We start from the raw sequence: 55,305 nt of genomic DNA, 5'->3' as shown, positions 1-55,305 counted from the left end.
GCGCGCGCGGCTGGAGTCGGTGCTGCGCCGGCATGGTCTCGATTACCAGATCGACTGGCGCCAGAGCGGCACGCCATTTCTCACCCAGGACGGCCCGCTGCGACGCGCGGTGTGCGCGGTGCTGCAGCAGCAACTCGGCATCAAGCCCGAACTGAGCACCGGCGGCGGCACCTCGGATGGGCGCTTCATCGCCCCGCTGGGCGCCGAGGTGGTGGAACTGGGCCCGCTCAACGCCAGCATCCACAAGGTCGATGAGCACATCGCACTGGATGAGCTCGAACGTCTGCCGGGACTGTTTTCCGCCATCGCCGAGCGGCTGCTGGTCACGCCCTGAGCGCCGCGGGCCGTTGCACGCGCGCCGCGGTTATCATGCGGCTTCCTTCGCCGCACACGCCGACGCGCATGAACATGCCGATGCTTCGCCGCCTGGTTCTGCTGACGCTGAGCGCGTTGCTGCTGAGTGGCTGCGGGTTTCATCTGCGCCGCAGCGCGCAACTGGCGCCGGCGCTGCAGCGCATGCATCTGGATGTTTCCGGTGACAACGCCTTGACCCGGCAACTGGCCACCGCGCTGCGCCTGTCCGGCGTCACGCTGGAGGATCACGGCGGTCCCGGCATCGCCACGCTGCGCGTGCCGGTGAACAGTTTCAACACGCAGGCGCTGACGCTGACCGGTTATGCCAGTGTCAGCGAGTACGTGGTGTATTACCGCGTCGAGTTCGAGGTGCTTGGCACGGATGGCAAGCTGCTGGTGCCGCTGCAGACGGTGCGCATGTCGCGCGATTTCAACTTCAGCCCGACCCAGGTCATCGGCAACGCCGGGCAGCAGGAGCAGATCCAGCGCAGCCTGGTCGACGACATGGCGCAGGCCATCCTGATGCGCCTGCAGGCGCAGGGTGGCAGCGTGGTCGGCACGCCGGCGGCGGCGTCCAGCGCAGCGTCGGCACCCGGACACGACTGAGATGCACGGCGCTGGCGACTGGTCGCGCGCGCTGGCGGCGGCGGATTTGCCGCCGGTCATCCTGCTGGCCGGCGATGAATTGCTGGTGCTGGAAGCCGCCGACGCCGCGCGCGCTCGCGCACGCGCGCTGGGATACAGCGAGCGCACGCGTTTCGATGTCGAGGCCGGCTTCGACTGGGACGACCTGGCACGCGCCGGTGCCGGCCTGTCGCTGTTCGCCACGCGCCGCCTGATCGATCTGCGTGTGCCGACCGGCAAGCCGGGCAAGGACGGCGCCGAGGCCATCGTGGCGTGGTGCGCAGCGCCGCCGCCGGACACCGTGCTGCTGATCAGCAGCCAGGACTGGAGCCGCAAGCACGAGGCCGCCTGGTCGCAGGCCATCGAACGCGGCGGCATCGCCGTGCATCTGCAGGCGCCGCGCGCGCAGGAGCTGCCCAACTGGCTGGGCCAGCGCCTGGCCGCGCGCGGGCTGTCGGCCGAGATGGAAGCGCTGGACTGGCTGGCGGCGCGCACCGAGGGCAACCTGCTGGCCGGCGCGCAGGAGATCGACAAGCTGGCGCTGCTGCTGGATGCCGGCACGCGCCTGGACCGCGAGACGCTGGAACAACTGGTCAGCGACAGCGCACGCTACGACGCGTTCCAGTTGATCGACGCGGTGCTGGCCGGTGCCGCGCCGCGCGCGCTGCATATCCTCGCCGGGCTGCGCGCCGAGGGCGAGGAGGTGCTGCCGTTGCTGGGCCTGCTGAATCTGCAGCTCGGCATCGCCGCGCGTCTGGCCGCTGCGCGCGATGTCGATGCGGCGATACGTGCCGAGCATTTGTGGCAGGCGCGCGCCGCGCAGTTCAAACGCGCGCTGGCGCGCGCGCCGCAGGCGCGCTTCTGGCAGCGCGCGCTGGTCTGGGCCGGACGCATCGAGCGCATGGTCAAGGGCCGCGAAACGGGCGACCCATGGCGCGAGTTCGAGCGCCTGCTGGTGGTGCTGATGCAGCCGCGCGCCGCGGCTGCGCTGGCCTGAGCCGCGGCGTGGCCACCCCCGCGCCGCGCCCGCTGGCGATTTTCGGTGGCACCTTCGATCCGGTGCATCTTGGTCATTTGCGCGCGGCCTGGGAAGCGGCGGAACAACTGGATGCCGAGGTGCGCCTGCTGCCGGCGCGCGTGCCGCCGCATCGTCCGCAACCGCTGGCCAGCGCCGCCGCGCGCGTGGCGCTGCTGCGCGCGGCGCTGGCCGGGCAGGATCGTCTCGGGCTGGACTTGCGCGAGCTGGCGCGGCCGGGCCCGTCGTACAGCGTCGATACGCTGTCCGCGCTGCGCGCCGAGTACGGCACGCAGCGTCCGCTGATCCTGCTGCTGGGCGAGGACGCCTGCGCCGGATTGCCGAGCTGGGATCGCTGGATGCAGTTGTTCGATCTGGCGCACATCGTGGTGCTGACGCGGCCGGCCAGCCGGCCGCCGTGGCCCGACAGCCTGCAACGGCAATGGCGGCAGCGCGCGGTCGCAGCGCCGGCGGCGCTGCGCGCCGCGGCGGCGGGCGCCATGTTCAGTCTGCGCGTCAGCGCGCTGGAGATCAGCGCTTCGCAGGTGCGCGCGCTGCTGGCGGCGGGGCGCGAGCCGCGCTATCTGCTGCCGGATGCGCTGCTGGCCGATGCCGCGCTGCTGGCGCCGTATCGCATGCCGCCGCTCTGACAGGCTGTGAATTTTTCACAGGCTCTGATGCCGGCCTATACTGGCCGCGCGCATTCCCGCGCCTGATCAGGATTTCCCGCATTGAGCACCGCCGCCGTTTCCGCCGTCATCGATGCCGCCCCCGATTCCGATACCCTGCGCGGTTATGTATTGCACGCGCTGGATGAGCTCAAGGCCAAGGAGGTGCGCGTGATCGACGTGCGCGGCAAGACCTCCATCGCCGACACCCTGGTGATCGCCTCCGGTACGTCCACGCGCCACGTCAAGGCGCTGGCCGACGAGGTCGTGCGCTTCGTCAAGAAGGCCGGCATGCTGCCGCTGGGCGTGGAAGGCCAGACCGAGGCCGAGTGGGTGCTGGTGGATCTCGGCGATGTGATCGTGCACGTGATGCTGCCGCGCATCCGCGAGTTCTACGGACTCGAGCGCATGTGGGGCGTCGAAGTGCCGGGCGCGGACGCCGCCGCGTCCTGACGCGCACGGCACCCGCCGTTCCGGCATGCGCGCCCACCTGCTCAGCGTCGGCGAGCGCATGCCCGACTGGCTGGCCCAGGGTTTCGCCGAATACCAGAAGCGTCTGGCGCCGTGGCTGCCGCTGCAGCTGCGCGAGATCCGTCTGGCGCGCGGCAAGGCGCTGAGTCCGGCACAGACCCGGGCGGCCGAGGCCGAGGCGCTGCTGGCGGCATTGCCCCGCGAAGCATGGATCATCGCTCTGGATGCGCGCGGCACGCCGTGGTCCAGCGAGCAACTGGCCGAGCGCATGGCCGCCTGGCGTATGGGTGGACGCGATGTGTATCTGCTGATCGGTGGCGCCGAGGGGCTCGACGACACGGTGCTGCAACGCGCGCACGCGCGCTGGTCACTGGGCCCGCTGACCTTGCCGCACATGCTGGTGCGCGTGATCGTGGCCGAGCAGTTGTATCGCGCCGCCAGCTTGCTGGCCGGGCATCCGTATCACCGGGGTTGATGGGTGTGGGCTAAATCGATTCGGTTTCAAGCAAGCTTTTTGCTGGCAAAAGTCTGGATAGATCTCGGAACTGTATAACAACGGCAGCGCGAGCCTCGCTAGCATTCGTGGCACCCCCGACAACGGAATTCCCCATGCGCCGACAGCTTGCGCGGACGCTGCATCTGCAGTCCCTGGGCTGCGCCATGGGCATGATCCTGTGCGCGGCGCAGGTGCAGGCGCAGGACGCCGGCCGGCGCCCGCACGCGGCGCGGGAAAGCGCGCCGCAACTGGCCACGGTCAAGGTGACGGCGGCGCTGGACCAGGCGCGCAACCAGCTTTCGCCATCCACCGGCAGCAGCCTGTACCTGTTCACCGCGCAGGCGCTGAAGGCGTTGCCGCTGGGCCGCGCCACGCCGCTCAACGAGGTGCTGCTGCAGGCGCCCGGCGTGGTGCGCGATTCGTTCGGGCAACTGCACATCCGCGGCAACATGGCCAACATCCAGTACCGCATCAATGGCGTGATCCTGCCGGAGAGCATCGCCGGGTTCGGCCAGACGCTGGACACGCGCATCATCAAGAGCGTCAGCCTGCTCGATGGCGCGCTGCCGGCGCAGTACGGCTTGCGCACCGCCGGCGTGATCAGCATCGACACGCGCTCGGGCGCGCAATTGGGCAACGGCGGCAGCGTGGGCGTGACCGCGGGCAGCAACGGTCACATCGCGCCGTTTCTCGATGTGCACGGCCACCGCGGACGCTGGAGCTGGTTTTTCTCCGGCAGCTATCTGCGCGATGACCTCGGCATCTCCGCGCCGACCGCGGCGCGGCACACGCTGCATGACCGCACCTGGCAGGGCAACGGGTTCGGCGATCTGACCTACCTGATCAACGCGCACGCGCGCATCAGCCTGCTCGCCGGCGTCAGCGACAATCGCTTCCAGATCCCGCCCAATCCGGGCCAGCCGGCGCTGTATCAACTGGCGGGCGTGAGCAGCTATCCCTCGGCTGACCTCAACGAGAACCAGAACGAACTGACGCGCTTCGCGGTGCTGTCGCTGCAGGGCAAGCTGGGCAACACGGATTACCAGATCTCCGCGGGACAGCGCTACAGCCAGGTCGATTATCTGCCCGATCCGATCGGTGACCTGATGTATCTGGGTGTCGCCGCCACGGTGATGCGCAGCAACCGCGCCGATACCCTGCAGGCCGATTTCGCCACCCCGCTGGGGCTGCGCAACACCGTGCGCTACGGTTTCTTCGGCGACTTCCAGCGCGGCGTGCAGGACAACACCGCGCGCGTATTCGCCGCCGATGCCGCGGGCAACCAGACCAGCGCTGTGCCGTTCACGCTGCTCGACAACCACGTCCTGCTGGCGCGCACCGCCTCGGCCTACGTACAGGATCAGTGGAATGCCAGCGACCGGCTTACCCTCAACGGCGGCCTGCGCTACGACCGCATCAGCGGTTTCCTGGACGAGAGTCAGATCAGCCCGCGCCTGGGTCTGGTGTATCAGCTCGACAACCAGTGGACGCTGCATGCGGGCTATGCGCGCTACTTCTCGCCGCCGGCGCCGGGGCTGATCACCACCACCGATCTGGCCGAGTTCGCGGGCACCACCAACCAGCAACCCGGCAACAGCAACACCGACGTGCGCGCCATGCGCGAGAATTACTACGACGCCGGCGTGCAGTGGGCGCCGGACGCGAATCTCACCCTCGGCCTCGACGCGTATTTCAGCCAGACCCGTGACACGCTGGACGTGGGCCAGTTCGGCACCGCATTGATCTTCGCCGATTTCAACTATGGCTACGGGCGCAATCACGGCGTCGAGTTCACCGCCAACTGGCAGCATGGCCCGCTGCATGCCTACCTCAACGCCGCGGTGGACATGGCGCGCGCCAAGGTCATCGCCTCGGGACAGTACAACTGGTCGCCGGCCGAGGTCAGCTACATCGCCGATCACTGGATCCTGCTCGACCACGCGCCGCGCCTGACCGGCTCGGGCGGCCTGGATTACCGCTTTGCCACGGGCACCACGGCCGGCTTCGATTTCATGTACAGCTCGGGGTTGCGCGCCGGTTTCGCCAACACCCAGACCATGCCCGGCTGGTTCCAGCTCAACCTCAGTGTGGGCCGGCGTTTCGACCTGCCGGAGCTGGGCACGGTGCATGCGCGCCTGGCACTGGTCAATGCGCTGGATCGCGTCATCGAGCTGCGCAACGGCACCGGTCTGGGCGTCGGCCTGGCGCCGCAGTATGCGCAGCGGCGCGGCGTGTATCTGACCCTGCGCAAGAACTTCTGAGTGCTCAGGCGATTGCGCGCAGCGCCGGATGGTCCCAGCCGGGGCGCGGCGCGAAGCGTGGGCCGTGCGTGGTCGCCAGCGCCTGCAGTTGCGCGTGCAGCGTGTCGGCGCCGATGCTGCGGATGTAGGTGATCGGGCCGCCGCGGAACGGCGCGAAACCGGTGCCGAAGATCACCCCGGCATCGAGCAGGTCGGCGTCGTCGACCACGCCCTCGGCCAGACACGCCACGGCCTCGTTGAGCAGCGGCGCGATCAGGCGCAGCTCCAGATCGTCCGGCGCCCGGTAGTCCTTGGGCACATCGGGCTTGACGGGTTTTCCATCCTGCCAGCGATAAAATCCTTGGCCGTCCTTCTTGCCACGCTTGCCGGCATCGAGCAGGCGTGACACGCCCTGCGGCAGCTCCAGGCCGAGAAACGGCGCCAGCTCCTGGCCCACCGAGGCGGCCACGTCCAGGCCCACCGTATCGGCCAGTTCGATCGGTCCCATCGGCATGCCGAAGCCGCGCGCGGCACGATCCAGCAGCGCGCCGGGGATGCCTTCGCCCAGCGCACGGATGGCCTCGAGCAGGTACGGCATGAGGATGCGGTTGACCAGGAAGCCGGGCGTACCCTTGACCGGCAGCGGCAGCTTGTCGATGGCACGGCAGAAGGCCAGCGCGCGTTGCTCGGTGTCCGCCGCCAGGCGCGCATGGCGCACCACCTCGACTAGCGGCATCTGCGCCACCGGGTTGAAGAAATGCAGGCCGATGAAGCGCTCGGGTGCACCCAGTCCGCGCGCCAATTCATTGAGCGGGATGCTGGAGGTGTTGCTGGCCAGCAGCGCGTTGGCGCGCAGGTTGGGCTGCGCGGCGGCGTACAGCGCGCGCTTGGCCTCGAGGTTTTCGTAGATCGCCTCCAGCACCAGATCGGCCGCGGCCACCTGCGTGCCATCCGGGTCGGCGTGCAGCCGGGCCTGCGCGGCGGCCACGCGCTCGGGTGTCTTCAGGCGCTTCGCGAACAGGGTCTTGGCGCGCGCCAACGCCGGCTCGATGATCTTCATCTCGCGGTCCTGCAGGCTGACGCTGAAGCCGCGATACGCGCACCACGCGGCGATGTCGCCGCCCATGACTCCGGCGCCGATCACGTGCACATGCGCGATGCCGTGCGCGGCGTCGCCGGCCAGCGCCTTGAGGCGTTCCTGCAGGAAATACACGCGCACCAGATTGTGCGCCGTGGGCGTGGCGGCCAGGCGCACCACCGAGTCGGCCTCGAGCCTGAGGCGCCGTTGCAGGTTGCCGCCGCCGCGCCGCCATACCTCGATCAGCGCGAACGGCGCCGGGTAGTGGGCCTTGCGTACCTTGGCGGCGGTTTGTCTGCGCATGATCGGCGCCAGGATCTGGCGTGCGATCCAGGTGTTGCTGGCCCAGGCGCGCAGGCGCACATCGAAGGCGCGCGCCGGGTGCTGGCGCAACATGTGGCGGGCGGCGTCCAGCAGGGCTGAGGGTTCGGCGACGCGATCGACCAGCCCCAGCGCGCGCGCCTTGTCGGCGGCCACGGTTTTGCCGGTCAGCATCAGCGGCAGCGCCTGCAGCGCGCCGATCAGTCGCGGCAGCCGGGCGCTGCCGCCCCAGCCTGGATGGATGCCGAGCATCACCTCGGGCAGGCCGATGCGCGTCTTCGGGTCGCTGCTGGCTACGCGATACGTGCACGCCAGCGCCAGCTCGGTGCCGCCGCCCATGCAGTGGCCGTGGATCGCCGCCACGCTGGGGCAGGGCAGGCTGGCCAGCTTCTGGTACACGCGCTGGCCGTAGCCGATCACCGCGCGCACCGCGCCGGTCTGTGCGTACTGCGCGAATTCGTGGATGTCGGCGCCGGCGATGAAGCCGGCGGTCTTGCCGGAACGGACGATCAGGCCCTTCGGCGGCTCGATCAGCAGACGATCGAGCGCCTGGTCGAGTTCCTCCAGCACCGCGTGCGCCATGGCATTGATGCTGGCGTCGCTGCGGTCGAGGGTGAGCGTGACGATGCCCTCGGCATCGGCTTCGGCACGCCAGTGGCGCAAACGCAGTCCGTCGAACATCGCGCGCTCCGGCTTGGAATCCGGCGATGATCGGTCGCGCATGCGGGCCGGTCAATGCGCCCGTGACACCGGGGTTCGCTGCGCTTCAGTCGATCGGCAGGCAGTGACCGTGCACCCAGATGCGCTAGCCGGCGTCCGTCCAGCGCCAGTGGCCGGGTACCCAGGCGCAGCGCAGTGGCGGCGGGCGCACGTACACCACGCGCGGTGGTGGCGCGACGACGCAGCCGCCGAGCGCCACCGCCGCGAGCACGGCGCAGAGAACCAACGGACTGGCGCGCATGGTGGCGGGCTCAGAGCCTGTGAAAAATTCCGCATCGTGCGGAATTTTTCATCGGCGCGTCCGGCACAGGTGCGTACGCGCCTGCGCGAAGCAGCCACTTGCGTGACCGCTTCGCGTCCGGCCATCCATGGCCGGGCTGAGAGACTGAAAAATTCACAGCCTCTCAGCGCGTCCAGTAGCCGGCGCGGAACACCCAGTGCGGGCCGCGCGGCACCCAGCGTGGACCGACCCAGCGCCAGCCGGGGCGCGCCGGCATCCAGTAGCCGCGCACCCAGACATAGCGCCGCGCGCGCGGCGCCCAGCGCCAGTAGCCCGGCGCCCACACGTGCCCGCGCCGCACGATCACGCGCTCGTAACGCGGCGGCGGCGGCGCAACGCCCACGCTCACGCTCACGTAGCCGCGCGCCTCGGCGGTCGGAGCAATCACCGCGCCCAGCGCGGCGAGGACCAGCAGTGGAACCAGGATGTGGCGGTGCAGTTGCATGGCAATCACTCGCGGATGACGCCGCTCGGTGCGGCTCGCATCGGAGAACGCAGCAGGCCGGGCGGCGTTGACCGGGGGGGCATGACGGGTGCCCGGCGCGGCCAGCGGACGGCGCGGCGGTGCCTGGGCGTAAAATGCGCGCATTCTGTCGCGGAGCCCAATCCATGAGCACTCCCGCCCCGCAGTGGCCCGAGCCGGCCACGGCCAGTGTCGCGCCGCTGCGCTTCATCACCGCCGCCAGCCTGTTTGATGGCCACGATGCGGCCATCAACATCATGCGCCGGCTGATCCAGGCGCAGGGTGCCGAGGTGATCCACCTTGGCCACAACCGCAGTGTCGAGGACGTGGTGCGCGCTGCGCTGCAGGAAGACGCCGACGCCATCGCCATCAGCAGCTACCAGGGTGGCCACGTCGAGTACTTCAAATACATGATCGACATGCTGCGCGAACGTGGTGCCGGGCATATCCGCGTGTTTGGCGGCGGCGGCGGCACCATCACCCCCGAGGAAATCGCCGCGCTGCAGGCCTACGGCGTCGAGCGCATCTACCACCCCAACGACGGCATGCACATGGGACTGGTGGCGATGATCGAGGATGTCGTGCGCCGCGCCGCCCATGCGCGCCAGCAGCGCGGGACGGCGCCCGCGCCAGCGGCCACCGGCGCGGGCGATGCGGGCGGCGCGCGCGCGGCGTCGATCGACGACACGCGCATCGGCCGCATGCTTTCGGCCATCGAAAGCGGGGCCTACACCGTGGCCGAACTGGCCGCGCTGCTCAAGCAGTCGAGCGCCACCGCGATGCCCGTGCTGCACGGTGCGCGCCATGCGGTTCCCGTGCTCGGCCTCACCGGCACCGGCGGCGCCGGCAAATCCTCGGTGGTGGACGAGCTGCTGCTGCGCTTTCTGCACGCCTTCCCCGAGATGCGTATCGCGGTGCTCGCGGTGGACCCCACGCGGCGGCGCAGCGGTGGCGCGCTGCTGGGCGACCGCATCCGCATGAACGCGCTGCGCAGCCCGCGCGTGTTCATGCGCTCGATGGCCACGCGGCGCCAGCACGCAGCCACCAGCGCGCTGCTGCGCGAATGCCTGATGTACCTGCGTGCGCAGGATTTCGACCTGGTCATCCTGGAAACCGCGGGCATCGGCCAGAGCGATTCCGAGGTGGTCGATCTGGTCGATTTGCCGGCCTACGTGATGACCAGCGATTACGGCGCCGCCAGCCAGCTCGAGAAGATCGACATGCTGGATTTCGCCGAACTCATCGTGCTCAACAAGTACGACCGCCGCGGCGCCGAGGATGCGCTGCGCGACGTGCGCAAGCAGTGGAAGCGCAACCGCGTGAAGTTCCAGCTGCGCGACGACGAAGTGCCGGTCTATCCGACCATCGCCAGCCAGTTCAACGACCCGGGCATGACCTGGATGTTCGTCGAGCTGTGCCGGTTGCTGCGCGAGAAAGGAAAAGGGGGTCAGAGTCACTTTTCGGACGAGAACGCGGCAGGGCGTGGCGGTACAGGGTCGAAAAGTGACTCTGACCCCTTTTTCCTTTCTTCCCCCGGCTGCGACTGGCAGCCCAGGCTCGACACCAGCCTGAAGGAGCCGCGCGCGACGCTGCTGATTCCTGGCGCCCGCGTGCGCTACCTGGCCGAGATCGCCGAGCAGGGCCGCGGCATCAACGCGCGCATCGAGCGCGAGGCCGAGGCGGCGCGCAAGGCGCAAAGCTGCCACGCGGCGCTGCGCGAAATCGGCGATCCGCGGCTGCCCAAAGCGCTGGAGCCGTACGACGCGGCGGACCTGGTTGCGGACCAGCGCGCCGGCGCTGCGGTTGCGCCGGATTCTTCGGCTGCGCCGCAGAATGACAACGCAGCCTTGCCGCGGCACGAGGCGCCCACCGACCGCACCCTGCTGACCCTGCGCCAGCGCTACAACGAGGCGCTGAAGGCGTTGTCCAGCGCAGCGCTGCACCTGCTGCGCGAGTGGCCGGCGCGCAAGCAGGCGGTCACCGCGCCGTTCAACGAATACCAGGTGCGCGGCAAGACCATCCGCGTGGACAACTATCGCGAGTCGCTCAGCCACCAGCAGATCCCCAAGATCGCGCCGCCGCAGTACCGCGACTGGGGCGACCTGTTGCGCTTTCTGCTGCGCGAGAACCTGCCCGGCGCCTATCCCTACACCGGCGGCGTGTATCCGTACCGGCGCAGCGGCGAGGACCCCACGCGCATGTTCGCCGGCGAGGGCACGCCCGAGCGCACCAACCGCCGCTTCCATTACCTCAGCCTCGGCCAGCCGGCCGCGCGCCTGTCCACCGCGTTCGACTCGGTGACGCTGTACGGCGAGGACCCCGCGCCGCGCCCCGACATCTACGGCAAGATCGGCAACTCGGGCGTGTCCATCGCCACGCTCGACGACATGAAAAAGCTCTACTCGGGCTTCGACCTGTGCGATCCGAAAACCTCGGTGTCGATGACCATCAACGGCCCGGCGCCGATGATCCTGGCGATGTTCATGAACACCGCCATCGACCAGCAGGTGGAAAAATACCTGCGCGGCGATGCCGCGCGCTGGCATGCCGCCGAGGCGCACATCGCGCAGATGTACCAGGGCCGCAAGCGTCCGCAATACCTGGGCGCGCTGCCGGAAGGCAACGAAGGCCTGGGCCTGGGCCTGCTCGGTGTCAGCGGCGACGAGCTGGTGGACGCCGCGACCTACGCGAAGATCAAGGCCGAGACGCTGGGCAGCGTGCGCGGCACCGTGCAGGCCGACATCCTCAAGGAGGACCAGGCGCAGAACACCTGCATCTTCAGCACCGAATTCGCGCTGCGCATGATGGGCGACATCCAGCAGTACTTCGTCGACCACCAGGTGCGCAACTTCTACTCGGTCAGCATCTCCGGCTACCACATCGCCGAGGCCGGGGCCAACCCGATCTCGCAGCTCGCCTTCACGCTCAGCAACGGCTTCACCATCGTCGAGTACTACCTGGCGCGTGGCATGCGCATCGACGACTTCGCGCCCAACCTGAGTTTTTTCTTCAGCAACGGCATGGACCCGGAGTACACCGTGATCGGCCGCGTCGCGCGGCGCATCTGGGCGCGCGCCATGCGTGAGCGCTACGGCGCCAACGAGCGCAGCCAGATGCTGAAGTACCACATCCAGACCAGCGGTCGCTCGCTGCACGCGCAGGAGATCCAGTTCAACGACATCCGCACCACCCTGCAGGCGATGTACGCGCTGTTCGACAACTGCAACAGCCTGCACACCAACGCCTACGACGAGGCGATCACCACGCCGACCGAGGAAAGCGTGCGCCGCGCGGTGGCCATCCAGCTCATCATCAACCGCGAGCTGGGGCTCAACTTCAACGAGAACCCCTGGCAGGGCAGCTTCGTCGTCGAGGCGCTGACCGACCTGGTGGAAGAGGCCGTGTACAAGGAGTTCGAGGCGATCAGCGAGCGCGGCGGCGTGCTCGGCGCCATGGACACGATGTACCAGCGCGGCAAGATCCAGGACGAGTCGATGGTTTACGAGCACAAGAAGCACGACGGCTCGCTGCCGCTGATCGGCGTCAACACCTTCCTGCCGCGCGAACACGCCGGCGAGATCGCCACCCGCATCGAGCTGATCCGCAGCACCGAGGACGAAAAGCGCGCGCAGATCGCGAATGTGAAAACCTTCCAGCAGGCCCGCAACCCCATCGCCGCGTCATCCGCCAAGTCTTGTCATCCTGAGCGTCCCGCCGATTGTCATCCTGAGCGCAGCGAAGGATCTGGCTCCCTCGCCACCCTGCAAACCACCGCCCGCGAACGCCGCAACCTGTTCGAGCAGCTCATGCACGCGGTCAAGTACAACTCGCTGGGGCAGATCAGCCACGCCCTGTACGAAGTCGGCGGCGAGTACCGGCGCAATATGTAGCCGGCCCGGCGGCTGTTCGCTTCCTCGATGCCATGACGCCTTGCGTCATATGACGAACAACGTTATGGTTGCGTGGTGATCCGGGACTTCGCCGACAAGGAAGCCGAAAAGATCTGGGGCGGAACGCCATCCCGGCGGCTGCCTGCCGATATCCAGACCGTGGCGCGTCGCAAGCTGCGTATGCTCAACAACGCCACCACCCTGGACGATTTGCGGGTTCCGCCAGCCAACCGGCTTGAAGCGCTCAAAGGTGACCTCAAGGGCCAACACAGCATCCGGATCAATGAGCAATGGCGCATCTGCTTCCGCTGGATGGATGGTGACGCCCACGGTGTGCAGATCGTCGATTACCACTGACGCAATGGATCCGAACATGAAGGCTCTATCCAACATCCACCCCGGCGAAGTCCTGCTGGAAGAATTTCTCGGCCCGCTCGGCATCAGCCAGAACGCGCTCGCGCGCGCTGCCGCCGTGCCGCCGCGCCGCATCAACGAGATCGTGCTCGGCAAGCGCGGCATCAGCGCGGATACCGCGCTGCGCCTCGCTGCGGCGCTGGGCACCAGCGAGCGCTTCTGGCTCGGCCTGCAGGCGGACTATGATCTGGAAGAGGCGCGGCGCGCGCTGGGCAATGACGTCAAGCGGATTGAGCGGGTTGCAGCGTGATGGGCGCGAAACCATCACGGAGGAAAGGGGCTATGACCCGGTTTTTTGGAGCGTCCCACCGGTTGTCATCCTGAGCGCAGCGAAGGATCTGGCGCACCCAATGCCCCCGGCTCCCTCGCCACCCTGCAAACCACCGCCCGCGAGCGCCGCAACCTGTTCGAGCAGCTCATGCACGCGGTCAAGTACAACTCGCTGGGGCAGATCAGCCACGCCCTGTACGAAGTCGGCGGCGAGTACCGGCGCAATATGTGACCGTCAGGGCGGGCAATGAAAACCACGCGATACTTCCAGTTGACACGAACCCGCCCGGATAGACTGACGATTGCCGACGCGTGGATAGAGCGGGCGATGGCCCATCCGGAAAAGCGCGTCGTCCAGTCGGACGGCCGCATCCGCTGCTGGGCACGTGTTCCGGAGGCAGATGGTCGCTATTTGCGGGTCGTGCTACTGTCCGACGCGGAGACGGTGCACAACGCTTTCTTTGATCGAGGTTTCGTGCCATGAAGATCAAATATTTCCAGGACACCGACACGCTCTACATCGAATTCCGCGCCGACCATATCGTGGAAACACGCGATCTGGATGAAAATACCCTGCTGGAATTGGACGAACAGGGCCGCGTTTGCGCGATGACCATGGAACACGCGAGCCAGCGCACCGACGTCCCCGGATTCTCTTACGAGCAGATTGCGGCTTAAGCACAGACCGCCCAGCGCAAGCGCACTGGGTGACTTGCGCGCATTGTTTGTTTTACGGGGCGGCGAAATGGTGACCCCGTTTGCTCCGACATGAGCGCGAAACCATCACGGAGGAAATGGGCTCTGAGCCAGTTTTTCGTGGCGGGTCAGAAAGGGTACTCTGACCCCTGTTTCAGTTTCTCTGTGGAAAGGGGCTCTGACCCGGTTTTTGCAACAGCCTAAGCTACTCCCGCTTGGGTGTTGCACTTGGAGTTTGAGGCCGCCCTTCATTCAATGTGGCCGTGATCCACCACTTGGGTACCGGATGTGAGATGGGGAGCGGAACAGGGGGGCGGCATGATATTTCACAAGCACAAAGTTATCGCATTAGTAGGCGTGCTTTCCATGGTCGCGACGTCAGCGTGGGCCGCTGCAGCAGAGACGACGGCAAGCCGCGTGTTCGCCGCCGACTCGCCAAGCATAGTTGTAGTAAAGGCCATTGATGCTAACGATCATGCCCTGGCGTTAGGCAGCGGGGTAGTCATCGCGAAGGGCGTAGTGGTCAGTAATTGCCATGTTTTCACGGAGAATGGAACAGAATCAGCGAGCGTCTTGTACCGGAACAAGCGGTTTCCGGCGAAGTTGCGTTATGCCGACCCTGATCACGATCTGTGCTCGCTCACGGTCCCAGGCCTTGGTGCACCCCCAGTCAAGATGCGGGGCACCAATGCACTCGAGGTAGGCGAAGATGCTTACGCCATTGGCGCACCTGAAGGGTTCGTCCTTACGCTTTCAAGCGGCATCATTTCTAGCCTCCCATAAGAGACTTCCCGTCAACGCCGCGCGCTTGAGGTTCTTGCCTTGAGCTTTCGGGCCATGGCTGGTCATCGTGTTGTCCTCTTTGCTGCGTCGTGCGTGTCAGTGCTGCGTGGTGATGCAACGAATGTCAGACTGCATTTCCATAAACGGTCTTGTTGCGCCGCTGATGCTGGCGCGGACCAGGGTATAAACCGCACCCGGAGACCTCGTTCGTCTTTCGGTATCGTCGGTGTTCGGGGATCAGCCGAAACACGGGGTGACGTCCGGCAGGTTAGTCAGGTTCTCTCCGGGTCGGTCTGACCGTTGTCGACCACTTCGCGCTGACGTGAAAGGATGTGCGTTCGTGTCATGCCATGCCGGCGATCCTCACCGCGCGCTTGCCGGCCGGGCGCTGCACCATCGGGTGCTTCAGCCACGCCTCGGCGTCGTAGGCTTCCTCGCGCGCCAGCATCGCCCACAGTTGCCGCGCGTGTTTGTTCGCAATCGCCACCAGCAGCTTGCCGAACGGCATCCGACACGCCAGTTGGCGGATCCAGATCTGCTCGGGCGTGGCCCGATCCTGTGCAGTCACCTTGGCGCGCTGCAGGCTGCTGCGCGCGCCCTGGATCAGCAGCGTGCGCAGGTAGGCATCGCCGCGGCAACTGATCGTGCCCAGGCGGGTGTGCCCGCCGCTGGAGTGCTGGGTCGGCACCAGGCCGAGCCATGCGGCCAGTTGCCGGCCGTTCTTGAACTCCTTGGCCGAGCCGACGCTCGCCACCATCGCATCGGCGGTGAGCGGGCCAATGCCGATCAGCGCGCGCAGCCGCACGCAGCGCTCATCCGCCTTGGCGTGCGCTTCGATGCGCGCATCGCACGCGGCGATGCGGTCGCGCACCTGCGCCCAGTGCGCGCTGAGATCGCGCAGCAGTTCCTTCAGCTCCGCAGGCAACGATGCCGCTGCGTCGAGATCCGCCAAGGCGATGCGCAACGCCCGGTCACCCTGCGCCATCACGATGCCAAACTCGGCCAGCAGACCGCGCAGGCGGTTGCTGATCTCCAGCCCTTCGGTCTTGTAGCCCTCGCGCACGCGATGCCATGCCAGCCGCGCCTGCTGCTCGACCGACTTGACCGGCACAAAGCGCATGTTGCCCTGGCGTGCCGCCGTGGCAATCGCCTCGGCGTCGTTGCGGTCGTTCTTCAGTGTGCGGCTCTTGCGGAACGGCGTCACGAACTGCGCCGCCATCAAGCGCGGCTGCAGACCGACCTCCAAACAGCGCCGCGCCCAATGGTGCGCGCCACTGCATGCCTCCATCGCCACCACGGTGCCGGCCGGCACCTGCGCCAGCCACAGCGCAAACGCTTCACGCCCGAGATCCTGCCGCCGCTGCACGTGTCCGGCGCCATCCACCGCACATACGGAAAACAGGTTCTTCGCCAAATCCACGCCCATGGTTATAGTGCTCATCGAGACTTCCCCTTCTGCTGACGGTTGTAAAAACCATCATGGCCCTCGAGGCCGTTGGAAGCGGGAAGTCTCTTTTTACTCGTCAGGTCCCCGGTGGAACCATCATTCAAATGACCTCACCTATCTCGCCCGGATCTAGCGGTGGAGGGCTGTTCGACAGCGAAGGCCGTCTAATCGGCATTACCTCCTACTACGCAGCTAACGGTCAGCAGCTCAACTTTGCGCTACCCACAGAGTGGATTGAAGCGCTTCCCCAACGCAGCAAACCGCCAGAGGAACTGGCCCAAAAGCAATCCAAGTCCAGTGCCGACGTCCAACAAGGTGTTCGAGCGGCGTTGAGCGGCGACTACGCCACGGCGGTTGCGATATTGGGACCCCTTGCCGAACAGGGCAATGCAAGAGCGCAATTCGAAATTGGATTTATGTACTCTAACGCCCAAGGCGTCCCGCAGGATTATGCAAAGGCCCTTCATTGGTATCACTTAGCGGCGGCCCAGGGATTTGCGGAAGCGCAATACAACATCGGGGTGATGTACGACCAGGGTAAAGGCGTGCCGCAGGACGAAGCCGAAGCGATCGAATGGTATAGCAAGCCGGCGGCCCGGGGACTCGCGCAAGCGCAATACAACATCGGATTGGCCTACTTGCAAGGCAGACCTGGCATTATGTCGGACTACGCCAAAGCGTTTAACTGGCTTAGTAAGTCGGCCGCGGAGGGGTATGCTGACGCACAGCTGGCCCTAGGTACGATGTACGGAGGAGGCTTGGGCGTCCCGCAAAACGACGCCCATGCGGTCGAATGGTTCCGAACGGCTGCGGCGCAGGGAGTAGCGGGTGCGCAGGCCTTACTCGGAGTGAGCTACGAGTATGGCCGAGGCGTTCCGCAGAGCTATCTCAAAGCACTCGACTGGTACAACAAGGCCGCCGCACAGGGAAATGACATCGCCGAGACCAATCTCGGAAACTTGTACGGTGCTGGCCACGGCGTCCCGCAGGACGATACCAAAGCGGCTTACTGGTACGGCAAGGCGGCGGAGCAAGGCGTGGTCGTGGCGCAGGCTAACTTGGGAGCACGGTATGCCGCTGGCCGCGGCGTCCCGCAAGACTTCATGCTAAGCACCAAATGGCTCATTCTCGCGCACGCTGGCGGCGATGAGGAAGCAGGCAAGCTGGTGATCAAACTTGAGCAGATCATGCCAGCTGCGCAGGTCGCCAAGGCGCAACGTCTCGCGCAGGAGTGGTGGTCCGATCACCATAAGTGAGAACGGGGCCCACCCATGCCGTGCCGATTGCGCTACGTAACCGGGTCCGTAACCGGGTCAGAGCCCCTTACAGGCGCGATATGCGTCGGCTGACGTGATGAGGGGGGATGGCTGATGGGCGCGACGTGATCGGATGGGCAGACTGCAGCGGTGCCGAAGGAGACCGCGGATGCCGCGTCAGCCGAGACCCGATCTCGCCGCTGTGCCACAGCACGTGGTGCAGCGGGGGAATGATCGCCAGCCCTGCTTCTTCACGGCCGACGACTACCGCCGCTACCTCGCCGGACTGCGCGAGTCAGCAATGCGCTACGACTGTGCCGTGCATGCGTATGTGCTGATGACCAATCACGTGCATCTGCTGGTCACGCCGTCGTCGGCCGGGGCGGTGTCGCGGATGATGCAGTGGCTGGGTCGGCAGTATGTGGGCTACATCAACGGGCGCTACCGGCGCACGGGGACGCTGTGGGAAGGTCGCTACAAGTCCTGTCTGGTGGATGGCGAGCGCTATCTGCTGACGTGTTACCGCTATATCGAGCTGAATCCGGTGCGGGCGGGCATGGTGGCCGACCCGCTGGACTACGCCTGGTCGAGTTATCGCGCCAATGCCTGTGCCGTCGCCGATGCCGTGGTGATCCCGCATGATGAGTACCTGCGCCTCGCCGCCGATGCGGAGCAGCGTTGCGCGGCTTATCGGGCGCTGTTCAAGGATGCGCTGGACGCCGACCGGCTGACGGAGATTCGCGCCTATGTGCAGCAACAGCGCGCGCTTGGCACACCGCGCTTCCAGCGCGAGATCGAAGCCGTTATCGGCCGCTGCGCCAGTGTGCGCGCCGCACACCGGCCACGGCGGGAGTCGGGTGCTGCGTGAAGTGGCTCTGACCCGCTTTGATGTGAAGTGGCTCTGACCCGCTTTGATGTGATCGTGTGCTTCACCGATACTGCGGCCGCCGCGGTGTGGCTACGATCTGCCTGCGAGCAACTCATCCAGCTGCGCGAACTGTTCGGGCAGGCCTTCCGCCGAACCGGCGAGCGCGTCCTCGAGGGCCGCCGTGGTGGGATAGAGTTCGTGGAAGGTGACCAGCGTCTTGCCGTCATTTTCTTCGAACGTCACCGTGGTCACGGCCCCTTCGTCGCTTTCCTCATTCATCCAGACGATGCGCTGGTTCGGTGTCACTTCGCGGTACGTGCCGAAGAACGCCATCGGTTGATCGAAGGCCGGATGGCTGAACACGAGGCGATACGCGCCCCCGGTGCGAATATCCATGTCGCACGAGACCAGCGACATGCCAACGGACTTCGGAACCCACCACTGCTTGAACAATTCGGGTTTGCTCCACGCTTCGAAGACGATGTGCACCGGGGCATCGAACGTTCGCTTCACGACGAGTTCGCGGTCGGACTTGCGTTCCACGACGGTGCGGTTCATGACGGCGGAACTACCTTCTTTTTCGTTGGGCATCTGCCTTCTCCTTGTGTTTCAAGTGTTCGACAAGCTCATCCAGCACATCGAAGCGTGCGCTCCACAGTTGGCGGTGTTGCTCGATCCAGGCGGCCTCTTCTTCCAGCCGGCGCTGTCCGAGCTTGCAGGTTCGTACGCGCCCGACCTTCTCCGTGGTCACGAGCCCCGCCTGCTCCAGGATGCTGACGTGCTTCTTCATGCCCGTGAGGGTCATGTGAAACCTTTGGGCAAGGTCGGTGATTGAGGCGTCTGAACCTCCGAGCTGCTCCAGCACACCGCGTCGGGTGACATCGGAGAGCGCGGCGAACGTTGTGTCGAGGCGGGCTTGACAGTGAACCATATGGTTCACTGTAAATCACACATAGGGGATGTGCAAGCAGATGACCCCACGGGCGCAAATCGCACGTAGCTCCTCCACCGCCGCAACCTCGCAACCGGGCCAGAGCCCCTCACAGGTGGCGTCAGGACATGGCGGTGTTCAAGCGTGCTGCCGTGCAGGGCCAGTGTCGGTCGGGAAATCCAGCGCGGGCGTGACAGAAATGACGCCCTGGCCTTGGGGTTTCTTTGCCGCCCGTCGCAGCAGCGACAACATCAGCGCCAGCAGCAGGCACGAGGCGATGCCCAGGCCGGCGTCGGCGACAAAGGCGCCTGTCAGCCCGTAACCTGCATAGGCGTGGCCATCCACGGCCACCATGTAGTCGATGGGGAACGCCGCGGCGGCGGTGAGCAGGCTGAATGTGGTCGCCGCCAGCGGGTTGTCGGAGCCGATGGTTTCGAAGGTGATCGCGGTGCTGCCGGTGAGCGCCAGCGACTGGAACACGTTTTCGCCCAGCAGCGCCAGCACGAACACGGCGGGTGTGTGCGGCAGCAGCAGCAGGCTCAGCGTGAACAGGCCGCCGACGATGCCGATGGTGAGGTACAGCGGGCGCAGCGACAGGCGTTTGGCCAGCACGGGCAGGGCGAGGCAGCCGACGATGCCCGCCGCGATCATGCCGATGCCACCGGCGACGCTCACGACCTGCATCGAGGCATGGAAGTTGTCGCCCAGCCCGCCCAGCACGTTGGTCAGCGTGAAGGACGCCGACGGCAGCAGGAACATGGCCAGCGCGACCAACACTTCGCGGCGCTTGAACAGGCGCCCCACTTCGACGAAAAACCGCCCGAAGCTGTCGCGCGCCAGGCCGGCGTCGGGCGGCGTGGCCGGAATGAAGGGATAGATCGCCAGCGGCAGCAGTTGCACCGCGCCCAGCACGACCGCGGCCACCGGCAGCGACAGGTGCCGGATCATGGTGATCGCGGCCATGACGGTCAGCCCGCCGCCGCCGATGTTGCCGATCATGTACCACGCGCTGAGCCGGCCCTCGTCCGCACGCGAGATCACGGTCGAAAACCAGCCACCGAGCGCGTTCTGCATGATCGCGCTTGCCGCCATCGCCAGCAGCAATACACTGCTCAGTAGCGTGAAGTTGGACAGGTTCAGCAAGGCCAGCGGCGTCAGCACCGCGGCGATCACGGCACCGGCCGCGGCATAGGTGCGCCGGGTGTAGCGCACGTCGAGCAGCGGGCAGATCAGGAAAATCCAGAAGATCGGCGATATCGCCAGCGCGGTCAGCATGGCGATGCGGTCCTCGGGCACATGCCGGGCGGCCAGCAGCTGCGGGATGGTGACGATGATCAGGCCGCCGAGCATCCCGAACGGAAGCATCGTCATGCCCATCAGCCAGATCGGTGCGCGGCGGCGGTTGGCCATGGGTCTCTCCGGTTGGGGACATGTCGGGTCTGGGCCACGACGCGACCTGGTTGATTTCGTCGCCGCGGCGCATGCGCGCCACGCCGCGTGCCGCGACAACGCATTGACTCGGACCCCGTTCGTGGCGCATTCGTTCCATGCCGCCGGTACCTGCCCAGGCTCGGCCCGCACGTCTTCGGCGTGTTCGCCGCCACGGGTCGATGCCGTAAGCCGGGCGTGATTTCCGACGCAGCGCAGGAACTGCCGCCGTGGCGCGTTGTCTGCCATTCATCCTCGCAGCCACAGCAGACCAGGCCCATGAACCTCACGCACGCGGCACGACGCATCCATGCTGCCCGATTCTTCGCCCTCCTCGGGCTGGCCCTGCTGCTGGGCGCGCTGCCGCGACCCGACTATGCGCGGCAACTGACCGACGCCGACTACGCCCGCGCGGCGAAATTCCTGCTGCGCAGTACCGATCCGCTGGTCGGCCGCAACTATGACCCGCTGGTCGACCACGAAGTGCAACGCGTGCACTGGCTGGACGCCACGCACTTCTGGTATCGCGACCACGACGCCAGCGGCGACCGCTTTTTCGAAATGGACGCTCGCACCGACCAGCGCTTGCCCGCGTTCGACGAATCGAAGCTGGCCGCCGCACTGGGCAAGCCCGCGGGCAAGCCGCTGGACGCGAAGCACTGGCCGCACGCCTTCGATTTCAGGCGGCTGCCCGATGGACGACTCGCTGTCGCCATCGCAGGCAAGCACTACCGCTGCGACCTGTCCGGCGCGGGCCGCTGCACGCAGGAGAAAACCGGTTTGAAGGGCGTGGATGGGCACGCGGAACGCTCGTCCGACGGCAAATGGCTGGTGTTCGCGCGCGACTGGAACCTGTGGCTGCGCGACGAAGCCACCGGCAAGGTGACGCAACTCACCAGCGATGGCGTCGCCAACGATGGCTATGCGACCGAGTCTTTCGGGCCGATGACCAGCAACGGCGCGGTGGTGCGCTGGGCGCCGGATTCACGGAGCCTGGTCGCGTTCCGCCTCGACCTGCGCAAGGTCAAGGACATGTATGCCCTGGTGACGCGCGTGGGCCACCCGAAGCTGGAGTCGTGGCCGTATCCGCTGCCTGGCGACAAGCACGTGTTCATGGTGCGGCCGGTGGTGATCGACGTGGCCACGCGCAAGGTCACGCCGCTGCAGATGGCGCCCGAGCAGCAGCTCGGTTCGTGGAACGACGTGCAGTGGGCGCCCGACAGCAAGACCTTCGCATTGGTTTCGACTTCGCGCGACCGTCGCCAAGAGTGGTTCCGCATCGCCGATGCCGCAACCGGCGACGTGCGCACGGTGTTCGAGTACACCGCCAAGGACTTCTACCAAGGCTGGTACGGCCGCCCCGACTGGCAGTACCTGCCCGCATCCGGTGAGGCGATCTGGCCGACCGAGCAGAACAACTGGATGAACCTGTACCTGTACAGCCTGAAGACCGGGAAGATGCTGCACCCGATCACCACCGGGCACGGCGATGTGATCCAGGTGCTGCACCTCGACCGCAAGACCCGCACGCTGTGGTACGTGGGCGTGGGCCGCACGCCGGGCATGAATCCGTACTACCGGCAGTTGTTCAAGGTGAATATCGACACCGGCAAGACCACGCTGCTGACTCCCGAAGACGCCGACCACCGCATCACCATGGCGCCGGATGGGCGCTACTTCGTCGATTCGTATTCGACGCCGACCACGCCGCCGGTGACCGTGCTGCGCGCGGCGGATGACGGGCGCATCCTCGCCACCGTGGCCAGGACCGACATTGCCCGGCTGGTCGCCACGGGCTGGGTGCCGCCGGTGCCCTTCACCGTCAAGGCGCGCAACGGCACGACCACGCTGTACGGGCTGTTGTACAAGCCCACCAACTTCGACCCGCACAAGAAATACCCGATCGTCGATTTCGTCTATCCCGGCCCGCAGATCGGCTCCATCGCCACCTTCAGCTTCCGCTCCGAGCGCGGCAGCAACCAGGCGCTGGCCGAGCTCGGTTTCATCGTGGTGACGCTGGATGGCATGGGCACGCCCTACCGCTCGGCCAGTTTCCAGCGCGCCTGGTACGGCGACATGGGCGACGACACCATCCCCGACCAGATCGCCGGCATCAAGCAACTGGCGGCGCGTTATCCGTGGATGGACCTGGATCGCGTGGGCATCTGGGGCCACTCCGGCGGCGGCAACGCCACCGTGTCCGCCATGCTGCATGACCCCGACTTCTTCAAGGTGGGCTGGGCGGAAAGCGGCAACTACGACAACCGCGACTACTACTACGCCTGGGGCGAGAAGTGGGAAGGCCTGCTGGTGAAGCACAAGAACGGCACCAGCAACTACGACAACCAGGCCAGCGAACTGCTGGCGAAGAACCTCAAGGGCCACCTGATGCTGGTGCAGGGCTCGATCGACGACAACGTGCCGATCAGCAACACCTACCTGCTGGTCAGCGCGCTGATGAAGGCCAACAAGAACTTCGACATGCTCATCGTGCCCAACGAGCGCCACCACTACGGTCCCTACACGCCGTACATCACGCGCCGCATGTGGGACTTCTTCGTCCGTTACCTGGCGGGCAACACGCCGCCGCACGAGTTCGACGGCATGCCCAAGAGCCTTACCCAGTAGGAGGTCTCGAATAGCCGGGGCTCGTCATTCCCGCGAAGGCGGGAATCCAGTGACTCGGCACTTCACTCAATTACAGGCGCTGGATGACCAGCTTCGCTGTCGTGCAGCGACTCCCGTCCCCGACACAGGCGCTCGGGAACCGAAAGCACGGTGTCAGGTTTAGCTTCGCAGCATTCCTCGGCGTACGATCCGCAGGATGGTTCGCCCCGTTCGCCTCGAATTCGGTGGTGCGCTCTGCCACGTGACGGCGCGTGGTGATCGCCGTGAGGCGATCTATGAAGATGACGCGGATCGGAAGCATTTTCTGGAAGTGCACCGCTGCAGATCACGCAGCCGAGGATTGAACCATGGCCAGCAACACGAAATCCGGCATCGAACCGGGCATGCCGGTTCGCTACGATTCAACCACGATCGCCCTGCACTGGCTGACGGTCGTGCTCGTCATCGTGTTGTTCGCACTGGCGGAAACCTGGGGCTTGCTTCCGCGTGGCACGCCGCTCAGAAAGCAATTCCAGTCGCTGCATATCTCGCTGGGCATTGTGCTGGCCCTGGTGATCGTGGCGCGCCTGGCGTGGCGCGCCACGCGCGGCAGGCGCTTGCCCGCAGCGGCCAGCGGTGTGCAGGGATGGGCCGCGAAGGCGATGGACTACGCGCTCTATCTGCTGCTGGTCGTGCAAATCGTGCTGGGCTTCGTGTTGCGCTGGGCGCAGGCCGAAGCCTTCCAGTTCTTCGGACTTTTTTCGCTGCAATTCGCGACGGTCAGGCAGGCCGCCCTGGATCACACCATCGGCAGTCTTCATGACACGGTGGCATGGACCATCATCGTGCTCGCCAGTCTGCATGCCGCCATGGCGTTGATACACCACTACATCCTCAAGGACGGCCTCCTGAAAAGGATGCGGCCAGGCTGATGGTGGCGCAGCGGGAAGCCCCGTGCCGCCGCATAACCCGGTCGCAGCGCATACGACACGGGCACGATTGACCGGCAAAGGTCAGGCTGGCTTGTGGCTTGTGGCTTGCGGCGACCGACGCGGCGTTTTGGCTGCGCCCGATGAACATCCTGTGGCGAGCCCAGCGCCCGCTCCGCTTGGTTGTCCTGATCAGAGCTCTGGATAGGCTTCCAGGCCACAGTACGCGCATTTGCGGCCGCGGATATTGGCGCCCAATGGATGTTTGACGCCGAAGTGGTGGCCGCAGCGCGGGCAGGGGAAAGTCCTGATGCGGATGTATGCGACGACGAGCGCGCCGCCCAGCACGATGAAGATGCTGGAAGGCACGACGTGCTCCAGCGTCGTGCCGTAAGTGATGAAGCCGGCGAGGAAGGTTGCCGGCAGGGTGAAGATCAACGCGAACGTTGCAGTGCGCGTCCAGAATCTGAGCCGCAAGATCTGCCGGGAATAATCATTCATGTGGCCGACTATACGTGACGGGGGTTCTGCGCCGCGCCTGGCACGATGACCGTTGCGGCGTCCCTTACCTGGTTCCGGTTGCCCGAGTCTCGTTGCAGGTGTAGGTGGGCGATCTGGCGGCGACGTGTCGACTAGGTATCGACCGCGACATGAAAAAAGGCCCGGTATTGAAGCCGGGCCCTGGACAGAAAGTTACATAACTCATTGATTTATTGGTGGGCGGTACAGGGATCGAACCTGTGACCCCTTCCATGTCAAGGAAGTGCTCTACCGCTGAGCTAACCGCCCACGTGGGTTGCGAAGTGTAGCAATGCTTGCGCGGAAGGTGGGATTGCGCGGCGCATCCTGCACCGCGCCCCGCGCGCGGAGCGCTCGGGGCCACCTGCGGTGTCTGCGATTGCTCCGGCAATCGCGTCGAACCGCGTGGGCTCTCACCCATGCTCCGCTGCATGACCAGGCGGCGTCACGCTCCGGACTCAGCCGTTTCATTCAACTGGCGGAGAGGGTGGGATTCGAACCCACGTTACGGCATAACCGTAAACCGGATTTCGAGTCCGGCGCATTCGACCACTCTGCCACCTCTCCGCGACGCCTGTGCGGCGCGCTGCACAAGGCCGCGCATGATAAGCGCAGCGCTGCATCGTGACAACCGCAGCGGCTTTGGGCATGCTCGCCCGCTTTGGAAGGACGCCATGTTCGAATTCGGTCACGCCACCCATCCGGGCCGCAAGCGCCAGTTCAACGAAGACGCCTACGCGATCGATGCGGCGGCGGGCGTGTTCGTGGTCGTCGATGGCATGGGCGGGCCGGGTCATGGCGAGGCGGTGGCGGCGGTGGCGCGCGATGAAACCCTGCGCGCGGCGCGGCTGGGCGTGCCGCTCGATGACGCCGTGCGTCGCGCCGCGGCGGCGGTGGCGCGGTATCTGGCGCAGCATCCGGTCGCGCATCCGGCGGGTGCCGCCTTGGCGGTGTTGCGTCTGGCCGAACCCGATTTCGAGCTGGCCTGGGTTGGCGATTGCAGCATCCTGTTCGGCGGCAGTGATGCCGCACAGGTGGCCAACGCCGCCGCCCTGCCGTGCAGCGACGCGCATGCGGCGCAACGGCCCAGCGCGACCGCGCTGCTGGGACTCGGCGCCAGCGACGCGCTGTGCATCGGCCTGCGCAAGGGCACGCTGCGGCATCCGGTGGCGATCCTGCTGTGCAGCGATGGCGTGATCGAAGCGAGCACGCCGCAGGCGCGCCAGCAGGCGCTGATCCGCCATGACCTGAGCGCGCAGGAATCGGTCGAGCACCTCTTGCTGGATGCGCTCGCGCACCCTGCGCGCGACAACCTCAGCGCGATCCTGGTGCGCCTGCGCCATTGAGCGCGAGGCACGCGCCGTGCGCGGCGAGGCGGGGTCAGTCTGCAGCGCCGGCGTCGGCTTCGCGCTGGCGCCACAGGCATGTGCCCTTGCTGGCCTTGTCCAGCGCATCCAGACGCAGCGCGTGCGCGGCCTGTTCCTCGATGCTCGCGCGCAGCACGCGCGGGCGTTGCGCCGTGCCGGGCCCGGCACGCGCACGGCTTGGTTTGCGCGCGCCGGCCGCGCCCGCCGTTTCGGCATCGAAGGCGAAACTCAGCGCGCTTTGTCCGGCGGTGAGCGCCAGGTAGACATCGGCCAGCAATTCCGCGTCGAGCAGGGCGCCATGCAGTTTGCGGCTGGAGTTGTCGATCTCGAAACGCTTGCACAAGGCATCCAGCGAATTGCGCTGGCCGGGAAAGCGTTCGCGCGCCAGCAGCAGCGTGTCGGTCACGGCGAAGCGCTGCGCCAGCGGCACGTGCGCGGCATCGAGGCGCTGCAGTTCGGCATCGAGAAAACCCAGATCGAAGGCCGCGTTGTGGATCACCAGCTCGGCGCCGTCGATGAATTGCAGCAGCTCCGCCGCCACCTCGCTGAAGCGCGGCTGCGTGGACAGGAATGCATCGTCGAGGCCATGCACCGCCAGTGCGCCACGGTCCACCGCGCGCTCGGGGTTGAGGTAACGCTGGAAATGACGCCCGCTACGGCGCCGGTCGCCCAGCTCGACGCAGCCGATCTCGATCAGGCGGTGGCCCTGATTGACCTCGAGGCCGGTGGTTTCGGTATCCAGCACGACGATGCGGTTCATGCGCGTGGCTGGGCCTCGGCGGCGGCGCGCGCGGCCTGGTCCACGCGCTCGTTTTCCGGATGTCCGCTGTGGCCGCGCACCCACGACCAACGCACTTCGTGCGTTCGCGCCGCGGCGTCCAGGCGTTGCCACAGGTCCTGATTTTTCACCGGTGCCTTGCTCGCGGTGCGCCAGCCGTTGCGTTGCCAGCGCGGCACCCATTCGGTGATGCCCTGGCGCAGATACTGCGAGTCGGTGCTCAGCTCGACACGGCAGGGTCGCTGCAGGGCTTCCAGTGCGGCGATGGCGGCCATCAACTCCATGCGGTTATTGGTGGTCTGCGGCTCGCCGCCGCTGAGCACGCGCTCGTGCGCCTGCCTGCGCAGCAGCGCCGCCCAGCCGCCCGGGCCGGGATTGCCGAGGCAGGCGCCATCGGTCCAGATCTGCACGTCGACGACGCTCATGACGCGGCGCGCTGCGTGCCGCCGGGCAGGACCGGCACATGCCGACCGGCCAACACGCCGCGCGGCTCGCGTGTCAGCAGCAGGATGCGTGCGCTGGCGCGCCGTTTGCGCATGACCAGCAGATAGCTGGAGCCTTGCCGCTGCATCAATTCACGCTCGAATCCATGCGCGCGCAGCAGATTCGCCAGCGCCAGCGCCGAGCGCAGATGGCAGGGCATGCCGGCCCGCCGCGCCCGCTGCTGCAGCCACCATGCCTGCGGATGCCAGGCGGTGAAACCGCACAGCAGCACGCGCGCGCCCGGTAGCGTCACGCGCGCCAGCTCGGCGATCAGCGCCGCGGGCATGGGCGTGGCTTCAAGCACATGGCTGGCAACCAGCAAGGCGAAGCTGTCATCGGCGAAGGGCAGTTCGCAGGCCAGCGCGCGCACGCTGCCGTGCCAGGCCGCGCCGTCCAGATCGAGCCGCGTCCAGTGCCCCAGACCGTTGGCCGACTCCGGCAACGCGGCGCCCAGCAGGCCGGCGCGGCGCAGGTACAGCGCGTGCGTGCCGCTGCTGGTGCGCAGGAACGGCGCCAGCAGCGTGGCCTCCACGCGCTGCAGCGCGCGCGCGCGCGACTCGGTCAACACGGAGGTGCATTCAGGCATGCCGCGCATTGTGCGCGATTACGCGGTCGAGGTTAAGGCAGGCCGCGGCATAACCTCGCGCCAACCGTCGCGGGGAGATAATGGATGAATCGCCAGCAATGCGGAGCCCGCCCATGTCCAGCGTCAGTCTTGGCCGCACCGGCCCGCGCGTTTCCAGTTTCGGTCTCGGCTGCATGGGCATGTCGGGCATGTACGGGCCCGCGGATCGCGCCGAGAGCATCGCCACCATTCACGCCGCGCTGGAGTCCGGCATCACCCTGCTCGATACGGGTGATTTCTACGGCTCCGGCCACAACGAGTTGCTGATCCACGAGGCACTGCGCGCGCACCCGCGCGACGCGGTGCTGCTGAGCGTGAAGTTCGGCGCGTTGCGCGATCCGGCCAATGGTTGGGTCGGCAACGACACGCGTCCGGCGGCGATGAAGAATTTCCTCGCCTATTCGCTGCAGCGCCTGGGCGTGGACTACATCGACATCTACCGCCCGGCGCGGCTCGACCCGCAAGTGCCGATCGAGGACACCGTCGGCGCCATCGCCGAGATGGTCAAGGCGGGTTATGTGCGTTACATCGGCCTGTCGGAAGTGGGCGTGGATACCCTGCGCCGCGCCGCCGCCGTGCATCCGATTTGCGATTTGCAGATCGAGTATTCGCTGGTTTCGCGCGGCATCGAGGACGCGATCCTGCCCGCCTGCCGCGAGCTCGGCATCGGCATCACCGCTTATGGCGTGCTGTCGCGCGGCCTGATCAGTGGCCACTGGTCGCCGCAGGCTTCGCGCGCCGGCGATTTTCGCGCGCACAGTCCGCGTTTCCAGCCTGGCAATGTCGAACGCAACCTCGCGCTGGTCGAATCCTTGCGCGCGCTCGCCGCCGCGCGCGGGCTCAGCCTGGCGCAACTCGCCATCGCCTGGGTGACGGCGCAGGGCGCGGACATCGTGCCGCTGATCGGCGCGCGGCGCCGCGCGCAACTGCACGAGGCGTTGGCTGCGCAGGGGCAGCGGCTCGATGCCGAAACGCTGGCCGCGTTGGCGCGGGCCGTGCCGCGCGATGCCATCGCCGGCACCCGCTACGCGCCTGCGCAGATGGCGCTGCTGGACAGCGAGCGCGCCTAGGCGCGCAGCGCACGGTTGCGAGCCATGCCTCGAAATGCGCCACGCCGCTGTTCTATTCTCGAACCGGCATGACCGCGCCTGGAACCATGACGACCCCATCCATCCGTCTCGATAACGTGCTTGACCATCTGCTCGACGCGGTGTGTCTGGTCGATGCCGAGGGCCGCTTCGTGTTCATCAGTGCCGCCTGCCAGAGCATCTTCGGTTATGCGCCCGCGGAACTGGTCGGCACCCGGATGATCGATCTGGTGCATCCCGACGACCGCGCGCGCACCCTGGAGGCGGCCGCCGCGATCATGCGCGGGGTGCCCAATCCGCACTTCGAGAATCGCTACGTGCGCAAGGATGGGCGCGTGGTGCCCATCATGTGGTCGGCGCGCTGGTCCGAGGAGGATGGCGTGCGCATCGCCGTGGCGCGCGACATCACCGCGCTCAAGCGTGCCGAGTCGGTGCGCACCGCGCTGCTGGCCATCTCCGAGGCGGCGCACGTCGCCGCGGATCTGCACGAGCTGTTCCGCGACATCCACTCGATCATCGAAACCTTGCTGCCGGCGCGCAATTTCTTCGTGGCCTTGCTGGATGACGCGCGCGACACGCTGAGCTTTCCGTATTTCGTCGATGAGCACGATAGCGCGCCACAACCGATCAAACTCGATTCCGGTTCGCTCAGCGCGCGCGTCATCCGTAGCGGTACGGCGCTGCTGCTCACCGCCGACGGTAACGGCACGATCTGCGCAAACGGCGAGTTCGGCGCCGGCACGCCTTCGCTGGACTGGCTGGGCGTGCCGCTGATCGCGCGTGGCGACACGCTGGGCGCCCTGGTGGTGCAAAACTACTCGGGCGACGCGCGCTACACCGACGCGGACAAGCAATTACTGCAATTCGTATCCACCCAGATCGCCGCCGCCATCGAACGCAAGCAGACCGAAACCAGGCTGCGCCACATCGCCCAGCACGATGCGCTCACGCATCTGCCCAACCGCAAACTGTTCGATGATCGCCTGCAGGCGGCACTGGACCATGCACGCCGCGCGCATTCGTGCCTGGCCGTGCTGTACATCGATCTGGATCACTTCAAGCAGGTCAACGATAGCCTGGGTCACGCCGCGGGCGACCGCCTGCTGCATGAAGTCGCGCGGCGCATCAGCGGCTGCGTGCGCGAATCCGATACGGTCGGGCGCATGGGCGGCGACGAGTTCGTGGTGCTGCTGACCGGGATCAAGCAGGCAGCGCATGCCTTGCTGGTGGCCGAGAAAATCCGCGCCGGCCTGCAGCGGCCGTTCGCGCTGGATGCGCAGAACGTATCGACTATGGCCAGCATCGGCGTCGCAACCTACCCGGAGCACGCCGACGCGGGGCACGCGCTGCTGCGCGTCGCCGACCAGGCGATGTATCGCGCCAAGAAGCTCGGCGGCAATCGTTGCTGGATGGCGCTGGCCGAACTCGCGGAGTGATCGCCGCGGCCCGCTAGCCGCCGATGCGACGCACGCGGTAGCGACGGCCCTTGATGGTGCCGGCGCGCAGGCGCGCTACGGCTGCGTCGACCAGTGCGCGGCGAATGGCGACATAGGCGCGCGTGGCGAACACATCGATCTTGCCGACGTCCTCGGCGCGCAGGCCCGCGTCACCGGTGAGCGCGCCGAGGATGTCGCCGGGGCGCATCTTGTCCTTGCGTCCGCCATCGATGCAGACGGTGGCCATCGGCGCCAGAGCCAGTTGCTTGCCGGCGCCGCGCGCAGGTGGCAGCGTGTGCCATGCCAGCGCGCTGCCCGCCTGCGCCTCGATGGCGCTGGCGCGCGCGCGTTCGCGCGGTGTGCACAGGCTCAGCGCCAGACCCTTGGCGCCGGCGCGGCCGGTGCGGCCGATGCGGTGCACATGCACGTCCGCGTCGCTGGGCAACTCCCAGCTGATCACCGCGGCCAGGCCATGCACGTCGAGGCCGCGCGCGGCGACATCGGTGGCCACCAGCACCGCGCAACTGCGGTTGGCGAAACGCACCAGCACTTCGTCGCGGTCACGCTGCTCCATTTCGCCGTGCAGCGCCAGCGCCGAGAAGCCGCGCCGATCGAGTTCCTCGGCCACCTCGCGCGTGTCGCGCCGGGTATTGCAGAACACCAGCGCCGATTCGGGCTGCTCGCTGCGCAGCAACTGCGCCAGCGCGTCCATTTTCCGTGCGGGTTCGACTTCGAAGAAACGCTGCTCGATGTCGGGCAACGCGTTGACACTATCCACGGTCACGCTGACCGGATCGCGCTGGATGCTGGCGCTGATCTCGCGCATCGCCTGCGGCCATGTCGCCGAGAACAGCAGCGTCTGCCGCAGCGCCGGCGTCTTGCCGATGATCTCGGTGATGGCCTCGCTGAAGCCCATGTCGAGCATGCGGTCGGCCTCGTCCAGCACCAGCATGCGCAAGGCCGACAGGTGCAGGCTGCGCTTGCGCAGCAGTTCCTGCACGCGGCCGGGCGTACCCACGACGAGGTGCGGATCGTGCGCCGCCAGCGAGGCCAGTTGTGGCCCCAGCGCGATGCCGCCGCTGAGCGTGAGCAGCTTGATGTTGGGCGTGGCGCTGGCCATGCGGCGGATTTCCTTGCTGACCTGGTCGGCCAGCTCGCGTGTCGGGCACAGCACCAAGCCCTGCACCCGGTTCTGGCTTGCGTCCAGTCGCGCCAGCAGGCCGAGGCCGAACGCCGCGGTCTTGCCGCTGCCGGTGCGCGCCTGCGCGATCACGTCCTGCCCGGCCAGGATCGGCGGCAGGCTGGCTGCCTGCACCGGGGTCATGCGGGCATAGCCCATCGCCGCCAGGCTTTGCAGCAGGGCAGGGCTCAATGGCAGTTGCGCGAAGTCAGTCATGCGCCATGATCGCATCGAAGGCGCCGCGCGGCGCTCACCATGACGTGCGCTGCGGCAGCAGTCCGTGCAACTCGGCGTCGGTCAGGTTGCGCCATTGCCCCACGCGCAACGCGCCCAGCCGGATGTTGACGATGCGCACGCGGCGCAACTGCGTGACGCGATAGTCGAATGCCTCGGCCATCAACCGGATCTGCCGGTTGAGGCCTTGCGTCAGCACGATGGCGAAACCGAACTTGGCGATGCGCCGGGTCTTGCATGGCCGCGTCATCTGCCCGTGCACGCGCACGCCGCGCGCCATGCCGGTCAGGAATTGCGCCGTCACCGGGCGGTTGACGCCGACCAGATATTCCTTTTCGTGCGCGTTCTCGGCACGCAGGATCTCATTGACGATGTCGCCGTTGCTGGTCAGCAGGATAAGGCCTTCCGAATCCTTGTCCAGGCGTCCGATGGGGAAAATGCGCTCGGCGTGGTCGATGAAATCGACGATGTTGTCCTTGACCGCGTGCTCGGTGGTGCAGGTGATGCCGACCGGCTTGTTCAAGGCGATATACACATGCCTGCGCGCCGCCGCGCCGCGCGCCGCGCGCGGGCGCAGCGCCACGCCATCCACGCACACCACGGCGTCCATGGTCGCCACGGCGCCGATGGCCGCGACGGCGCCATCGATCGTCACGCGCCGCTGCGCGATCAGCGCGTCGGCCTCGCGCCGCGAGCACACGCCGCTGTCGCTGATGAGCTTGTTGACGCGCATGCCGGTGCCGATGCCCCGCGGAGTGGGCGCGCATGCTGGCACAGCGGCCATGCAGCGTCACCTGGCGCGCGCGGCGCGGCGGCGCGGCGCCGCGCTACAAGCCCCGCCGCGGAACATCAGCCAGCGCTGCTTGCGGCGCCTTGCCGAAGGGCTAGACTGCGCGCGACTTGGTTCGGGTCGCCCACCGTGGATTGCCTGGCGGGCGTGATCGTTGCTTCCAGTTGGAGGTACGTGGTGCAGCCCACCGATATCCGCAAACCCGAGTATTTTCACAAGGTCGTCGATTGCCAGTGGGCCTGTCCGGCCCATACCCCGGTGCCCGAGTACATCCGGCTGATCGCCGCCGGGCGCTACGGCGATGCCTACATGGTCAACTGGGAGTCGAACGTGTTCCCCGGCATCCTCGGGCGTACCTGCGACCGCCCCTGCGAGCCGGCCTGCCGGCGCGGCCGCGTCGAGGAAAACAACGGCAGCGTGCCCGAGCCCGTGGCGATCTGCCGGCTCAAGCGCGTCGCCGCCGACCACAAGGACGACATCCGCGGCCGCCTGCCGCAACCCGGCAAGCCCAACGGCCGGCGCGTGGCCTGCATCGGCGCCGGCCCGGCCTCGCTGACGGTGGCGCGCGACCTGGCGCCGCTGGGCTACCACATCAGCGTGTTCGACAGCGACGCCAAGGGTGGCGGCTTCATGCGCACCCAGGTGCCGCGCTTCCGCCTGCCCGAGGCGGTGATCGACGAGGAGGTGGGCTACATCCTCGATCTCGGCATCGACTTCCGCGGCGGCCAGCGCGTCGATTCGCTGAAAGCCCTGCTGGCCGAAGGTTTCGATGCCGTGTTCATCGGCTGCGGCGCGCCGCGCGGGCGCGACCTCGAGCTGCCCGGCCGGCGCGAGGCCGCCGCGCACATCCACATCGGCATCGACTGGCTGGCCTCGGTCTCGTTCGGCCACATCGACGCCATCGGCAAGCGCGTGATCGTGCTCGGCGGCGGCAACACCGCGATGGACTGCTGCCGCTCGGCGCGGCGTCTCGGCGGCGAGGACGTCAAGGTGATCGTGCGCTCCGGCTTCGAGGAGATGAAGGCCTCGCCGTGGGAGAAGGAAGACGCCCAGCACGAGGGTATCCCGATCCTCAACTACCTGGTGCCCGTCGCCTTCGAGCATGAAAACGGCCGGCTCACCGGCATGCGCTTCCAGAGCGTGCGCGCCGAACGCGATGCGCAGGGCCGGCGCGCGCTGGTGCCCAGCGGCGCGCCCGAGCAGCGCTTCGACTGCGACGCGGTGCTGATCGCGGTCGGCCAGGAGAATGCGTTTCCGTGGATCGAGCGCGACCTCGGCCTCGACTTCGACCGCTGGGGCCTGCCGGTGCTGGACAAGGCCACGCTGCAGTCGACGCTCCCTCGCGTGTTCTTCGGCGGCGATGCCGCGTTCGGCCCGAAGAACATCATCTGGGCCGTCGCCCACGGTCACGACGCGGCGATCTCGATCGACAAACTGCTCAACGGCGAGGACATCCGCGCGCGGCCCGACCCGCTGCTGCGCATGACCTCGCAGAAGATGGGCATCCACGAGTGGAGCTACGACAACGACATCTCGCCCGAGCAGCGCCACAAGGTGCCGTGGGCGGCCGCCGAGAAAGCGCTGAAGAGCATCAAGGTCGAGGTCGAGCTGGGCTTCGACGCCGCCAGCGCCTGGCAGGAAGCGCAGCGCTGCCTCAACTGCGACGTGCAGACGGTGTTCGCGACTAGCCTGTGCATCGAGTGCGACGCCTGCGTCGACATCTGCCCGATGGACTGCATCAGCTTCACGCAGAACGGCGAGGAGGCCGAGTTGCGCCCACGCCTGCACGCGCCTGCGCTGAACCTGACACAGGACCTGTACGTGTCCGACCCGCTCAAGACCGGCCGCGTGATGGTCAAGGACGAGGACGTCTGCCTGCATTGCGGCCTGTGCGCCGAACGCTGCCCCACCGGCGCCTGGGACATGCAGAAGTTCCTGCTCGAGATGACCCACGCCGGCCCCGGCTGTCACGCCAAGGCGGCGAAAAAGGAGGCCGCATGAGCGCCACGCGTCCAGCGCCAGTCCTTCCCCTCTCCTCGCGGGAGCGGGTGGCCGCAGGCCGGGCGGGGGTTTGCGCGTGCCGTAACGCCTGCATCTGCGGAGCCCGCGCATGAAGCCGATCGAGGCGGTCAACGACTTCGTGGTCAAGTTCGCCAACGTCAATGGCTCCGGCTCGGCCTCGGCCAACGAGCTGTTCGCCAAGTCCATCCTGCGCATGGGCGTGCCGGTCAGCCCGCGCAACATCTTCCCCTCCAACATCCAGGGCCTGCCGACCTGGTACGAAGTGCGCGTCACCGAGGCCGGCCATCTCGGCCGCCGCGGCGGCGTCGACCTGATGGTGGCGATGAATCCGCAGACCTGGGACGCCGACCTCGCCGAGATCGAGCCCGGCGGGTATCTGTTCTACGACAGCACGCGGCCGCTGCCGGCGGCGAAGTTCCGCGCCGACATCAGCGTGCTCGGCATGCCGCTGACCGAGATCTGCAACGGCACCTACGACGATCCGCGCCAGCGCCAGCTGTTCAAGAACATCATCTACGTCGGCGCGCTGGCGGCGCTGCTGCAGATCGATCTCGCCGTGATCGAGGCGCTGATCGCCGAGCAGTACAAGAGCAAGCCCAAACTGCTGGCGCCCAACGTGCACGCGCTGCACCTCGGCCACGACTACGCGAGTCAAAGCCTGCCGGCGATCGGCCTCGGCGTGCGCCAGGCCGACGCCGTGGGCGGGCGCATCTTCATCGACGGCAACAGCGCCGCGGCGCTGGGCTGCGTCTACGGCGGCGCCAGCGTCTGCGCGTGGTATCCGATCACGCCCTCCTCGTCGCTGGCGGAAGCCTTCCAGAAGTACTGCCAGAAGCTGCGCGTCGACCCCGACACGGGCAGGAACCGCTACGCCATCGTGCAGGCCGAGGACGAGATCGCCTCGATCGGCATGGTGGTCGGCGCCGGCTGGAACGGCGCGCGCGCCTTCACCGCCACCTCAGGCCCCGGCATCTCGCTGATGAACGAGTTCATCGGACTGGCCTACTTCGCCGAGATTCCGGTGACGATCATCGACGTGCAGCGCGGCGGTCCGTCCACCGGCATGCCGACGCGCACCCAGCAATCCGACCTGCTGGCCTGCGCCCATGCGTCGCACGGCGACACCAAGCACGTGCTGCTGCTGCCCGAGGACCCGCACGAGTGCTTCGAGTTCGCGGCGACCGCGCTGGATCTGGCCGACCGCCTGCAGACGCCGGTGTTCCTGATGACCGACCTCGACATCGGCATGAACCAGCGCTTGTGCGCGCCGTTCGCCTGGGACGATGCGCGCCGCTACGACCGCGGCAAGGTGATGACGGCGGAAGAGCTCGATGCCGGCAAGGATTTCGGCCGCTACAAGGACGTCGACGGCGACGGCATCCCCTGGCGCACGCTGCCGGCCACGCATCCGACGCGCGGCAGCTACTTCACCCGCGGCACCTCGCGCGACGCCTACGCGCGCTATTCCGAGCGCGGCCCCGACTACGTCTACAACATGCAGCGCCTGCTGCAGAAGTTCGACACCGCGCGCAGCCTGGTGCCGGCACCGATCCTGCGCGCGGCGCCGCGACCGACGCCGCACGGCGCGATCTTCTTCGGCTCCACCAGCCCGGCGATGGCCGAGGCCATCGATGCGCTGCAGGCGGACGGCATCGCGCTGGACACCCTGCGCGTGCGCGCCTATCCCTTCCCCGACGCGGTGCGCGACTTCATCGCCGCGCACGAGCGCGTGTTCATCGTCGAGCAGAATCGCGACGGCCAGTTGCGCAGCCTGATCGTCGACGCCTTCGGCATCGACCCGGCCAAGCTGGTTCCGGTGCTGCACTACGACGGCACGCCGATCACCGCGCGCTTCATCGCCGGCGCGATCGGCAAGCACGCCGGCGCGTACGGCGTGACCGCGCTGCACGCCGGCCGGGTGGCATGAACGTGGGCCGCATAAGAGCAGGTGACCCGAGATGACCTACATCGCCAAACCCAAGCTGCACCACCCGACCCTGGCCTGCAACGCCATCGGCTACACCCGCCGCGACTACGAGGGCAAGGTGTCCACCCTGTGCGCCGGCTGCGGCCACGACTCGATCTCGGCGGCGATCATCCAGGCCTGCTGGGAGCTGGACATCGAGCCGCACCGCGTCGCCAAGCTCTCCGGCATCGGCTGCAGCAGCAAGACGCCGGATTATTTCCTCGGCCAGTCGCACGGCTTCAACACCGTGCACGGGCGCATGCCCTCGGTGCTGACCGGCGCCAACCTCGCCAATCGCACGCTGCTGTATCTGGGCGTGTCCGGCGACGGCGACTCGGCCTCGATCGGGCTGGGTCAGTTCGCCCACGTCATGCGCCGCGGCGTCGACATGACCTACATCGTCGAGAACAACGGCGTGTACGGCCTGACCAAGGGCCAGTTCTCGGCCACCGCCGATCCGGGCTCGGTGTCCAAGAAAGGCGTGACCAACACCGACAGCCCGCTGGACATGGTCGGCATGGCGCTGATGCTCGGCGCCAGCTTCGTCGCCCGCGGCTTCTCCGGCGACAAGCGCCAACTGGTGCCGCTGATCAAGGCCGCGATCGCGCACAAGGGCGCCGCCTTCATCGACGTGATCAGCCCCTGCGTCGCCTTCAACAACCACGCCGGCAGCACCAAGAGCTACGAATACGTGCGCGAACACAACGAGGCCGTCAACCGCCTCGACATCATGCCGGCGCGCACGGAAATCACCGTCGACTACGCCGACGGCGACACCATCGAGGTCGAACAGCACGACGGCAGCGTCCTGCGCCTGCACAAGCTGCACACCGACTACGACGCCCACGACCGCGTCGGCGCGATGAACTACCTGCAAGCCCACCAGGCCAAGGGCGAAGTCGTCACCGGCCTGCTCTACGTCGATCCCGAAGCCCGCGACCTGCACGCCCACCTCGACACCGTGGACGCGCCGTTCAACACCCTGGGCGAGCGCGAGCTGTGCCCCGGCGCGGCGGTGCTGGAGAAGATCAATAAGGGCTTAAGGTGAGGGCGGCGTTGAGTTCAAAGCCATGGAGACAAAAGTGCACTCTGACCCCTGTTTTGATGTTCTCGCAGCGATGCTCGTTTATGTGTGGGTTGTCCGCGGATAGTACCGTCCAACTATTCGGTCGAGCGGACGCGCAAAAAACGCGCACCGCTTACCTCAAGCGTTATGCATCTTAGGATAAGTCATGGATTTCTACTCATTTGCCTCAGGTGCAATTACAGCCACTTTTCTACTTGGCATTATTGTATTTCTAACAAAAACTTGGATTGAGAAGCGTATTGAGTTATCAATCCAACATGAATACGACAAAAAATTATCCAAATTCGAAAATGATCTTGAAGTGCGTCTTAGAGCTGAGTTGGTAGCGGATCTAATGGCTGAATGGATCAAAGACACAAAAGATCTTGATTACCATCGCCTCAATCAACTGTCGTTTCAGGCCTTTCTTTGGTTACCGCCACAATTGGCTCGTGACCTGTCCAATACACTAGCCCATAAACCAGGCTCAGATAACCTACGGTCGATAATTAAAAAGATCAGAAAACATCTCTTGGGTGAACGTGATGACCTCGAAGCACATTACGTCAACGTCTTCGAAAATAAAACTAATGCATAACACTACGCTCAACCCCACTCCCTTCGGTCGCTGGATGCTGCGCGATAGAGCCGTGCAGTGCCGATTGACTCCACGTTAAGTTATATTTGGCCATGCGCGTCCATACTCATTACGATAACTTGAAGGTCGCACGCGATGCGTCGCCGGAAGTTATTCGTGCTGCCTACTTAGTACTTGTTGACAGGTATTCGCCGCGAAGATATCCGGAGAGCACAGAGGCTGCCCGGGTTCTCAAGCTAGTTAACATGGCATACGAGGTACTTTCAAACCCAGAAAGACGCACGCAACATGACCTCTGGATACATGAGCAAGAGCGCGGAAGCGCCCCAGATGCGGAGTTTAGTCGGCAACCGGGTACTGTACTGGTACCGAAGCTCGCTTGGTGGTTCCAGCTCGCGTCAAAAGTAAGTGCCGCGGGCGCTTATTTGCGCAGGCGCTGGAGTTTGTTCCTGCTAGCCGCGATCGCGGTTGGTGTGTGGGTAACGTACGAGCCCCAACCAACTCAGATGGAACCGGCAAAGCCCTATGTTCAGGATCTTGTAGTCGCGCCAGCGAGTGGGACGTCCGACACGCCGCAAGTCGAGCATACGGGCCAGGAACGTGCGGCCCAAACGCCAGTGCCCGCTGCTAGCTATGTCCGACCATCTCACGCACCCAACGGTGCCCCATGGCCGAACGCGGCCGGCTACGTTGACGGATACAAACACCTGCACATCAATGGGCTATCGACCGTGACGATAGATAACGGGCAAAATACCGCCGATGTCTTCGTAAAGCTAGTGTCGCTTGGTGGCAATACGGAACGCCCAGTTCGCGCATTCTACATACCAGCGCACGGAATCTTTACTCTTACGCATATCACGGCTGGCAGTTACGACATCCGCTACGATGATCTATCAAATGGAAGCTTGTGGCGAACCGACCCGTTCGAACTTCAAGAAACTCCAGAAGACGATGGTACACAGTTCAGCAAGATAACCATGACCCTATATAAGGTACCCAACGGCAATATGCAGATACATCCAATCTCAGCGTCGCAGTTTTAGCTTAATAATTGTCGGCTGCACACTCAAGCACAACACACTTGGCTTTGAGGACGCTAACGCCGACTCATGAGGGAGGGGCACTTCGATGATGGACAGGCCCGTTGAGGCAGATTACGTTCGTCTCGCTGTCGGCGCGCTTGGAAGACAGCGCGTTGCTCGACCGCCAGTGTTCGAATTGCCAGAACCTGCTGCACATGAGAAACCTTCATTCCGGAACTGGTCGCAAAATACAAGGGCTACGTGTCACGTGCGATATGCGATTCGCTTGGCTAGACTCACAGCTGAGCGGTATGGACTTGCGCTTGAGCACGGAGATTTTCGGTTCGTTCATTTGCGTGATGCAGCCGGGCGGGTGACCATTCGAGGACGTGCGTACTTTATCGAGATCAATGTGCGATATCGCGAAGATCCAGAAGGAGTTGCTTCCATAATGGCGCACGAGTTTGCCCATGTCTTTCTGGCGATGCGGGGCATCTGCTTGGCCCCTGACCGACGGAATGAGGAGCTTACTGACACGACAGCAATTCTGGCCGGTTTTGGCCCGATAATGAAGCGCACATGCGAGCGGACCCGCACTAAATTCTACGTTGTTGCATCTTCCACCGAGACTACCTATCTCGGGTATCTCAAGCGTCCAGCCGTCACCTGGTTAACAGAGCTTCAATACCGCATCGCCCTCGGGCAATTCGTTCGGGTGCGATCGCTCCTCGACCCAGCTGAGCGCGGCTATACCCTATGTCCTGGTTGCATGAGCAAACTCCGACTGCCGCAGCTGACCACTTGCATACTCTTGACGTGTCCGGTTTGCCACCTCAAACAGGAATTGAGGCTGAAACTTGGTTCGTCAAGGCACACAGGGTCATTCGTTCGAAGGCTCCGTAGCGTTGTCCTGCGATACCTTGATCGGCGCGATGGCATCCCGATCTGACGACTCATCAAAACCAAAAACAGGGGTCAGGTTGGACTTTTCCATAACTGGGTCAGAGCCCCTTACAGGCGAGCGAAGTGGCTCTGACCCGCTTTGTTCATTGCGCAGGGTGGCGTCGTAGAGCATTTCGTCTTGCGTCAGATCGCCACGTTGCTGGATACGCCGGATTTTCTCGATGGTATCGAGAACGTGTCGAGCGTATGCCTGCCAGGCCTTGCTCACAGCTCGATGGCTTCTTTCAGCACAGCTTCGCGCAGGTGACGGCTGAGTTCGTGTTCGGGAATCAGATCGAGCCGGCGGCCGGTGATCTGGGTCAGGCGCTCGGCAAGCGGCAGGCGCTGGGCGAACAGGTCGTAGCCGCGCGGGAAATCCACCAGGAAATCGATGTTGCTGTCAGGCCGCTCCTCGCCGCGCGCAACCGAGCCGAACACACGGATACGACGGGCGCCATACTGACGACACGCGGCGTGGATGGCGTCTCTTCGTGCGTGCAAGGTGTCCAGCAACATGGTCATGGCCTCACGGCGGGGTGATGCGCCAACGATCGGAGCAGCCCACGCTCCCAGTGTAACCGTGACATCGAGTGGCGGGCAGGGCCAAGCGAAACCGGGGTCAGAGTGCCAACGCAAAGCGGGTCCGCAAAGCGGGTCAGAGCCACTTCCGTTTGTTCTGGGCTTTGACTTCGCGAAGTACCCCGCAATGGGAACGGCCCATCAACCGGACTTGATCGCCTCTGCCCCTTTCGCAGCCAGCCGCGCCTCGGCTGCCGAAACCATGGCCTGGTAGCGCGGGTCGTCGCGCCAAAACAGGGGTCAAGTTGGACTTTTCTGAAATGGCGCCCTGCCAGCTTACAAGCATAACGCGACCCAAGCGGACCGGAGCCAGCCGGCGCGGTGTTTCACTGCGCTGCATGACCTCCGACGCGATGGCGCATGACGACAAAAACATGGGTCAGGATGCAGGCCGCTGAACACGGGTCAGCGGTCAGGTGGGCAAGCGAAATGCCGGACATCGATGCGCTGTGGCCGGCTATGCCGCCGTGCGCTGTCCCAGCCGGTGCACGGCCTCCACGAGCACAGCGACGCGCTCGGGATCGACTCCGGGGGTGATGCCGTGGCCGAGGTTGAACACATGGCCGGGATGCGGGCCGAAGGCCTGCAGCAGGGCGGCCACCTCGTGCTCGATCGCCGCAGGCCCGGCGTGCAGCGCGGTCGGATCGAGATTGCCTTGCAGCGCCACGCGCGCGCCCACGCGCTGGCGGGCTTCGCCGAGAGGGATCGTCCAGTCCACGCCCAGTGCGGTGCAGCCGGTGTCGGCCAGGGCTTCGAGCTGGCCGCTGCCATGCACGCCCTTGGCGAACAGGATCAGTGGCACGCTGCCGGCGTGCGGATGCGCGCGCAGGCGCTGGGCGATCTCGGCCAGGTAGCGCAGCGAGAACTCGGCGAACATCGACGGCGCCAGCAGCCCGCCCCAGGTGTCGAACACCATCAACGCCTGCGCGCCGGCGGCGACCTGCGCGGCGAGGTAGTCGGCGACGGCCTGCGCCAGCGTGCCCAGCAGGCGGTGCAGGCTGGCGGGGTCGTTCCAGGCCATGGCCTTGACGCGGGCGAAATCGCGCGAGCCGGCGCCCTCGACCATGTAGCAGGCCAGTGTCCACGGGCTGCCGGCGAAGCCGATCAGCGGCACGCGGTCGTCCAACTCGCGGCGGGCCAGGCGCACCGCGTCCATCACGTAGCGCAGCGGGCCCTCGGGATCGGGCACGCCGAGGCGTGCGATGTCGGCGGCGCTGCGCACGGGGCGCGCGAAATGCGGGCCTTCGCCCTCGGTGAAGCCGAGGCCCAGGCCCATGGCGTCGGGGATGGTGAGGATGTCCGAGAACAGGATCGCGGCGTCGAGGTCGTAGCGCAGCAGCGGCTGCAGCGTCACCGCGCAGGCCAGTTCGGGCGTCTTGGCCAAGACCAGAAAACTGCCGGCGCGCGCGCGGGTGGCGCGGTACTCGGGTAGATAGCGCCCGGCCTGGCGCATCAACCAGACCGGCGTGGTATCGGTGGGCTCGCGGCGCAGCGCGCGCAGAAACCGCGTGCGGCGCGGATCATCGGCGGCGACCGGCAGGGCCATCAGGCGCCCTGCGCGAACATCACGCGGAAGCCGCGCCGGATCTGCGCATCGCGCGCGGCCTCGAACGCGGCCAGGGCGGCGTCGCGCTCCAGATACACCTCGCGGCGTCCGCCGGGTTTGGCGCCCGGCGTGCCCCATTCGCGCACCAGCGTCCAGCCGCCAAGCAGATCCTGTTCCAGGGCAAGCTGGTAGTAGCGCTGCGGCGCGGCGCCATCGGGCAGGGTTTGCAGGTACAGGCGCATCGCATGGAGACTGGAAAGAGGGAATGCGATTGTAGCGGTTTGCCTGCCCGCGCCGAGGCGCGTCGCGCGCGGCAGGCGGTCGCCGGATGACGCAAGTGTGAGCGCGGCGCGCGGAACCCGGCGGCATGGGCGTTGTCCCAGCCATGCCGCAACGCGTCTCCAGGTGAGGATATGGATCAGTCTCGGGCACCGTCCCTGCTGGAGTTCTGGCGCCATCCGCAGCTTGCCAGCGACCCTTTCGCGCGCTTGCGCATCGGTGACTGGATCGGCTGGGTGTGCCTGATGCTGGTGCTGTCCTACATGGGAGAGGCGGTCAGCGTTGGCGCGCTGCATCTGCTCGGACATGCGCTGCCCGCGGACCGTTTCATCATGCACATGGTCAGTCATCCTTCGTGGCGGTTTGCGGCCCTGCTGCTGGTCGCGCCGGTGCTGGAGGAATTGACGTTCCGCTGTTTTCTGTCCACCTCGCCGCGTGCCCTCGCGATCGGGCTGGGCTTTGCCGGCGTGTTCGTGGCCGGGCAGGTGATCCAGGGCGTGCGGACGCTGGCGGGCACGCCTCCGCTGCTGCCGCACGACATCGCGCTGCATTACTTCCTCAACCTGCTCATCGGCTTGCCGATCGCGGCGCTGCTGGCGGGCGTGGCCTGGGTCGCGCGGCGCGGCTTGTTGCGCGGAATGCGCCGTTTCGCGCCATGGGCGGTGTGGACCAGCGTGCTGCTGTTCGCGGCCGCGCATATGTTCAATTTCGGCGTCGGCTACCAGTTCTGGCTGTTGTGGCTGACCCTGCCGCAACTGATGGCGGGCCTGGTGCTGACCCATCTGCGCGTGCAGTACGGCCTGCGCTGGAGCATCGCCGCGCATCTGGCTTTCGACTGGGCTCTGGTGCTGGTGGCGTGGACGCATCACGCCGCCGCGCTGGGTGTGCCGATGAAGATCCTGGCCGGATTGTTTTCACTGTTGATGCTGGCGATGATCGTGCGCGGGCTGTTTTTTCTGTTCCGGCGCGGCGTGCTGCGTCCACAGTCCGCGGTGGCTTGAGGTCGGCGATCCGGCCGCCGTGTTAGCGTGATGGCCAGGCTGCGGAGGCGCGGCCAACGCGGACAGGAACGAAGCCCCGATGCCGACCCGACGTCAATTCATGCAGGCGCTGGCCTTGGCGCCGCTGGCAGGCCTGTGGCGTGGTGCCGCCGCCGCCGCGCCGCCGCCGCTGCGTCTGCAACGGCAGTTCGCGCGCATCGAAGCGGCCAGTGGTGGGCGCCTCGGCGTCGCCATGCTCGATCTGCGCACGGGCCTGCATGCCAGCCATCGCGGTGGCGAGCGTTTCCCCATGTGCAGCACCTGGAAGGTGCTGGCCGTGGCGGCGATGCTGCAGCGCGTGGACGCCGGGCAGGAGCGACTGGATCGGCGCATCCGCTTCGACGCGCACCAGCTGGTGTCGTGGTCGCCGGTGACCGAACGCCACGTCGGCGGCGAAGGCATGCGCGTGGACGCACTGTGCGCGGCGGCGCTGGAAATCAGCGACAACACCGCGGCGAACCTGCTGCTCGAGGCGCTGGGCGGCCCCGCGGCGATCACGCGGTTTGCACGCGGCCTGGACGACCGCGTGACGCGACTGGACCGTTACGAGACGGCACTGAACGAGGCCACGCCCGGCGATCCGTGCGACACCACCGCGCCCGATGCGATGGCTGGCGATCTGCGCCGCTTGTTGCTGGGCGATGCGCTGCATGCGGACTCGCGTGCGCGCTTGCTGGCCTGGATGGAAGCCTGCAGGACCGGCGACGGCAAGTTGCGCGCGGGCGTGCCGGCGCACTGGCGCGTGGCCGACAAGACCGGCTCGGGTGGCTACGGCAGCAGCAACGACGTGGGCCTGCTGATGCCGCCCGGCCAGCGTCCCGTGGTGGTGGCCGTCTACCTCACGCAGACGCGGGTGGCCGAGGCGCAGCGCCATGCGGCCATCGCCGCGGTCGCGCGCGCCATCGTCGATACGCCCTGGGCCTAGGCGGGCAGCCCTCGCGACGAGGCGGCGGCGGATTCAGGCGTTGCGGACCCAGGATGCGCGCACGTGGTCCGCGTCGACATCGGCGGCGATGAAGGCCTGACCGGCGCCGCGCCACAGGATCAGACGCAGCGTGCCGGCGCGGTTCTTCTTGTCCAGGCGCATCGCCGCCAGCAAGGCATCGGCATCGAGGCCGGGCGGCGGTTGCGTGGGCAGGTCCAGCGCGTGCAGCAATGCGGCCAGGCGTTGCGCATCGGCCATCGGCGCGTGGCCCAGCCGCGCCGACAGCCGCGCCGCGAGAACCATGCCGATGGCCACCGCCTCGCCATGCAGCAGCGTGCTGTAGCCGGTGACGGTTTCCAGCGCGTGCGCGAAGCTGTGGCCGAAGTTGAGCAGGGCGCGCTCGCCCTGTTCGGTCTCGTCGCGCATCACCACGCCGGCCTTGTAGGCGCAGGCATGGGCGATGGCATGAGTCAGGGCCGCATCCTCACGCGCGTTCAAGGCCATGGGGTCATGTTCGAGCTGCGCCAGGAACGCGGCGTCGCCCAATGCGCCGATCTTGACGATCTCGGCCAGGCCGGCGCGGTATTCGCGCGGCGGCAGGGTGTCCAGCGTGGCCAGATCGGCCAGTACCAGGCGCGGTTGATGGAACGCGCCGATGAGATTCTTGCCGGCGGCGTGATCCACGCCGGTCTTGCCGCCCACGGCGGAATCGACCATGGCCAGCAGCGTGGTGGGCATCTGCACGCAATCGATGCCGCGCATCCAGCAGGCGGCGGCGAAGCCGGCCATGTCGCCGACCACGCCACCGCCCAGCGCGAGAATGCAGGCGTCGCGCGTGGCGCCGAGTTCGGCTAGCGCGTCCCAGATGCGGGCCACCGAGGCGAGGGTTTTGTGCGCCTCGCCGTCGGGCAGCGCCAGCGCGCGCCAGTGCAGGTCGGCCAAAGCCGGTTGCAACCGCGCCTGATACAGCGGCGCGACGCTGGTGTTGGTCACGATCAGCGCGTGACGGCCGCGCAGCAGCGGACGCCACAGCGTGGCATCGTCGAGCAGGCCGCGACCGATGCGGATGCTGTAGCCGCGCGCGCCGAGGCGCACTTCGATCTCGCGCACCGCGCTCATGCGGAGGCCGCCGCGCCGGCGCGGCGCTGCCAGCGCGCGTGCAGCAGCGCCAGCGCGCGCGCACCCAGCGCATCGGCGGGTTCGTCGGGGATTTCATCAAGCACCGCGTCGGCGCACTCGGCATACCAGGCCGCGCGCGTGGCGTCGAGTTGCTGCAGGCGCGCCAGCAGATCGGCACCGGCCAGCAGCGGGCGCGTGGTGTCGTCGGCCAGGCGCCGCGTGCGCGTGGCCGCGCTCACCTGCAGCCACAGCACGAAGCCGTGCGCACGCAGTCGCGCGCGGTTCTCCGCCTGCGTCACGATGCCGCCGCCGCACACCAGGAGCGCGCCGGCATGCGTGCTATGTTCGCGCAGCGCCGCGGCTTCACGGGCGCGGAAGCCGGTCTCGCCCTCGCGCGCGAAAATCTCGCGCACCGGCTGCCCGGCCTGCGCCTCAATGACGCGGTCCAGGTCGACGCAGGGCACGCCGAGGCGCGGGGCCAGCCAGCGACCCAGCGTGGTCTTGCCGGCGCCGGTCGGGCCGATCAGCAACAGATTCAGCGAGGGATTCATGGCCATGATTAGACCGCAAGCGGGGTGCCGGACCAAATGCCTGACGCAGCGCCGGTCCTGATCGCCGGCTGCGGCGATGTCGGCATGCGCCTCGCCGCACTGCTGCAGGTGCATGGGCAGCGCGTGCTGTGCCTGCGCCGCAACGTGGCCGCGCTGGCGCCGGGCTTGCCCGGATTCGCCGCGGATCTGGCGGATGCCGCGTCGCTGCGCGCGTTGCCGCGCGGCATCCGTCGCGTGGTGTTTTTGCCGGCGCCGCTTGCGCGTGAAGCGGTCGCATATCGAACGGTCTACCTTGCTGGATTGGCGAACTTGCTGGATGCGTTGGATGAACCGGCGCTGCAGCGCTGCGTGCTGGTCACCTCCAGCGCGGTGTACGGCGAGCACGCCGGCGCATGGGTGGACGAGGACACGCCGCCCGCGCCGCTGGGGTTCAACGGCGCGATCCTGCTCGCAGCCGAGGCGCTGCTGCTCGCGCGCCTGGGTGAGTCGCGCGGCGTGGTGTTGCGCCTGGCCGGCCTGTACGGGCCGGGACGCACGCAGTTGCTCGACGATCTGCGCAACGGAACCGCGCGCGTGCCGCGCGATCCACCGTTCTATGCCAACCGCATCCAGGTCGATGACGCCGCCGCGGCGCTTGCGCATCTGCTGGCGCTGCCAGACGCGGCATCGGTCTATCTGGGCGTCGACGACACGCCGTTGCCGCTGCACGAGTTGTACGCGGCGCTGGCGCAGCAGTTGCGCGCGCCGGCACCGGGCATCGGACCACCACCGCCCGGCATCGGCAACAAGCGTCTGCGCAACGCGCGCCTGCGCGCCAGCGGCTGGGCACCGCGCTGGCCGGATACGCGCGCCGGCTACGCCGCGTTGCGCGTCGATCCGGCGTGACAGTTTGTTACACTGCGCGCGCAAAGCCCTGCCGTGACTGCTGTTTTGTACGCAAGGGCGGTGGTCGTTGACGGGGGCCTGGTGGATGCCACACACAGAGGAACGCCACGGATGAACAAGCAGCACAGTTACGTGGTCGGCGTGCTTGAGGACGATCCCGAGCAGTCCGGTCTGGTGCAGATCTGGCTGGAAAAGTCCGGCTACGAGGCGTTGCTGTTCGCCAAGGCCGCCGAGTTTCGGCGCAGTCTCGGCCACGAGGCGATCGATCTGCTGCTGCTGGACTGGATGCTGCCCGATGCCAGCGGCCTGGAAGTGCTGGAGTGGATCCGCAGCGCCGGCAATCCCAACCTGCCGGTGGTGTTTCTCACCGTGCGCGCGGCCGAAACCGACATCGTGCGCGGGCTGGAGGCTGGCGCCGACGATTACGTGGTCAAGCCACCCAAGCAGGCCGAGCTGCTGGCGCGCGTGGCCGCGGTGCTGCGCCGCCGTGGCGGCGCCGAAATCGACGCTGCCGCGCAGTTGGACGTGCCGCCGTACACCATCGATTTCACCAAGCGCCGCGTGCGCATCGGCGCGGACGATTTCGACCTGACCCAGCGCGAGTTTGACCTGGCCAGTTATCTGTTTCGCCGCCACGGCCGCATCGTCAGTCGCGAGGCGCTGCTGGAACAGGTGTGGAATCTCAGTCCCGGCCTGACCACGCGCACCGTCGACACGCACATCAGCCGCCTGCGCAAGAAGCTCGCGCTCAGCGGTGAGCACGGCTGGAAATTGACCGCCGTGTACCAGCACGGTTACCGACTCGAACAGGTCTGAGCCATGGGCGCGAACATGATCCCGCACGGCGCGGTCACCACCGCCAACGAGCTGCACGGCTACCGCGTGCTGCGCACGCTGGGCATCGTGCGCGGGCTCACGGTGCGCTCGCGCAGCGTCATCGGCAACATCGGCGCGGCGCTGCAGACCCTGGTCGGCGGCAACATCACGTTGTATGTCGAGCTGTGCGAAAAAGCGCGCGAGGAAGCCTTCGAGCTGATGTGCCAGCACGCCGCGGCGATGGGCGGCAACGCCGTGCTGGCGATGCGCTACGACGCCAACGATGTGGCCGAGGGCGTCACCGAGGTGCTGGCCTACGGCACCGCCGTGGTGGTCGAGCCGGCGCCCTGAGAGGCTGTGAATTTTTCGGCCTCTGAGCCGGCCGCGCGCGCGGTTGCCGCGCCACGCGCAGCGCGCCCGCGCCGTGTGCCGCATCCAGATCCACGCGCACATCCGCCCAGCGCGGCAACGTGACCAGCGCGTGCTCGCTCAGGCGCTGGTAGTGCTGCATGAAGCGGCGCAATTGCGCGCTGCCCATCGCACGCGGTGCCGCGCGCGTGCGCAGTGCCGCCTCGGCCTGTGCGCGCCAGCGACTGGCGACGGCAAAGCCGGGCGCGTGCAACAGGATGCGCAGATCGAGCGCGTCCCACAGCGGCGCATAGGCCGCCAGTGCCGCATTGACCGCGCGCCGCCAGCGGCCGTCGCGGTCCTCGTGCCGTTCCAGTGCATTCAGCGGATGCAGCAGTTGCGCCGCTGATTGCGGCTGCACGCCCAGGCACCAGCCTTCCAGCACGATCAACGCCGGCACGGCGGTTACGCGCGGCCAGCGCGAAGGCGGCCGACGCGTGTCACGGCCCTTGTCGAAGCGCGGCAGACACGCCGGCTGCGCGACGCTGGCGTGGTGCAATGCGCGCAGCGTCGCGCGCAGCAGTGCCACGTCGTGCGTGCCTGGCGCACCGCGCGTGAGCCACAGCGGATGCCGCGTGCGCGCCATGCGCCGCCGCGCCGCGCGGCCCAGATACGCATCATCCAGCGCGAGCCGCACGGCGCCCACGCCATGCTGCCGCGCCACGCGCAGCAGCGCCGTCGCCAGCGTGCTCTTGCCGCTGCCCTGCAGGCCGGAGATGCCCACCCGCAGCGGCGTGCGCCGCGCGCGCAGCAGGGCTGCGACGTACGGCCACAGACGCGCGGCCAGCGCCGCGGTCGCCGTGTTAGCATCCCGCGCCTTCAATGCCTGAGCTCGCCGCGGGAACGGTCGGGCTGCAGCCGCACTCTTCAAGGACACCATGCTCAACCCCGAACTGTTGCAATACCTGCGCGACCTGCTCGATCAGGCGCGCGCCTGCGCTGACCCCGAGGCCACCGCGATGACCCTCGCCACCGTCAGCGGTGATGGCCGCCCCCACGCCCGTATCGTGTTGCTCAAGGGGATCGAGGCCGATGGTTTGCGGTTTTACACCAATTACCGCAGTGCCAAGGGCGAGGAGATCCGCGCCCACGCCGAAGTGGCGCTGTGCCTGCACTGGAAGCATCTGGGCGAGGTCAAGGCCGGCGGCGTGCAAGTGCGCGTGGAGGGTCGCGCCTCGCGTCTGCACGACGATGAATCCGACGCCTATTTTTCGACGCGGCCGCGCGGCAGCCAGATCGGCGCCTGGGCCTCGCTGCAGTCGCAGACGCTGCCCGATCGCGCCGCGTTCGATGCGCGCGTGGCCGACTATGAGCAGCAGTTCGCCGGCAAGGACGTGCCGCGCCCGCCGCACTGGGGCGGTTATCGCGTGCTGCCGGATGTGGTCGAGGTGTGGCATGGCCGCGAGTTCCGCCTGCACGAGCGCCGCCGCTGGGAGCGCTTCGCCGATGTCTGGCGCGAGCGTTTGTTGTATCCGTGAGCCGGTCGTGATCGGTCCACGCCGCATTGTCTGCCTGACCGAGGAGCCCACCGAGGTGCTGTACGCGCTGGGCGAGCAGGATCGCATCGTCGGCATCAGCGGTTTCACCGTGCGGCCGCCGCGGGCACGCAAGGAAAAGCCCAGGGTCAGCGCGTTCACCAGCGCGAAGATCGACGCCATCCTCGCGCTGCAGCCGGACATGGCCATCGGGTTTTCCGATATCCAGGCCGACATCGCGCAGGCGCTGATTCGCGCCGGGGTCGAAGTGTGGATCAGCAATCACCGCAGCGTGGCCGGCATCCTCGATTACATCCGCCGTCTCGGCGCGCTGGTCGGCGCTGGCGATGCCGCCGGACTGTATGCGCACCGCGCCGCCGCGCACGTGGACGCGGTGCGCGCTGCGGCGGCGGCCTTGCCGCGCCACCCGCGCGTGTATTTCGAGGAGTGGGACGATCCCATCATCACCGGCATCCAGTGGGTGGCCGAGTTGTTGCGCATCGCCGGTGGCGTGGATGTGTTTCCGGAGTTGGCCACGCAGCCGCTGGCGAAAAACCGCATCCTCGCCGATGCCGGCGAAGTGGTGCGGCGTGATCCGCAGATCATCTTCGGCTCGTGGTGCGGCAAACGCTTTCGTCCCGAACAGGTCGCCGCGCGTCCAGGTTGGGACATGCTCGGCGCGGTGCGCGCGCGGCAGGTCTTCGAGATCAAGTCGCCGATCATCCTGCAGCCCGGTCCGGCGGCGTTGTTCGATGGCCTGGATGCGCTGCATGCGCACATCCGCGCGTGGGCGCCGCGCGACGACTGAGGCGCGTCAGTGCGTGCTGGCCAGCGCGCGCGTCGCGCCGTTGGCGAAGTGCGGCAGGCAGTTCCAGCGCAGCAGTTGCCAGGCGCCAGCGTCCGCGCAAAATTCGCTGAGCGCGGTATTGTCCAGCCCGATATTGAGCGCCACCATCGCGGCGTCATCGAGTTGCAGCGCGGCCTGCGCGCAACGCGCGATCGCGCCCGCCGAGCTGACCACGATCACGTCGGTGGCGGCGTCATCCTGCATCAGTGCCTGGCGTGCGCGCGCGATGCGCGCGGCGAATGCGGCCCAGGTTTCCGGCATGTACGTATCCAGCGCGCCATCGCGCCAGGCCGCGAACACCGCCGTGAGCAGGGCGCGTGCCTGCGCCGGGCTGGCTCCCGGCGTAACCCAGGCCAGTTCCGGCGCCTGCGGTTGTGCGCGGCGAAACGCGGCCAGCAACGCGGCGGCATCGGCGTCGTCCCAGTCGCGCGCGATCTCGATGGCGGGCGCCGCGCCGCATGCCGCCAGCACGGCAGCACGGATGGCCTGCAGCGTCAGTTGATGGCGGCGGCGCGGACCGCCGATCAGGCGCCGCGGTCGCCAGCCGGATTCCCGCGCGAGCCACTGCGCCAGCGCCGCCGCCTGCTGCATGCCCAGCGCGCTGAGCTGGTCGTAGTCGGCGCCGCCCCATTCGGCCTGCGCGTGGCGGATCAACAGCGCGCGCATGCGCGTCAGGGGAAGTCGCGGCTGAAATCCACCGCGATCGGTGCGGCACCCGCCGGGGTCACCGTGAGCACGAAGCGCAGCGTGTCCGGGCGCGGAATATGCAGCGCGGCGAGGTAATACACCATGCCCGCATCATCGACCGCGCGAAAGCTCAGCGCGATGCGCTTGCCCAGCAGCGTGTAGGCCGCGCCGCGCACCGTGGCCGCGACTGGTGTGCCGCGCGCGGCATCCGGCCCGCGCATCACGCTGATGTTGACCACGCCTTCATCGGCCGCGCGGCGCAGGCCGTGACGCGCGGCGACCTGCGCGGGGATGGTGTCGGTGGCCACCGCGCTGTAATAGATCGCGTAGCCCTGCGCCTTGACCGCGTCGGCCGCGTGCAGCGTGGTCAGCGGCAGGAATGGCAGCAGCAGCGCGACGAGGGTGGAGCGGACGCAGGCGCGCATGGCGGACTCAGAGACCCAGCGCCAGGCGCTGCGCGAAATCCAGCAGCGGCTGCACCAGCAGCGCGCGTGCCAGGAGGATGATCAAAATGGCGATGGCCGGCGAGAAATCCAGGCCCCCAAGCATCGGCAGCATGCGCCGCAACGGGCGCAGTGCCGGTGTGGCGATCTGGTTGATGAAGGGCACTAGCGGATGCTGTTCCTCGACCGCGAACATGCTCATCAGCGCGGCGGCGAAAATGATGGCCATGTACAGCACCAGGATGAAGTCGAGCAGATCGGCCACGGCCATCAGCAGCAGCCCTAGTGCGTGCGGCAATACCCCGGCCAGCAGTGTCAGCAGCAGCATCTTGAGTATCGCCGCGACATAGGCCAGCAGCAGCGGTGCCAGGCTGATGCGGCGCACGCTGGGCACGAAGCGGCGCAGCGGTGTGACCAGCACGTGGGTGGCGCGAAACAGGAACTGGCAGATCGGGTTGTAGAAGTTCACCCGTGCCATCTCCGCCAGCAGGCGCAGCATGAACAGCGCCATCACCGCGCCGAACACGAACGTGATCAGGATTTGCGCTGCGCTGACCAGATATCCGCTCATGCCGCGCCCTCGGCCTGCGCGGCCAGCTCGGCGCCGCGCTGTGTCGCCGCGCCGACCGCGTCGGCTACCAGCGCGGTGAATCCGCCCGCGGCAAAGGCTTGCAGCGCGGCTGCGGTGGTGCCACCGGGCGAGGTCACGCGCTGACGCAATTCGCTGGCGCTGGCGCCGTCTTCGACCAGCATGCGCCCGGCACCGAGACAGGTCTGCGCGGCCAGCGCGCGCGCGATGTCCTGCGGCAATCCCCGCGCCACGGCGGCGGCCTCGAGTGCTTCGGCCAGCAGGAAAAAATATGCCGGGCCGGAACCCGAAAGCGCGGTGACGATATCCATCTGCGCCTCGTCCTCGATCCAGTGGCACAGGCCCACCGCCTGCATCACGCGCATGGCCAGCGTGTGGCCGTCAGCATCCACGTGCGCATTGGCGTACAGGCCGGTGGCGCCCGCGCCCAGCAGCGCCGGCGTGTTGGGCATGGCGCGCACCACGGCGATGTCGCCGCCCAGCCAGCGGGCGATCTGCGCGCTGCGAATACCTGCCGCGATCGACAGCACCACGGGATGTTGGGCTTGCGCCAGCCCTGCCAACGCGGTGCAGACCTCGCGCAACACCTGCGGCTTGACCGCCAGCACCCACAGCGCGGCGTCGCGTGCCGCGGCGGCGTTGTCGGCGTGCGTGTCGATGGCGAAGCGCTGCGCGAGCTCCATGCGCGCCTCGGCACGTGGTTCGGCCACGCGCACGTCGGTGGCTGCCACGCCACCGCGCAGCAGCCCGCTGATCAGCGCCCGCGCCATGTTGCCGCCGCCGAGGAAGGCGATGCGTCGGGACTCGAGATCAGGGGCTGGTGACTCGGGCGCTGGTGGCTGCATGCGGGTGTCTGCAATGGGGGAACTTCAGGTGCCGGATTCTAGGGGCATATCGGTTGCGACAGTGGCTGCATGGGTGCGCACTGCGCCGTCATGGCGCGGCCTTGCCGGGTGCTACCCGCGCGGCCCGAACAAGGCACTACCCACGCGCACCTCGGTCGCCCCGCAGGTGATGGCCAGTTCGAAATCATCGCTCATGCCCATCGACAAGGTGTCGATGCCGGGATGCCGCGCGCGCAACGCATCGAACAGCGCGCGCATGCGGCGGAAGGCAGCTGCGCGCCGTGCGTGGTCGGCGGCGGGCGCGGGGATCGCCATCAGCCCGCGCAGGACCAGTCTTGGCGCCTGCGCGACAAGACCGGCAAGCTCGGCGACTTGCTCGGGCATGCATCCGGATTTGCTCGCCTCGTCGTCGATATTCACCTGGATGAGCACGTTCAAGGGTGGCCGCGCGGGCGGGCGGGCGGCATCCAGCAGCGCCACCAACTTGACGCGATCGAGGCTTTCCAGCCAGTCGAAATGCTGCGCGACCTCGCGGCATTTGTTGGACTGCAGCGGACCGATCAGATGCCATTCCAGGCCCAGGTCGGCCAGTTCGCGCTGCTTGGCCAAGGCCTCCTGCACGTAGTTTTCTCCGAACTGGCGCTGACCGCAGGCGGCGAGGGCGCGCACCGCGCTGGCCGACTGGGTCTTGGACACGGCGAGCAGCGTGGTCGCCGGCCCCGCGGGTCCTTCCGCCGTGGCGATACGCGCGCGTATCGCCTCAAGCGTGATACACCCCGCGTTCAAGCGCGGTACCTGCTGCGGCCTTGCTGCGCCGGGCTATACTGAAAACTGATGCTGTCGATGCCGCCACCGGCGGTGAAGGGGGAGTCGCGCATGGATATCGCCGAGCTGCTCGCATTTTCGGTCAAGAATAAGGCTTCGGATCTGCATTTGTCGGCGGGCTTGCCGCCGATGATCCGCGTCGATGGTGATGTGCGCCGCATCAACGTGCCGGCGCTGGAGCACAAGCAAGTGCACGCGCTGATCTACGACATCATGTCGGACAAGCAGCGCCGCGACTACGAGGAATTCCTCGAAGTCGACTTCTCCTTCGAGATCGCCGGTCTGGCGCGTTTCCGCGTCAACGCCTTCAACCAGAACCGCGGCGCGGCGGCGGTGTTCCGCACGATTCCATCCGAGGTATGGACGCTGGAGGACCTGGGCGCGCCGAAGATCTTCAAGGATCTGATCGACCAGCCGCAGGGCCTGATCCTGTGCACCGGACCGACCGGTTCGGGCAAGTCGACCACGCTGGCGGCGATGGTCGATTACGTCAACAAGAACAACTACGGGCACATCCTCACCATCGAGGATCCGATCGAGTTCGTGCATACCTCGCAGAAATGCCTGATCAACCAGCGCGAGGTGCACCGCGACACGCACGGCTTCAACGAGGCGTTGCGCTCGGCGCTGCGCGAGGATCCCGATTTCATCCTGGTCGGCGAAATGCGCGATATCGAAACCATTCGCCTGGCGCTGACCGCGGCGGAAACCGGGCACCTGGTATTCGCCACGCTGCATACCTCGAGCGCGGCCAAGACCATCGACCGCATCATCGACGTGTTCCCGGCCGGCGAGAAACCCATGGTGCGCTCGATGCTGTCCGAGAGCCTGCGCGCGGTGGTCGCGCAATCACTGCTGAAGAAAGTCGGCGGTGGGCGCATCGCCGCGCACGAGATCATGGTCGGCATCCCCGCGATCCGCAACCTGATCCGCGAGGACAAGGTCGCGCAAATGTATTCGTCCATCCAGACCGGTCAACAGTACGGTATGCAGACCATGGACCAGTGCCTGCAGGACATGGTCAAGCGCGGCTCCATCACGCGCCAGAATGCGCTGGAATACGCCAAGAACAAGGACA

General features: G+C 67.1%; 58 protein-coding genes, 2 tRNA genes and 1 pseudogene (2 of these 61 only partly in view). 34 read left to right on the top strand and 27 right to left on the bottom strand.

Going from position 1 to position 55,305, the window contains the following annotated elements; genetic code table 11:
• The 7 genes from dapE to Mschef_RS13080 all read left to right on the top strand — a co-directional run.
• Positions 1–334: the end of a succinyl-diaminopimelate desuccinylase gene (dapE, locus tag Mschef_RS13110; RefSeq protein WP_081130035.1), read on the top strand. The gene continues 800 nt to the left of window position 1, outside the view; only the last 334 of its 1,134 coding nucleotides appear in the window; its start codon lies beyond the left edge, outside the window; it ends in the stop codon at positions 332–334.
• 74 nt (positions 335–408) lie between these two features.
• Complete coding sequence (locus tag Mschef_RS13105) at positions 409–960, top strand: LPS-assembly lipoprotein LptE (RefSeq protein ID WP_176212459.1); 552 nt, start codon at positions 409–411, stop codon at positions 958–960.
• 1 nt (position 961) lies between these two features.
• Positions 962–1,975, top strand: a complete 1,014-nt coding sequence (gene holA, locus Mschef_RS13100; protein ID WP_081129110.1) for a DNA polymerase III subunit delta — start codon at positions 962–964, stop codon at positions 1,973–1,975.
• Positions 1,976–1,983: 8 nt separating this feature from the next.
• Positions 1,984–2,643 carry a nicotinate-nucleotide adenylyltransferase gene (gene nadD, locus Mschef_RS13095; RefSeq protein WP_242426523.1) on the top strand — a complete coding sequence of 220 codons (660 nt, stop codon included), beginning with the start codon at positions 1,984–1,986 and terminating at the stop codon, positions 2,641–2,643.
• 81 nt (positions 2,644–2,724) lie between these two features.
• Positions 2,725–3,114, top strand: coding sequence for a ribosome silencing factor (gene rsfS / locus Mschef_RS13090; RefSeq protein WP_081129104.1), 390 nt, complete (start codon positions 2,725–2,727; stop codon positions 3,112–3,114).
• Between the two features lie 25 nt (positions 3,115–3,139).
• Entirely contained in the window at positions 3,140–3,607 is a 468-nt protein-coding gene (gene rlmH / locus Mschef_RS13085) for a 23S rRNA (pseudouridine(1915)-N(3))-methyltransferase RlmH (protein WP_081129103.1), read from the top strand.
• A gap of 134 nt (positions 3,608–3,741) precedes the next feature.
• Positions 3,742–5,889: a TonB-dependent receptor gene (locus Mschef_RS13080; RefSeq protein WP_081129102.1), complete on the top strand. Its 2,148-nt coding sequence runs from the start codon at positions 3,742–3,744 to the stop codon at positions 5,887–5,889.
• Between the two features lie 4 nt (positions 5,890–5,893).
• On the opposite strand, the gene Mschef_RS13075 is transcribed toward Mschef_RS13080, so the two are convergent.
• The 3 genes from Mschef_RS13075 to Mschef_RS13070 all read right to left on the bottom strand — a co-directional run bounded on the left by Mschef_RS13075 (position 5,894) and on the right by Mschef_RS13070 (position 8,712).
• Positions 5,894–7,948, bottom strand: a complete 2,055-nt coding sequence (locus tag Mschef_RS13075) for a 3-hydroxyacyl-CoA dehydrogenase NAD-binding domain-containing protein (RefSeq protein WP_081129101.1) — start codon at positions 7,946–7,948, stop codon at positions 5,894–5,896.
• Between the two features lie 124 nt (positions 7,949–8,072).
• A complete protein-coding gene (locus Mschef_RS17770) occupies positions 8,073–8,228 on the bottom strand; it encodes a hypothetical protein (RefSeq protein WP_168708970.1) in 156 nt (51 codons plus the stop codon).
• Between the two features lie 163 nt (positions 8,229–8,391).
• Positions 8,392–8,712 carry a YXWGXW repeat-containing protein gene (locus Mschef_RS13070; RefSeq protein WP_081130034.1) on the bottom strand — a complete coding sequence of 107 codons (321 nt, stop codon included), beginning with the start codon at positions 8,710–8,712 and terminating at the stop codon, positions 8,392–8,394.
• Between the two features lie 164 nt (positions 8,713–8,876).
• Here Mschef_RS13070 and Mschef_RS13065 point away from each other — a divergent pair, with 164 nt between their 5' ends.
• The 7 genes from Mschef_RS13065 to Mschef_RS13035 all read left to right on the top strand — a co-directional run bounded on the left by Mschef_RS13065 (position 8,877) and on the right by Mschef_RS13035 (position 14,783).
• Positions 8,877–12,620 (top strand): methylmalonyl-CoA mutase family protein, encoded by a 3,744-nt coding sequence (locus tag Mschef_RS13065; protein ID WP_081129100.1) that lies wholly within the window; start codon positions 8,877–8,879, stop codon positions 12,618–12,620.
• A gap of 75 nt (positions 12,621–12,695) precedes the next feature.
• Positions 12,696–12,977 carry a type II toxin-antitoxin system RelE/ParE family toxin gene (locus Mschef_RS13060; RefSeq protein WP_081130033.1) on the top strand — a complete coding sequence of 94 codons (282 nt, stop codon included), beginning with the start codon at positions 12,696–12,698 and terminating at the stop codon, positions 12,975–12,977.
• Between the two features lie 16 nt (positions 12,978–12,993).
• A complete protein-coding gene (locus tag Mschef_RS13055; protein WP_081130032.1) occupies positions 12,994–13,284 on the top strand; it encodes a HigA family addiction module antitoxin in 291 nt (96 codons plus the stop codon).
• Between the two features lie 45 nt (positions 13,285–13,329).
• Positions 13,330–13,536, top strand: coding sequence for a hypothetical protein (locus tag Mschef_RS13050; RefSeq protein WP_081129099.1), 207 nt, complete (start codon positions 13,330–13,332; stop codon positions 13,534–13,536).
• A gap of 15 nt (positions 13,537–13,551) precedes the next feature.
• Complete coding sequence (locus Mschef_RS13045) at positions 13,552–13,788, top strand: hypothetical protein (RefSeq protein ID WP_081129098.1); 237 nt, start codon at positions 13,552–13,554, stop codon at positions 13,786–13,788.
• Positions 13,785–13,982 carry a DUF2283 domain-containing protein gene (locus tag Mschef_RS13040; protein WP_081129096.1) on the top strand — a complete coding sequence of 66 codons (198 nt, stop codon included), beginning with the start codon at positions 13,785–13,787 and terminating at the stop codon, positions 13,980–13,982. The genes Mschef_RS13045 and Mschef_RS13040 overlap by 4 nt, the downstream gene beginning before the upstream one ends.
• A gap of 336 nt (positions 13,983–14,318) precedes the next feature.
• A complete protein-coding gene (locus Mschef_RS13035; protein ID WP_136256568.1) occupies positions 14,319–14,783 on the top strand; it encodes a S1 family peptidase in 465 nt (154 codons plus the stop codon).
• A gap of 343 nt (positions 14,784–15,126) precedes the next feature.
• Here Mschef_RS13035 and Mschef_RS13030 read toward each other — a convergent pair whose 3' ends face one another.
• Positions 15,127–16,224: an IS110 family RNA-guided transposase gene (locus Mschef_RS13030; protein ID WP_081126072.1), complete on the bottom strand. Its 1,098-nt coding sequence runs from the start codon at positions 16,222–16,224 to the stop codon at positions 15,127–15,129.
• A gap of 38 nt (positions 16,225–16,262) precedes the next feature.
• Here Mschef_RS13030 and Mschef_RS13025 point away from each other — a divergent pair, with 38 nt between their 5' ends.
• Together Mschef_RS13025 and Mschef_RS13020 are read left to right on the top strand one after the other, a co-directional pair.
• Positions 16,263–17,486, top strand: coding sequence for an SEL1-like repeat protein (locus Mschef_RS13025; RefSeq protein ID WP_081129091.1), 1,224 nt, complete (start codon positions 16,263–16,265; stop codon positions 17,484–17,486).
• Positions 17,487–17,655: 169 nt separating this feature from the next.
• The gene (locus Mschef_RS13020; protein WP_081129088.1) at positions 17,656–18,354 is read left to right on the top strand and encodes a transposase; all 699 of its coding nucleotides are present in this window, start codon (positions 17,656–17,658) and stop codon (positions 18,352–18,354) included.
• Between the two features lie 90 nt (positions 18,355–18,444).
• On the opposite strand, the gene Mschef_RS13015 is transcribed toward Mschef_RS13020, so the two are convergent.
• From Mschef_RS13015 to Mschef_RS13005, 3 genes are all read right to left on the bottom strand, one after another.
• Entirely contained in the window at positions 18,445–18,945 is a 501-nt protein-coding gene (locus Mschef_RS13015; protein WP_081129085.1) for an SRPBCC family protein, read from the bottom strand.
• The gene (locus tag Mschef_RS13010) at positions 18,923–19,285 is read right to left on the bottom strand and encodes an ArsR/SmtB family transcription factor (protein ID WP_081129082.1); all 363 of its coding nucleotides are present in this window, start codon (positions 19,283–19,285) and stop codon (positions 18,923–18,925) included. The genes Mschef_RS13015 and Mschef_RS13010 overlap by 23 nt, the downstream gene beginning before the upstream one ends.
• A gap of 138 nt (positions 19,286–19,423) precedes the next feature.
• Entirely contained in the window at positions 19,424–20,695 is a 1,272-nt protein-coding gene (locus tag Mschef_RS13005) for an MFS transporter (protein ID WP_168708915.1), read from the bottom strand.
• 297 nt (positions 20,696–20,992) lie between these two features.
• Here Mschef_RS13005 and Mschef_RS13000 point away from each other — a divergent pair, with 297 nt between their 5' ends.
• Positions 20,993–23,341, top strand: a complete 2,349-nt coding sequence (locus Mschef_RS13000; protein ID WP_081129076.1) for a S9 family peptidase — start codon at positions 20,993–20,995, stop codon at positions 23,339–23,341.
• Between the two features lie 347 nt (positions 23,342–23,688).
• Positions 23,689–24,252 (top strand): cytochrome b, encoded by a 564-nt coding sequence (locus tag Mschef_RS12990; protein ID WP_081129073.1) that lies wholly within the window; start codon positions 23,689–23,691, stop codon positions 24,250–24,252.
• 189 nt (positions 24,253–24,441) lie between these two features.
• Here Mschef_RS12990 and Mschef_RS12985 read toward each other — a convergent pair whose 3' ends face one another.
• The 3 genes from Mschef_RS12985 to Mschef_RS12975 all read right to left on the bottom strand — a co-directional run bounded on the left by Mschef_RS12985 (position 24,442) and on the right by Mschef_RS12975 (position 25,335).
• Positions 24,442–24,687, bottom strand: coding sequence for a hypothetical protein (locus Mschef_RS12985; protein ID WP_081129070.1), 246 nt, complete (start codon positions 24,685–24,687; stop codon positions 24,442–24,444).
• Between the two features lie 276 nt (positions 24,688–24,963).
• Positions 24,964–25,038, bottom strand: a tRNA-Val gene (locus Mschef_RS12980).
• Between the two features lie 206 nt (positions 25,039–25,244).
• Positions 25,245–25,335, bottom strand: a tRNA-Ser gene (locus tag Mschef_RS12975).
• 107 nt (positions 25,336–25,442) lie between these two features.
• Between Mschef_RS12975 and Mschef_RS12970 the strand changes: the two genes are divergently transcribed.
• Positions 25,443–26,114 (top strand): PP2C family protein-serine/threonine phosphatase, encoded by a 672-nt coding sequence (locus tag Mschef_RS12970; RefSeq protein WP_168708914.1) that lies wholly within the window; start codon positions 25,443–25,445, stop codon positions 26,112–26,114.
• A gap of 34 nt (positions 26,115–26,148) precedes the next feature.
• On the opposite strand, the gene dnaQ is transcribed toward Mschef_RS12970, so the two are convergent.
• From dnaQ to Mschef_RS12955, 3 genes are read right to left on the bottom strand one after another with little or no spacing between them, the layout of a single operon-like run.
• A complete protein-coding gene (dnaQ, locus tag Mschef_RS12965) occupies positions 26,149–26,895 on the bottom strand; it encodes a DNA polymerase III subunit epsilon (protein ID WP_081129066.1) in 747 nt (248 codons plus the stop codon).
• Positions 26,892–27,338, bottom strand: coding sequence for a ribonuclease HI (rnhA, locus tag Mschef_RS12960; RefSeq protein ID WP_081129063.1), 447 nt, complete (start codon positions 27,336–27,338; stop codon positions 26,892–26,894). Before rnhA ends, dnaQ begins: the two co-directional genes overlap by 4 nt.
• Positions 27,335–27,982: a class I SAM-dependent methyltransferase gene (locus Mschef_RS12955; protein WP_168708913.1), complete on the bottom strand. Its 648-nt coding sequence runs from the start codon at positions 27,980–27,982 to the stop codon at positions 27,335–27,337. Before Mschef_RS12955 ends, rnhA begins: the two co-directional genes overlap by 4 nt.
• 113 nt (positions 27,983–28,095) lie before the next feature.
• On the opposite strand from Mschef_RS12955, the gene Mschef_RS12950 reads away from it, so the two are divergent.
• Positions 28,096–29,091 carry an aldo/keto reductase gene (locus Mschef_RS12950; protein WP_081129057.1) on the top strand — a complete coding sequence of 332 codons (996 nt, stop codon included), beginning with the start codon at positions 28,096–28,098 and terminating at the stop codon, positions 29,089–29,091.
• Positions 29,092–29,177: 86 nt separating this feature from the next.
• Positions 29,178–30,545 carry a sensor domain-containing protein gene (locus tag Mschef_RS12945; RefSeq protein ID WP_081130031.1) on the top strand — a complete coding sequence of 456 codons (1,368 nt, stop codon included), beginning with the start codon at positions 29,178–29,180 and terminating at the stop codon, positions 30,543–30,545.
• Between the two features lie 13 nt (positions 30,546–30,558).
• Here Mschef_RS12945 and dbpA read toward each other — a convergent pair whose 3' ends face one another.
• Positions 30,559–31,941 carry an ATP-dependent RNA helicase DbpA gene (gene dbpA / locus Mschef_RS12940; RefSeq protein WP_081129054.1) on the bottom strand — a complete coding sequence of 461 codons (1,383 nt, stop codon included), beginning with the start codon at positions 31,939–31,941 and terminating at the stop codon, positions 30,559–30,561.
• Positions 31,942–31,975: 34 nt separating this feature from the next.
• Positions 31,976–32,692, bottom strand: coding sequence for a pseudouridine synthase (locus tag Mschef_RS12935; RefSeq protein WP_081129051.1), 717 nt, complete (start codon positions 32,690–32,692; stop codon positions 31,976–31,978).
• Between the two features lie 234 nt (positions 32,693–32,926).
• Here Mschef_RS12935 and Mschef_RS12930 point away from each other — a divergent pair, with 234 nt between their 5' ends.
• The 5 genes from Mschef_RS12930 to Mschef_RS18470 all read left to right on the top strand — a co-directional run bounded on the left by Mschef_RS12930 (position 32,927) and on the right by Mschef_RS18470 (position 39,447).
• Positions 32,927–34,750 (top strand): FAD-dependent oxidoreductase, encoded by a 1,824-nt coding sequence (locus tag Mschef_RS12930; RefSeq protein ID WP_081130030.1) that lies wholly within the window; start codon positions 32,927–32,929, stop codon positions 34,748–34,750.
• 109 nt (positions 34,751–34,859) lie between these two features.
• The gene (locus Mschef_RS12925; RefSeq protein WP_081129048.1) at positions 34,860–36,698 is read left to right on the top strand and encodes a 2-oxoacid:acceptor oxidoreductase subunit alpha; all 1,839 of its coding nucleotides are present in this window, start codon (positions 34,860–34,862) and stop codon (positions 36,696–36,698) included.
• 31 nt (positions 36,699–36,729) lie between these two features.
• On the top strand, positions 36,730–37,785 hold the full coding sequence (locus tag Mschef_RS12920; protein WP_081129045.1) for a 2-oxoacid:ferredoxin oxidoreductase subunit beta: 1,056 nt from the start codon (positions 36,730–36,732) through the stop codon (positions 37,783–37,785).
• Between the two features lie 184 nt (positions 37,786–37,969).
• A complete protein-coding gene (locus Mschef_RS17300) occupies positions 37,970–38,401 on the top strand; it encodes a hypothetical protein (RefSeq protein ID WP_136256471.1) in 432 nt (143 codons plus the stop codon).
• Between the two features lie 92 nt (positions 38,402–38,493).
• The gene (locus Mschef_RS18470) at positions 38,494–39,447 is read left to right on the top strand and encodes a J domain-containing protein (protein ID WP_081129042.1); all 954 of its coding nucleotides are present in this window, start codon (positions 38,494–38,496) and stop codon (positions 39,445–39,447) included.
• 859 nt (positions 39,448–40,306) lie between these two features.
• On the opposite strand, the gene Mschef_RS12905 is transcribed toward Mschef_RS18470, so the two are convergent.
• From Mschef_RS12905 to Mschef_RS12890, 4 genes and pseudogenes are all read right to left on the bottom strand, one after another.
• Positions 40,307–40,597 (bottom strand): hypothetical protein, encoded by a 291-nt coding sequence (locus Mschef_RS12905; RefSeq protein ID WP_081129036.1) that lies wholly within the window; start codon positions 40,595–40,597, stop codon positions 40,307–40,309.
• Positions 40,594–40,890 carry a nucleotidyltransferase family protein gene (locus tag Mschef_RS12900; protein WP_197686785.1) on the bottom strand — a complete coding sequence of 99 codons (297 nt, stop codon included), beginning with the start codon at positions 40,888–40,890 and terminating at the stop codon, positions 40,594–40,596. The genes Mschef_RS12905 and Mschef_RS12900 overlap by 4 nt, the downstream gene beginning before the upstream one ends.
• Before the next feature lie 514 nt (positions 40,891–41,404).
• Positions 41,405–42,493, bottom strand: coding sequence for a uroporphyrinogen decarboxylase (hemE, locus tag Mschef_RS12895; RefSeq protein WP_081129033.1), 1,089 nt, complete (start codon positions 42,491–42,493; stop codon positions 41,405–41,407).
• Positions 42,468–42,735: pseudogene (locus tag Mschef_RS12890) on the bottom strand (WGR domain-containing protein). The gene hemE and the pseudogene Mschef_RS12890 overlap by 26 nt, the downstream one beginning before the upstream one ends.
• Before the next feature lie 171 nt (positions 42,736–42,906).
• Here Mschef_RS12890 and Mschef_RS12885 point away from each other — a divergent pair.
• Positions 42,907–43,773 (top strand): CPBP family glutamic-type intramembrane protease, encoded by an 867-nt coding sequence (locus tag Mschef_RS12885; protein ID WP_081129028.1) that lies wholly within the window; start codon positions 42,907–42,909, stop codon positions 43,771–43,773.
• A 79-nt stretch (positions 43,774–43,852) separates the two neighbouring features.
• The gene (gene bla, locus Mschef_RS12880) at positions 43,853–44,737 is read left to right on the top strand and encodes a class A beta-lactamase (protein ID WP_081129025.1); all 885 of its coding nucleotides are present in this window, start codon (positions 43,853–43,855) and stop codon (positions 44,735–44,737) included.
• A 33-nt stretch (positions 44,738–44,770) separates the two neighbouring features.
• On the opposite strand, the gene aroB is transcribed toward bla, so the two are convergent.
• Together aroB and Mschef_RS12870 are read right to left on the bottom strand one after the other, a co-directional pair.
• A complete protein-coding gene (gene aroB / locus Mschef_RS12875; protein WP_081129022.1) occupies positions 44,771–45,856 on the bottom strand; it encodes a 3-dehydroquinate synthase in 1,086 nt (361 codons plus the stop codon).
• Positions 45,853–46,407: a shikimate kinase gene (locus tag Mschef_RS12870; RefSeq protein ID WP_081129019.1), complete on the bottom strand. Its 555-nt coding sequence runs from the start codon at positions 46,405–46,407 to the stop codon at positions 45,853–45,855. The genes aroB and Mschef_RS12870 overlap by 4 nt, the downstream gene beginning before the upstream one ends.
• A gap of 36 nt (positions 46,408–46,443) precedes the next feature.
• Here Mschef_RS12870 and Mschef_RS12865 point away from each other — a divergent pair, with 36 nt between their 5' ends.
• The 3 genes from Mschef_RS12865 (at position 46,444) to Mschef_RS12855 (ending at position 48,459) form a co-directional block, all read left to right on the top strand.
• Complete coding sequence (locus Mschef_RS12865; RefSeq protein WP_081130028.1) at positions 46,444–47,292, top strand: NAD-dependent epimerase/dehydratase family protein; 849 nt, start codon at positions 46,444–46,446, stop codon at positions 47,290–47,292.
• Between the two features lie 111 nt (positions 47,293–47,403).
• Entirely contained in the window at positions 47,404–48,108 is a 705-nt protein-coding gene (locus Mschef_RS12860; protein ID WP_081129016.1) for a response regulator transcription factor, read from the top strand.
• A 3-nt stretch (positions 48,109–48,111) separates the two neighbouring features.
• Entirely contained in the window at positions 48,112–48,459 is a 348-nt protein-coding gene (locus Mschef_RS12855) for a YbjQ family protein (protein WP_081129013.1), read from the top strand.
• On the opposite strand, the gene Mschef_RS12850 is transcribed toward Mschef_RS12855, so the two are convergent.
• Positions 48,407–49,339, bottom strand: a complete 933-nt coding sequence (locus Mschef_RS12850) for a kinase (RefSeq protein WP_176212458.1) — start codon at positions 49,337–49,339, stop codon at positions 48,407–48,409. The genes Mschef_RS12855 and Mschef_RS12850 overlap by 53 nt on opposite strands.
• A 55-nt stretch (positions 49,340–49,394) precedes the next feature.
• Here Mschef_RS12850 and pdxH point away from each other — a divergent pair, with 55 nt between their 5' ends.
• Entirely contained in the window at positions 49,395–49,994 is a 600-nt protein-coding gene (gene pdxH / locus Mschef_RS12845) for a pyridoxamine 5'-phosphate oxidase (RefSeq protein ID WP_081129011.1), read from the top strand.
• Between the two features lie 10 nt (positions 49,995–50,004).
• Positions 50,005–50,799: an ABC transporter substrate-binding protein gene (locus Mschef_RS12840; protein ID WP_242426560.1), complete on the top strand. Its 795-nt coding sequence runs from the start codon at positions 50,005–50,007 to the stop codon at positions 50,797–50,799.
• Between the two features lie 6 nt (positions 50,800–50,805).
• On the opposite strand, the gene Mschef_RS12835 is transcribed toward Mschef_RS12840, so the two are convergent.
• The 5 genes from Mschef_RS12835 to Mschef_RS12815 form a co-directional block, all read right to left on the bottom strand.
• Positions 50,806–51,504, bottom strand: a complete 699-nt coding sequence (locus Mschef_RS12835; RefSeq protein ID WP_081129005.1) for a histidine phosphatase family protein — start codon at positions 51,502–51,504, stop codon at positions 50,806–50,808.
• Positions 51,505–51,509: 5 nt separating this feature from the next.
• Positions 51,510–51,950, bottom strand: a complete 441-nt coding sequence (locus tag Mschef_RS12830) for a DUF4426 domain-containing protein (protein WP_081129002.1) — start codon at positions 51,948–51,950, stop codon at positions 51,510–51,512.
• A gap of 7 nt (positions 51,951–51,957) precedes the next feature.
• Positions 51,958–52,539 carry a YggT family protein gene (locus Mschef_RS12825; protein ID WP_081128999.1) on the bottom strand — a complete coding sequence of 194 codons (582 nt, stop codon included), beginning with the start codon at positions 52,537–52,539 and terminating at the stop codon, positions 51,958–51,960.
• A complete protein-coding gene (gene proC, locus Mschef_RS12820) occupies positions 52,536–53,402 on the bottom strand; it encodes a pyrroline-5-carboxylate reductase (RefSeq protein ID WP_081128996.1) in 867 nt (288 codons plus the stop codon). Before proC ends, Mschef_RS12825 begins: the two co-directional genes overlap by 4 nt.
• 111 nt (positions 53,403–53,513) lie before the next feature.
• Complete coding sequence (locus tag Mschef_RS12815; protein ID WP_277921481.1) at positions 53,514–54,188, bottom strand: YggS family pyridoxal phosphate-dependent enzyme; 675 nt, start codon at positions 54,186–54,188, stop codon at positions 53,514–53,516.
• A 90-nt stretch (positions 54,189–54,278) separates the two neighbouring features.
• Here Mschef_RS12815 and Mschef_RS12810 point away from each other — a divergent pair, with 90 nt between their 5' ends.
• Positions 54,279–55,305 carry the 5' portion of a type IV pilus twitching motility protein PilT gene (locus tag Mschef_RS12810; protein ID WP_081128995.1) on the top strand. It continues 14 nt past the right edge of the window, so 1,027 of the gene's 1,041 nt are visible here — the first part of the coding sequence; its start codon is at positions 54,279–54,281; the stop codon falls past the right edge of the window.

Origin of the sequence: Metallibacterium scheffleri (genome assembly GCF_002077135.1) — a bacterium.
Classification (GTDB): domain Bacteria; phylum Pseudomonadota; class Gammaproteobacteria; order Xanthomonadales; family Rhodanobacteraceae; genus Metallibacterium; species Metallibacterium scheffleri.
The sequence above is the reverse complement of the archived record's forward strand: the minus strand, read 5'-3'. Positions and strand labels throughout refer to the sequence as shown.

Bases quoted from the DNA above. Each gene is read 5' to 3' on its own strand.
- Mschef_RS13105 (WP_176212459.1), top strand. From the start codon at position 409: ATGCCGATGCTTCGCCGCCTGGTTCTGCTGACGCTGAGCGCGTTGCTG.
- holA (WP_081129110.1), top strand. From the start codon at position 962: ATGCACGGCGCTGGCGACTGGTCGCGCGCGCTGGCGGCGGCGGATTTG.
- rlmH (WP_081129103.1), top strand. From the start codon at position 3,140: ATGCGCGCCCACCTGCTCAGCGTCGGCGAGCGCATGCCCGACTGGCTG.
- Mschef_RS13080 (WP_081129102.1), top strand. From the start codon at position 3,742: ATGCGCCGACAGCTTGCGCGGACGCTGCATCTGCAGTCCCTGGGCTGC.
- Mschef_RS13075 (WP_081129101.1), bottom strand. From the start codon at position 7,948: ATGTTCGACGGACTGCGTTTGCGCCACTGGCGTGCCGAAGCCGATGCC.
- Mschef_RS17770 (WP_168708970.1), bottom strand. From the start codon at position 8,228: ATGCGCGCCAGTCCGTTGGTTCTCTGCGCCGTGCTCGCGGCGGTGGCG.
- Mschef_RS13070 (WP_081130034.1), bottom strand. From the start codon at position 8,712: ATGCAACTGCACCGCCACATCCTGGTTCCACTGCTGGTCCTCGCCGCG.
- Mschef_RS13065 (WP_081129100.1), top strand. From the start codon at position 8,877: ATGAGCACTCCCGCCCCGCAGTGGCCCGAGCCGGCCACGGCCAGTGTC.
- Mschef_RS13055 (WP_081130032.1), top strand. From the start codon at position 12,994: ATGAAGGCTCTATCCAACATCCACCCCGGCGAAGTCCTGCTGGAAGAA.
- Mschef_RS13045 (WP_081129098.1), top strand. From the start codon at position 13,552: ATGAAAACCACGCGATACTTCCAGTTGACACGAACCCGCCCGGATAGA.
- Mschef_RS13040 (WP_081129096.1), top strand. From the start codon at position 13,785: ATGAAGATCAAATATTTCCAGGACACCGACACGCTCTACATCGAATTC.
- Mschef_RS13035 (WP_136256568.1), top strand. From the start codon at position 14,319: ATGATATTTCACAAGCACAAAGTTATCGCATTAGTAGGCGTGCTTTCC.
- Mschef_RS13030 (WP_081126072.1), bottom strand. From the start codon at position 16,224: ATGAGCACTATAACCATGGGCGTGGATTTGGCGAAGAACCTGTTTTCC.
- Mschef_RS13025 (WP_081129091.1), top strand. From the start codon at position 16,263: ATGGCCCTCGAGGCCGTTGGAAGCGGGAAGTCTCTTTTTACTCGTCAG.
- Mschef_RS13020 (WP_081129088.1), top strand. From the start codon at position 17,656: ATGCCGCGTCAGCCGAGACCCGATCTCGCCGCTGTGCCACAGCACGTG.
- Mschef_RS13015 (WP_081129085.1), bottom strand. From the start codon at position 18,945: ATGCCCAACGAAAAAGAAGGTAGTTCCGCCGTCATGAACCGCACCGTC.
- Mschef_RS13010 (WP_081129082.1), bottom strand. From the start codon at position 19,285: ATGGTTCACTGTCAAGCCCGCCTCGACACAACGTTCGCCGCGCTCTCC.
- Mschef_RS13005 (WP_168708915.1), bottom strand. From the start codon at position 20,695: ATGGCCAACCGCCGCCGCGCACCGATCTGGCTGATGGGCATGACGATG.
- Mschef_RS13000 (WP_081129076.1), top strand. From the start codon at position 20,993: ATGAACCTCACGCACGCGGCACGACGCATCCATGCTGCCCGATTCTTC.
- Mschef_RS12990 (WP_081129073.1), top strand. From the start codon at position 23,689: ATGGCCAGCAACACGAAATCCGGCATCGAACCGGGCATGCCGGTTCGC.
- Mschef_RS12970 (WP_168708914.1), top strand. From the start codon at position 25,443: ATGTTCGAATTCGGTCACGCCACCCATCCGGGCCGCAAGCGCCAGTTC.
- dnaQ (WP_081129066.1), bottom strand. From the start codon at position 26,895: ATGAACCGCATCGTCGTGCTGGATACCGAAACCACCGGCCTCGAGGTC.
- rnhA (WP_081129063.1), bottom strand. From the start codon at position 27,338: ATGAGCGTCGTCGACGTGCAGATCTGGACCGATGGCGCCTGCCTCGGC.
- Mschef_RS12955 (WP_168708913.1), bottom strand. From the start codon at position 27,982: ATGCCTGAATGCACCTCCGTGTTGACCGAGTCGCGCGCGCGCGCGCTG.
- Mschef_RS12950 (WP_081129057.1), top strand. From the start codon at position 28,096: ATGTCCAGCGTCAGTCTTGGCCGCACCGGCCCGCGCGTTTCCAGTTTC.
- Mschef_RS12945 (WP_081130031.1), top strand. From the start codon at position 29,178: ATGACGACCCCATCCATCCGTCTCGATAACGTGCTTGACCATCTGCTC.
- dbpA (WP_081129054.1), bottom strand. From the start codon at position 31,941: ATGACTGACTTCGCGCAACTGCCATTGAGCCCTGCCCTGCTGCAAAGC.
- Mschef_RS12935 (WP_081129051.1), bottom strand. From the start codon at position 32,692: ATGCGCGTCAACAAGCTCATCAGCGACAGCGGCGTGTGCTCGCGGCGC.
- Mschef_RS12925 (WP_081129048.1), top strand. From the start codon at position 34,860: ATGAAGCCGATCGAGGCGGTCAACGACTTCGTGGTCAAGTTCGCCAAC.
- Mschef_RS12920 (WP_081129045.1), top strand. From the start codon at position 36,730: ATGACCTACATCGCCAAACCCAAGCTGCACCACCCGACCCTGGCCTGC.
- Mschef_RS17300 (WP_136256471.1), top strand. From the start codon at position 37,970: ATGGATTTCTACTCATTTGCCTCAGGTGCAATTACAGCCACTTTTCTA.
- Mschef_RS18470 (WP_081129042.1), top strand. From the start codon at position 38,494: ATGCGCGTCCATACTCATTACGATAACTTGAAGGTCGCACGCGATGCG.
- Mschef_RS12900 (WP_197686785.1), bottom strand. From the start codon at position 40,890: ATGACCATGTTGCTGGACACCTTGCACGCACGAAGAGACGCCATCCAC.
- hemE (WP_081129033.1), bottom strand. From the start codon at position 42,493: ATGGCCCTGCCGGTCGCCGCCGATGATCCGCGCCGCACGCGGTTTCTG.
- Mschef_RS12885 (WP_081129028.1), top strand. From the start codon at position 42,907: ATGGATCAGTCTCGGGCACCGTCCCTGCTGGAGTTCTGGCGCCATCCG.
- bla (WP_081129025.1), top strand. From the start codon at position 43,853: ATGCCGACCCGACGTCAATTCATGCAGGCGCTGGCCTTGGCGCCGCTG.
- aroB (WP_081129022.1), bottom strand. From the start codon at position 45,856: ATGAGCGCGGTGCGCGAGATCGAAGTGCGCCTCGGCGCGCGCGGCTAC.
- Mschef_RS12870 (WP_081129019.1), bottom strand. From the start codon at position 46,407: ATGAATCCCTCGCTGAATCTGTTGCTGATCGGCCCGACCGGCGCCGGC.
- Mschef_RS12865 (WP_081130028.1), top strand. From the start codon at position 46,444: ATGCCTGACGCAGCGCCGGTCCTGATCGCCGGCTGCGGCGATGTCGGC.
- Mschef_RS12860 (WP_081129016.1), top strand. From the start codon at position 47,404: ATGAACAAGCAGCACAGTTACGTGGTCGGCGTGCTTGAGGACGATCCC.
- Mschef_RS12855 (WP_081129013.1), top strand. From the start codon at position 48,112: ATGGGCGCGAACATGATCCCGCACGGCGCGGTCACCACCGCCAACGAG.
- pdxH (WP_081129011.1), top strand. From the start codon at position 49,395: ATGCTCAACCCCGAACTGTTGCAATACCTGCGCGACCTGCTCGATCAG.
- Mschef_RS12835 (WP_081129005.1), bottom strand. From the start codon at position 51,504: ATGCGCGCGCTGTTGATCCGCCACGCGCAGGCCGAATGGGGCGGCGCC.
- Mschef_RS12830 (WP_081129002.1), bottom strand. From the start codon at position 51,950: ATGCGCGCCTGCGTCCGCTCCACCCTCGTCGCGCTGCTGCTGCCATTC.
- Mschef_RS12825 (WP_081128999.1), bottom strand. From the start codon at position 52,539: ATGAGCGGATATCTGGTCAGCGCAGCGCAAATCCTGATCACGTTCGTG.
- proC (WP_081128996.1), bottom strand. From the start codon at position 53,402: ATGCAGCCACCAGCGCCCGAGTCACCAGCCCCTGATCTCGAGTCCCGA.